General features: G+C 71.4%; 55 protein-coding genes and 1 tRNA gene (2 of these 56 cut by a window edge). 22 read left to right on the top strand and 34 right to left on the bottom strand.

The window, feature by feature from the left end:
• Window positions 1-1,592, bottom strand: partial view of a M4 family metallopeptidase gene (locus AB0K07_RS24080; protein ID WP_363757747.1) — the 5' portion only. The gene continues 790 nt to the left of window position 1, outside the view; the window shows 1,592 of its 2,382 coding nt (coding positions 1-1,592); it begins with the start codon at window positions 1,590-1,592; the stop codon falls past the left edge of the window.
• Between the two features lie 168 nt (window positions 1,593-1,760).
• On the opposite strand from AB0K07_RS24080, the gene AB0K07_RS24075 reads away from it, so the two are divergent.
• Window positions 1,761-2,318, top strand: coding sequence for a protealysin inhibitor emfourin (locus AB0K07_RS24075; RefSeq protein WP_363757745.1), 558 nt, complete (start codon window positions 1,761-1,763; stop codon window positions 2,316-2,318).
• 11 nt (window positions 2,319-2,329) lie between these two features.
• Here AB0K07_RS24075 and AB0K07_RS24070 read toward each other — a convergent pair whose 3' ends face one another.
• The 4 genes from AB0K07_RS24070 to AB0K07_RS24055 form a co-directional block, all read right to left on the bottom strand.
• Entirely contained in the window at window positions 2,330-2,959 is a 630-nt protein-coding gene (locus tag AB0K07_RS24070; protein ID WP_363757743.1) for a histidine phosphatase family protein, read from the bottom strand.
• 68 nt (window positions 2,960-3,027) lie between these two features.
• Window positions 3,028-3,693 carry a DUF998 domain-containing protein gene (locus AB0K07_RS24065; RefSeq protein WP_363757741.1) on the bottom strand — a complete coding sequence of 222 codons (666 nt, stop codon included), beginning with the start codon at window positions 3,691-3,693 and terminating at the stop codon, window positions 3,028-3,030.
• 11 nt (window positions 3,694-3,704) lie between these two features.
• A complete protein-coding gene (locus tag AB0K07_RS24060) occupies window positions 3,705-4,124 on the bottom strand; it encodes a VOC family protein (RefSeq protein ID WP_089018702.1) in 420 nt (139 codons plus the stop codon).
• A gap of 35 nt (window positions 4,125-4,159) precedes the next feature.
• The gene (locus AB0K07_RS24055; RefSeq protein ID WP_363757739.1) at window positions 4,160-4,558 is read right to left on the bottom strand and encodes an AraC family transcriptional regulator; all 399 of its coding nucleotides are present in this window, start codon (window positions 4,556-4,558) and stop codon (window positions 4,160-4,162) included.
• 8 nt (window positions 4,559-4,566) lie between these two features.
• Here AB0K07_RS24055 and AB0K07_RS24050 point away from each other — a divergent pair, with 8 nt between their 5' ends.
• The 4 genes from AB0K07_RS24050 (at window position 4,567) to AB0K07_RS24035 (ending at window position 7,591) form a co-directional block, all read left to right on the top strand.
• Entirely contained in the window at window positions 4,567-5,082 is a 516-nt protein-coding gene (locus AB0K07_RS24050; RefSeq protein ID WP_363757737.1) for a toll/interleukin-1 receptor domain-containing protein, read from the top strand.
• Between the two features lie 185 nt (window positions 5,083-5,267).
• Complete coding sequence (locus AB0K07_RS24045) at window positions 5,268-5,711, top strand: HIT domain-containing protein (protein WP_363757736.1); 444 nt, start codon at window positions 5,268-5,270, stop codon at window positions 5,709-5,711.
• The gene (locus tag AB0K07_RS24040; protein ID WP_363757734.1) at window positions 5,708-6,187 is read left to right on the top strand and encodes a hypothetical protein; all 480 of its coding nucleotides are present in this window, start codon (window positions 5,708-5,710) and stop codon (window positions 6,185-6,187) included. Before AB0K07_RS24045 ends, AB0K07_RS24040 begins: the two co-directional genes overlap by 4 nt.
• Before the next feature lie 771 nt (window positions 6,188-6,958).
• Complete coding sequence (locus AB0K07_RS24035) at window positions 6,959-7,591, top strand: hypothetical protein (protein ID WP_363757732.1); 633 nt, start codon at window positions 6,959-6,961, stop codon at window positions 7,589-7,591.
• A gap of 221 nt (window positions 7,592-7,812) precedes the next feature.
• Here AB0K07_RS24035 and AB0K07_RS24030 read toward each other — a convergent pair whose 3' ends face one another.
• Entirely contained in the window at window positions 7,813-8,076 is a 264-nt protein-coding gene (locus tag AB0K07_RS24030) for a hypothetical protein (RefSeq protein ID WP_363757730.1), read from the bottom strand.
• A 679-nt stretch (window positions 8,077-8,755) separates the two neighbouring features.
• On the opposite strand from AB0K07_RS24030, the gene AB0K07_RS24025 reads away from it, so the two are divergent.
• On the top strand, window positions 8,756-9,874 hold the full coding sequence (locus tag AB0K07_RS24025; protein WP_363757728.1) for a hypothetical protein: 1,119 nt from the start codon (window positions 8,756-8,758) through the stop codon (window positions 9,872-9,874).
• A 31-nt stretch (window positions 9,875-9,905) separates the two neighbouring features.
• Here AB0K07_RS24025 and AB0K07_RS24020 read toward each other — a convergent pair whose 3' ends face one another.
• The 3 genes from AB0K07_RS24020 to AB0K07_RS24010 form a co-directional block, all read right to left on the bottom strand.
• A complete protein-coding gene (locus AB0K07_RS24020; protein ID WP_363757726.1) occupies window positions 9,906-10,961 on the bottom strand; it encodes an IS110 family transposase in 1,056 nt (351 codons plus the stop codon).
• A 618-nt stretch (window positions 10,962-11,579) separates the two neighbouring features.
• Entirely contained in the window at window positions 11,580-11,996 is a 417-nt protein-coding gene (locus tag AB0K07_RS24015) for a transposase (protein WP_363757724.1), read from the bottom strand.
• Complete coding sequence (locus AB0K07_RS24010) at window positions 11,942-12,691, bottom strand: transposase (protein ID WP_363757722.1); 750 nt, start codon at window positions 12,689-12,691, stop codon at window positions 11,942-11,944. The genes AB0K07_RS24015 and AB0K07_RS24010 overlap by 55 nt, the downstream gene beginning before the upstream one ends.
• A gap of 691 nt (window positions 12,692-13,382) precedes the next feature.
• On the opposite strand from AB0K07_RS24010, the gene AB0K07_RS24005 reads away from it, so the two are divergent.
• Together AB0K07_RS24005 and AB0K07_RS24000 are read left to right on the top strand one after the other, a co-directional pair.
• Entirely contained in the window at window positions 13,383-14,384 is a 1,002-nt protein-coding gene (locus tag AB0K07_RS24005) for a hypothetical protein (protein WP_363757720.1), read from the top strand.
• Between the two features lie 426 nt (window positions 14,385-14,810).
• Window positions 14,811-15,116 carry a tyrosine-type recombinase/integrase gene (locus AB0K07_RS24000; RefSeq protein WP_363757718.1) on the top strand — a complete coding sequence of 102 codons (306 nt, stop codon included), beginning with the start codon at window positions 14,811-14,813 and terminating at the stop codon, window positions 15,114-15,116.
• Window positions 15,117-15,189: 73 nt separating this feature from the next.
• Here the strand turns inward: AB0K07_RS24000 and AB0K07_RS23995 are convergent.
• A tRNA-Thr gene (locus AB0K07_RS23995) sits at window positions 15,190-15,266 on the bottom strand.
• A 352-nt stretch (window positions 15,267-15,618) separates the two neighbouring features.
• Between AB0K07_RS23995 and ugpC the strand changes: the two genes are divergently transcribed.
• Window positions 15,619-16,710 carry a sn-glycerol-3-phosphate ABC transporter ATP-binding protein UgpC gene (gene ugpC, locus AB0K07_RS23990; RefSeq protein ID WP_363757716.1) on the top strand — a complete coding sequence of 364 codons (1,092 nt, stop codon included), beginning with the start codon at window positions 15,619-15,621 and terminating at the stop codon, window positions 16,708-16,710.
• A gap of 312 nt (window positions 16,711-17,022) precedes the next feature.
• Complete coding sequence (locus AB0K07_RS23985) at window positions 17,023-17,187, top strand: hypothetical protein (RefSeq protein ID WP_363757714.1); 165 nt, start codon at window positions 17,023-17,025, stop codon at window positions 17,185-17,187.
• 57 nt (window positions 17,188-17,244) lie between these two features.
• On the opposite strand, the gene rlmB is transcribed toward AB0K07_RS23985, so the two are convergent.
• Together rlmB and cysS are read right to left on the bottom strand one after the other, a co-directional pair.
• Window positions 17,245-18,378 (bottom strand): 23S rRNA (guanosine(2251)-2'-O)-methyltransferase RlmB, encoded by a 1,134-nt coding sequence (rlmB, locus tag AB0K07_RS23980; RefSeq protein ID WP_363757712.1) that lies wholly within the window; start codon window positions 18,376-18,378, stop codon window positions 17,245-17,247.
• Window positions 18,378-19,793, bottom strand: a complete 1,416-nt coding sequence (gene cysS / locus AB0K07_RS23975) for a cysteine--tRNA ligase (protein ID WP_363757710.1) — start codon at window positions 19,791-19,793, stop codon at window positions 18,378-18,380. Before cysS ends, rlmB begins: the two co-directional genes overlap by 1 nt.
• A 165-nt stretch (window positions 19,794-19,958) precedes the next feature.
• Between cysS and AB0K07_RS23970 the strand changes: the two genes are divergently transcribed.
• Complete coding sequence (locus AB0K07_RS23970) at window positions 19,959-20,567, top strand: helix-turn-helix domain-containing protein (RefSeq protein ID WP_363757969.1); 609 nt, start codon at window positions 19,959-19,961, stop codon at window positions 20,565-20,567.
• Window positions 20,568-20,749: 182 nt separating this feature from the next.
• Here the strand turns inward: AB0K07_RS23970 and AB0K07_RS23965 are convergent, their stop codons facing one another.
• Window positions 20,750-21,028, bottom strand: a complete 279-nt coding sequence (locus AB0K07_RS23965) for a hypothetical protein (RefSeq protein WP_363757708.1) — start codon at window positions 21,026-21,028, stop codon at window positions 20,750-20,752.
• Between the two features lie 225 nt (window positions 21,029-21,253).
• Between AB0K07_RS23965 and AB0K07_RS23960 the strand changes: the two genes are divergently transcribed.
• On the top strand, window positions 21,254-21,712 hold the full coding sequence (locus AB0K07_RS23960; protein WP_363757706.1) for a hypothetical protein: 459 nt from the start codon (window positions 21,254-21,256) through the stop codon (window positions 21,710-21,712).
• A 157-nt stretch (window positions 21,713-21,869) separates the two neighbouring features.
• Here the strand turns inward: AB0K07_RS23960 and AB0K07_RS23955 are convergent, their stop codons facing one another.
• Window positions 21,870-23,576: a S8 family serine peptidase gene (locus tag AB0K07_RS23955; protein WP_363757704.1), complete on the bottom strand. Its 1,707-nt coding sequence runs from the start codon at window positions 23,574-23,576 to the stop codon at window positions 21,870-21,872.
• A 272-nt stretch (window positions 23,577-23,848) separates the two neighbouring features.
• Window positions 23,849-24,814 (bottom strand): DMT family transporter, encoded by a 966-nt coding sequence (locus tag AB0K07_RS23950; RefSeq protein ID WP_363757702.1) that lies wholly within the window; start codon window positions 24,812-24,814, stop codon window positions 23,849-23,851.
• An 86-nt stretch (window positions 24,815-24,900) separates the two neighbouring features.
• Here AB0K07_RS23950 and AB0K07_RS23945 point away from each other — a divergent pair, with 86 nt between their 5' ends.
• Window positions 24,901-25,446 carry a CGNR zinc finger domain-containing protein gene (locus AB0K07_RS23945; protein WP_363757700.1) on the top strand — a complete coding sequence of 182 codons (546 nt, stop codon included), beginning with the start codon at window positions 24,901-24,903 and terminating at the stop codon, window positions 25,444-25,446.
• On the opposite strand, the gene AB0K07_RS23940 is transcribed toward AB0K07_RS23945, so the two are convergent.
• From AB0K07_RS23940 to AB0K07_RS23915, 6 genes are all read right to left on the bottom strand, one after another.
• The gene (locus tag AB0K07_RS23940) at window positions 25,413-26,012 is read right to left on the bottom strand and encodes a GNAT family N-acetyltransferase (RefSeq protein WP_363757698.1); all 600 of its coding nucleotides are present in this window, start codon (window positions 26,010-26,012) and stop codon (window positions 25,413-25,415) included. The genes AB0K07_RS23945 and AB0K07_RS23940 overlap by 34 nt on opposite strands.
• Before the next feature lie 91 nt (window positions 26,013-26,103).
• On the bottom strand, window positions 26,104-27,513 hold the full coding sequence (locus AB0K07_RS23935; RefSeq protein WP_363757696.1) for a class II fumarate hydratase: 1,410 nt from the start codon (window positions 27,511-27,513) through the stop codon (window positions 26,104-26,106).
• Between the two features lie 35 nt (window positions 27,514-27,548).
• Window positions 27,549-30,530 carry a BTAD domain-containing putative transcriptional regulator gene (locus tag AB0K07_RS23930; RefSeq protein WP_363757695.1) on the bottom strand — a complete coding sequence of 994 codons (2,982 nt, stop codon included), beginning with the start codon at window positions 30,528-30,530 and terminating at the stop codon, window positions 27,549-27,551.
• Between the two features lie 259 nt (window positions 30,531-30,789).
• Entirely contained in the window at window positions 30,790-32,457 is a 1,668-nt protein-coding gene (locus tag AB0K07_RS23925; RefSeq protein WP_363757693.1) for a fumarate hydratase, read from the bottom strand.
• Between the two features lie 138 nt (window positions 32,458-32,595).
• Window positions 32,596-34,035: a PQQ-binding-like beta-propeller repeat protein gene (locus AB0K07_RS23920; RefSeq protein ID WP_363757691.1), complete on the bottom strand. Its 1,440-nt coding sequence runs from the start codon at window positions 34,033-34,035 to the stop codon at window positions 32,596-32,598.
• A gap of 109 nt (window positions 34,036-34,144) precedes the next feature.
• A complete protein-coding gene (locus AB0K07_RS23915; RefSeq protein ID WP_363757689.1) occupies window positions 34,145-34,651 on the bottom strand; it encodes an Lrp/AsnC family transcriptional regulator in 507 nt (168 codons plus the stop codon).
• Between the two features lie 139 nt (window positions 34,652-34,790).
• Between AB0K07_RS23915 and hppD the strand changes: the two genes are divergently transcribed.
• The 4 genes from hppD (at window position 34,791) to hisC (ending at window position 38,863) form a co-directional block, all read left to right on the top strand.
• Window positions 34,791-35,996, top strand: coding sequence for a 4-hydroxyphenylpyruvate dioxygenase (hppD, locus tag AB0K07_RS23910; protein ID WP_363757687.1), 1,206 nt, complete (start codon window positions 34,791-34,793; stop codon window positions 35,994-35,996).
• Window positions 35,997-36,007: 11 nt separating this feature from the next.
• Window positions 36,008-36,709, top strand: a complete 702-nt coding sequence (locus AB0K07_RS23905; RefSeq protein ID WP_363757685.1) for an RDD family protein — start codon at window positions 36,008-36,010, stop codon at window positions 36,707-36,709.
• A 76-nt stretch (window positions 36,710-36,785) separates the two neighbouring features.
• On the top strand, window positions 36,786-37,763 hold the full coding sequence (locus AB0K07_RS23900) for an RDD family protein (RefSeq protein ID WP_363757683.1): 978 nt from the start codon (window positions 36,786-36,788) through the stop codon (window positions 37,761-37,763).
• On the top strand, window positions 37,760-38,863 hold the full coding sequence (hisC, locus tag AB0K07_RS23895) for a histidinol-phosphate transaminase (RefSeq protein WP_363757681.1): 1,104 nt from the start codon (window positions 37,760-37,762) through the stop codon (window positions 38,861-38,863). The genes AB0K07_RS23900 and hisC overlap by 4 nt, the downstream gene beginning before the upstream one ends.
• A gap of 244 nt (window positions 38,864-39,107) precedes the next feature.
• Here the strand turns inward: hisC and AB0K07_RS23890 are convergent, their stop codons facing one another.
• From AB0K07_RS23890 to AB0K07_RS23870, 5 genes are all read right to left on the bottom strand, one after another.
• Window positions 39,108-40,361, bottom strand: coding sequence for a PQQ-binding-like beta-propeller repeat protein (locus AB0K07_RS23890; protein WP_363757679.1), 1,254 nt, complete (start codon window positions 40,359-40,361; stop codon window positions 39,108-39,110).
• Between the two features lie 106 nt (window positions 40,362-40,467).
• Complete coding sequence (locus AB0K07_RS23885) at window positions 40,468-40,959, bottom strand: SRPBCC family protein (RefSeq protein WP_363757677.1); 492 nt, start codon at window positions 40,957-40,959, stop codon at window positions 40,468-40,470.
• Window positions 40,960-41,097: 138 nt separating this feature from the next.
• Window positions 41,098-41,307: a DUF397 domain-containing protein gene (locus tag AB0K07_RS23880; RefSeq protein ID WP_363757675.1), complete on the bottom strand. Its 210-nt coding sequence runs from the start codon at window positions 41,305-41,307 to the stop codon at window positions 41,098-41,100.
• A 234-nt stretch (window positions 41,308-41,541) separates the two neighbouring features.
• Window positions 41,542-42,738 carry a fumarylacetoacetase gene (fahA, locus tag AB0K07_RS23875; protein ID WP_363757673.1) on the bottom strand — a complete coding sequence of 399 codons (1,197 nt, stop codon included), beginning with the start codon at window positions 42,736-42,738 and terminating at the stop codon, window positions 41,542-41,544.
• Window positions 42,735-43,604, bottom strand: coding sequence for a hypothetical protein (locus AB0K07_RS23870; RefSeq protein ID WP_363757671.1), 870 nt, complete (start codon window positions 43,602-43,604; stop codon window positions 42,735-42,737). The genes fahA and AB0K07_RS23870 overlap by 4 nt, the downstream gene beginning before the upstream one ends.
• Before the next feature lie 95 nt (window positions 43,605-43,699).
• Here AB0K07_RS23870 and AB0K07_RS23865 point away from each other — a divergent pair, with 95 nt between their 5' ends.
• Window positions 43,700-44,866, top strand: a complete 1,167-nt coding sequence (locus AB0K07_RS23865; protein WP_363757669.1) for a homogentisate 1,2-dioxygenase domain-containing protein — start codon at window positions 43,700-43,702, stop codon at window positions 44,864-44,866.
• A gap of 10 nt (window positions 44,867-44,876) precedes the next feature.
• On the opposite strand, the gene AB0K07_RS23860 is transcribed toward AB0K07_RS23865, so the two are convergent.
• Genes AB0K07_RS23860 through AB0K07_RS23845 form a run of 4 tightly spaced genes read right to left on the bottom strand, consistent with a single transcriptional unit; the run spans window position 44,877 to window position 47,652 of the window.
• Window positions 44,877-45,905, bottom strand: a complete 1,029-nt coding sequence (locus AB0K07_RS23860) for a tetratricopeptide repeat protein (RefSeq protein WP_363757667.1) — start codon at window positions 45,903-45,905, stop codon at window positions 44,877-44,879.
• A gap of 10 nt (window positions 45,906-45,915) precedes the next feature.
• Window positions 45,916-46,401 (bottom strand): 2-C-methyl-D-erythritol 2,4-cyclodiphosphate synthase, encoded by a 486-nt coding sequence (gene ispF, locus AB0K07_RS23855; RefSeq protein ID WP_363757967.1) that lies wholly within the window; start codon window positions 46,399-46,401, stop codon window positions 45,916-45,918.
• A 13-nt stretch (window positions 46,402-46,414) separates the two neighbouring features.
• Window positions 46,415-47,110 (bottom strand): 2-C-methyl-D-erythritol 4-phosphate cytidylyltransferase, encoded by a 696-nt coding sequence (ispD, locus tag AB0K07_RS23850; RefSeq protein ID WP_363757665.1) that lies wholly within the window; start codon window positions 47,108-47,110, stop codon window positions 46,415-46,417.
• 56 nt (window positions 47,111-47,166) lie between these two features.
• Complete coding sequence (locus AB0K07_RS23845) at window positions 47,167-47,652, bottom strand: CarD family transcriptional regulator (RefSeq protein ID WP_007073334.1); 486 nt, start codon at window positions 47,650-47,652, stop codon at window positions 47,167-47,169.
• 328 nt (window positions 47,653-47,980) lie between these two features.
• Here AB0K07_RS23845 and AB0K07_RS23840 point away from each other — a divergent pair, with 328 nt between their 5' ends.
• Window positions 47,981-48,661, top strand: coding sequence for a hypothetical protein (locus tag AB0K07_RS23840; RefSeq protein ID WP_363757663.1), 681 nt, complete (start codon window positions 47,981-47,983; stop codon window positions 48,659-48,661).
• A gap of 16 nt (window positions 48,662-48,677) precedes the next feature.
• Here AB0K07_RS23840 and AB0K07_RS23835 read toward each other — a convergent pair whose 3' ends face one another.
• From AB0K07_RS23835 to AB0K07_RS23820, 4 genes are all read right to left on the bottom strand, one after another.
• Window positions 48,678-49,322, bottom strand: coding sequence for a hypothetical protein (locus AB0K07_RS23835; protein ID WP_363757661.1), 645 nt, complete (start codon window positions 49,320-49,322; stop codon window positions 48,678-48,680).
• A 32-nt stretch (window positions 49,323-49,354) separates the two neighbouring features.
• The gene (locus tag AB0K07_RS23830) at window positions 49,355-50,413 is read right to left on the bottom strand and encodes a type III polyketide synthase (RefSeq protein ID WP_363757659.1); all 1,059 of its coding nucleotides are present in this window, start codon (window positions 50,411-50,413) and stop codon (window positions 49,355-49,357) included.
• Between the two features lie 85 nt (window positions 50,414-50,498).
• A complete protein-coding gene (locus AB0K07_RS23825) occupies window positions 50,499-51,668 on the bottom strand; it encodes an acyl-CoA dehydrogenase family protein (RefSeq protein WP_363757657.1) in 1,170 nt (389 codons plus the stop codon).
• Window positions 51,669-51,710: 42 nt separating this feature from the next.
• Window positions 51,711-52,484 carry a methyltransferase domain-containing protein gene (locus AB0K07_RS23820; protein ID WP_363757655.1) on the bottom strand — a complete coding sequence of 258 codons (774 nt, stop codon included), beginning with the start codon at window positions 52,482-52,484 and terminating at the stop codon, window positions 51,711-51,713.
• Between AB0K07_RS23820 and AB0K07_RS23815 the strand changes: the two genes are divergently transcribed.
• From AB0K07_RS23815 to radA, 3 genes are all read left to right on the top strand, one after another.
• Window positions 52,483-53,370, top strand: coding sequence for a UbiA family prenyltransferase (locus tag AB0K07_RS23815; protein WP_363757653.1), 888 nt, complete (start codon window positions 52,483-52,485; stop codon window positions 53,368-53,370). The two genes, AB0K07_RS23820 and AB0K07_RS23815, sit on opposite strands and share 2 nt — an antisense overlap.
• 140 nt (window positions 53,371-53,510) lie before the next feature.
• Window positions 53,511-54,287 (top strand): hypothetical protein, encoded by a 777-nt coding sequence (locus AB0K07_RS23810; RefSeq protein WP_363757651.1) that lies wholly within the window; start codon window positions 53,511-53,513, stop codon window positions 54,285-54,287.
• Between the two features lie 84 nt (window positions 54,288-54,371).
• Window positions 54,372-55,631, top strand: partial view of a DNA repair protein RadA gene (radA, locus tag AB0K07_RS23805; RefSeq protein WP_363757649.1) — the 5' portion only. The gene runs 198 nt beyond the window's last position; only the first 1,260 of its 1,458 coding nucleotides appear in the window; its start codon is at window positions 54,372-54,374; its stop codon lies off the right edge, out of view.

Raw genomic sequence — 55,631 nt, 5'->3', positions numbered from 1 at the left:
GTCGAGCAGGGCGCGTCGTTGCCGGCCACGTTCACCGCCGTCCAGGCGGCCTGCACCGCCTTGTACTCGGTGGAGCAGCTGCCGTACAGGTCGGTGGCGGCCCGCAGGCTGTAGGCGCGGGCGGTGTTCGCCGGGTTGCTGGTGTTGACGTACGACGTGTTGGAGGTGAAGTAGACGTCCAGCGCCCGGAACCAGATCTTCTCCGCCTTGGCCCGGCCGATGCCGGTGACCGCCGGGGCGGAGCCGCAGACCGGCGAGGTGCCGTACGCGGTGGCGCCGGTGCCCTCGGCGAGGTTGAAGTAGAAGTGGTTGGCGACCCCGGAGGAGTGGTGCACGTCCTTGTTCTTCGTGCTGGTGGACCAGCAGCTGTCGGACGAGCCGTCGAGCGACGGGTTGTACATGTAGCGCAGCGGCGTGCCGTTGCCGTTGATGTTGATCTTCTCACCGACCTGGTAGTCGCCCGGGTCGGCCGAGGTGTTGGCGTAGAACTCGACCATGTTGCCGAAGATGTCGCTGGTGGCCTCGTTGAGGCCGCCGGACTCACCGGAGTAGGTCAGGCCACCGGGAACGACGTTCTCGGTCACGCCGTGGCTCATCTCGTGCGCGGCCACGTCGAGCGAGACCAGCGGGCGGGAGTTGCCCGAGCCGTCGCCGTAGGTCATCCGGGACCCGTCCCAGAACGCGTTGACGTAGTTGTTGCCGTAGTGCACCCGGCTCGGCACGCCCGTGCCGTTGCCGAAGATGCCGTTGCGGGCGTGTGTGTTCTTGAAGTAGTCGAACGTCTTGGCGGCGCCGAAGTGCGCGTCCACCGCGGCGGACTGGCGGTTGGAGTTGACTCCGGTGCCCCAGGTGTTGTCCGCGTCGGTGAAGGTGGTGCAGCTCGACGTGCCGTTGTTCATGTCGCAGGTCGAGCCGTTGCCGTGGGACGGGTCGATCATCTGGTACGTGCTGCCGGAGAGCGTCGTGTCGATGCTGACCGTGCCCGAGTAGAGGCTGTTGCCGGTGCCGGCCACCGCCTCGATCTCGTCGTACGACCCGATGGCCCCGCCGGTGGTGGCGTCGGTGATCACGTGCAGGCGGGACGGGGTCTGTCCGTCCGGCTGCCAGCCGCTCACCACGGTCTCCCAGGCCAGCCTGCCCCGGCCGGAGCTGGCGTCGACGAACAGCTCCGGGGTGCCGACGGCCTCGGCCGTGCCGGTGAACCCGGTACGGGCGGCCTTCTTCGCCGCGGCGGCGGTGACCTTGGCCGTGGTGCCGAGGGTCAGCGGCGCGGCCAGGCCGACGGAGCTTCCGGCGTAGCTGCCGTTCGGCGTGGCGTGGATGACGAAGTCACCACCGTAGACCCGCAGCCCGTGGTAGCTGCGGGTGTAGCGGGTGTGCGTGGCGCCGGAGGCGTCGACCTTGGTGCTGTGCACCCGGTACGACTCGGCGCTCGAACCCTGGACTGCACCGGGGTTCGAGCCCAGGACTGCCGCGGCGGAGGTGTCCGGCGCGGGGGCGGTGGGCGGAGCCGCGTGCGCCGCGGTGGCGACGCAGGTCAACAGGCCGCTGGTGAGCAACGCTGCGCTGACGGCGGCGAGGGGTCGTTTCACGTGCCCTCCTGAAAGGAGAAAGGTTGTGACGGGGGTAGTCACGCATGTAGATATAGCTATGTGTTGAGGAAAAGAGAAGGCTTGGACCGCTCCCAGACATCGACACTGGCCGTTCGGATGAGGGCGGTGACGAGGGAACCGACGGCCGCAGCCGTGCGTCCGAGCGGCATGAGACCCGCCTCGACGACCGGCGTCACCGTCGCGCTACTGGTCGCCCTCCTGGCCGGCTGCACCAGCGACGACCGAGCCGGCACCGCCCCGGACCAACCCCCCGCGACCATCGGCCCGACCCCGACCGGCCCCGCCACCGGCGTCCCGCCGACCACCGTCCCCACCACTCCGGGCACCCCGGCACCGACCGGCCCCGACGCGACCGGCAGCACGGCCACCCGCGTCATGCTGTTCCGCTCCGGCGGTTTCGCCGGCCGTGGCGACGCCGTGACCGTCGAACCCGACGGCCGGTGGACGCTGGTGGACCGTGCCGGCAGCCGGCGTACCGGCCGGCTCGACACCACCGACCTCGGCCGGCTACGCGGGCTGGCCGCCGACCCCCGGCTGGCCGCCGAGGCCCGCCGCCCGACCACCCCCACCAGCTGCGCGGACGCGTTCAGCTACCGGTTGACCGTCGGCACCGTCGAGACCGCGTACGTCGACTGCCCCGCCGACGCCGCCCCTCCCCCGGCCACCCGCGCGCTGGTCGAGCTGCTCCTCCGGGCCACCGGCTGACCGCCCGGCCGTCAGACCAGGTAGTCCGGCGGCAGGCCGGTGCCGCGCAGCTCCGGCGGCAGATGCGCCACGTCGTTGAACGCGATCAGGTTCGGCGGTGCGGCCGGGCCGTACCGGATGACGGTCAGTCCCGCGTTGTGCTGATTCACACCCAGCCACCGCCGCTCCGGCGCGTCCAGGGCGTGCCGGACCAGCCAGGCGATCAGGAAGCTGTGCGTCACGACCAGCTCACGGACGGGCTCGGCGCCATCCGCGCCATCGGCGGCCGGCCCGGCGAACCGCCGTACCGCCGCCGCCGTCACCCGCGGCCCGTCGACCCGTTCGGCCGGCGAGAACTGGCCCAGGAATTTGGCGTACGCCGGAGGCAGGCCGGCCGGCTCCGTGTCGTGCGGAAGGTGGTCGCCGGCCAGCTCGGTGGCGTACACCGGAACCCCGGGCAGCGACGCGGCGACCAGCTCGGCGGTCTCCGCGGCCCGGCGCAGCGGCCCGTGGTGCACGGCGGCGAACGACCGGCCCCGCAGCCGCTCGCCGAGCAGCCTGGCCTGCCGCCGACCCCGCTCCGACAGGCCGGCCTCCGGGGACTCGGTCGCCGCGTCCTCCTGCTCGCCGTGCCGGGCGAGGTACAGCAGCCGGGTGATCATGCCCTACACCTCAGCACAGCGGGAGGCGCGGGAACCACCCCGCGCCTCCCGATCCGACGCCAGTCGGCTCAGTCCACCCGGCCCGGCACCGCCCGCGCGAACGTGACCGACACCCAGAGCCAGCCGGCCGCCACCGCCAGGCCGAACGCCACCATCACGGCCGGAGCCGGCCGGACGATCAACGCCACCCAGGTCACCGCGAAGAAGGCACCGGTCGCCAGGCTGTATCCGGCCCGGCCCCACGCCCCGCGCCGCGCGGCCCGCCGACCGACCACCACCGTCGCGGCGATCAGCGATACGAAGGCGACCGCCGCCACCAGGAAGTGCAGGCCTCCGTGCCAGCTGATCTGGCCGGCGCCCCGAGGCGTGCCGGCGGGAAACCCGTCGGCCTGGTCGGCGCTGAAGATCCCCGCGCCGACCAGGCCCAACCCGTACAGGGCGAGCAGCCGGGGCGGCCAGACCGACCCGGCACCGGTGGTACGCCGCAGCGCCCCGGCCGCCGCCACGCAGAGCACACCGGTGGCCAGGAACGTGGCGATCTGGATCCAGCCCAGCTCACCGGTGCTCAGCACGCTGACCGGGTGCCGTCGCAGGTCGAACCCGTCCCGGGTGAGCGCCTGGAGCAGCGCCGAGCCGGCGAAGATCGGGCCGGCGACGACACCGCCGACCAGCAGCGCACGGTCCAGGCCGGCGACGGCCGGTCGGACCCCGGAAAGTGGCACGACCTCGCTCATCGGTCCGCCCCTCAGGCCCGGGGGAACATCTGGCCGACGCGGATCTTGTTGCCGAACGGGTCGCGGATGCCGAAGTCGATCCCGTACGGGCGCTCGGTCGGCTCGTCGGTGATCTCGACCCCCTTGGCCACCAGCTCCTCGTGCGTCTTGTGGGCGTCATCGGTGGTCATGAAGAGGGCGCCACCCAGCGCCCCCTTGGTGAGCAGCTCCCGGACCTGCGCGGCGGTCGCCGGGTCCATCGCCGGCGGGCCCGGCTTCTCCAGCAGGATCTCGCGCTCCGGGTCGCCCGGCAGGTTGACCGTCAGCCAGCGCATGAAGCCGAGGTCCTGGTCGGTGTTGAGTTCCATGCCGAGCTTGTTCACGTAGAAGTCGAGCGCCTCGTCCTGGTCGAGGACGTAGATCTGGGAGCGGCTGATCGCGTTCATCGTCATGGGAATCACGCTAGACGTACACCCTGACCTGCTGCTTATCCAAAACTGCTGGGTCGGGTCCAGGCCTTGGTGAAGCAGGACGGCACGTTGGTCGGCGCGGCGCGCCGGCGGAAGTCCGTGGGCGACTCCCCGACGATCTGCCGGAACGTCCGGCTGAACGTCCCCAGGCTGCCGAAGCCGACCGCGTAGCAGATGTCCGTAACGTCCCGGTCGGTCTCCACCAGCAGCGACATCGCCCGCTCGACCCGCCGCCGTTGCAGGTAGCGGTGCGGGGTCTCGCCGAAGGTCGCCCGGAACGTCCGGATGAAGTGCGCCTCGGAGACGTGCGCGATCCGCGCCAGCGCGGGGATGTCCAACGGTTGGGCGTACGACCGGTCCATCGCGTCCCGGGCACGCAGCATCGCCCGGTTCGACTCCTCCACCGCGCGACTCATCGGCTCGCGTGCACATCCGATCGGTTGGACGACTTTCGTCGCGGGTTGGCCGCCCGCGCTCGTGCTGCCGCCCAGCATACGACCGGTGCCGGCAGCTACCGCTCGCGCACAGTCGGGCAACGCGGCACAGTGAGGCCGTGCGGGAGGTCACGGGGGCCAGCGGACAGGCGCCAATCTTCATCAGCCATGCCGGTTGTGACCGGATATGGGGGGAGTGGGTGGGCTGGGAGCTGGAGAATGCCGGCTACCGCGTCGAGTTGGGCCTGTGGGACTGGCAGCTGGGCGAAAACGTCATCGGGAGGATCCGCGACGCGCTGGAGCGTTGCGAGCGGATGATCGCTGCGGCGTACCGGACCTGGAGGCGGCGATCCCGGGGTTACATCCACTGCCGCCGGGCGGGCAGGGTAGGCCTGGCGTTGGGGGCACGGATTGAGTCGGCACCGCCCCCATGCCGTTGCAGACCGTGCGGGCCGACCATGGCGTCAGTCAACGTGACAACCGCAGCAGCACGTACCACGGCCTAAATGGACGATTTGAACTGGTCACGCCGTACTCCCTGGCACACCTGCAGAGTGTGGGTTCTGGGTGATATGAACGCGCCGCCGGCTGCCCTACCCTGGTGCGGGGACGAGCATTGACAAGAGGGAGCGATTTTGGCCAGGTCAGCCCACGTTGAGCGATGGTCAGCGCGAGGCGGGGACCGTTCGCGATGATCGTCGAGGCTGGCTGCCCATTCTGCGAAATCGTTCGACGCGAGACCCCGGACACCCGGGAGGTCTACCGCGACGAGCGCGTCGTTGCGTTCTTTCCGCTGGAGCCGGCCACTCTGGGCCACACGCTCGTGGTGCCGCGTGATCACATTCCGGACATCTGGTCACTGGACGAGGAAGCCGCCGCCCACCTGGCGCGAATCACGCTGCGACTCTCGCACGCCGTGAGGCGCGCGACCGAGCCGGAAGGATTGAACGTCATCCAGTCGAACGGCAGAGTTGCCACCCAGACGGTGCCCCATGTGCACGTCCATGTTGTCCCCCGCTGGTCCGGCGACGAGATGGGACGCATCTGGCCCGCAGAAACCAGTTTCTCGGAGACGCAGAAGGATGACGTCTGGGAGCGACTCCGGGACGAGTGCCGGAAGGTTGGTGGGGAGTGATGCAGCCGGCTGACGTGATAGCCGTTGATCCGGACGATCGGCGGAAGCACCTGGACTACATCCAGGCGGTCGTGACGCGCATGTCCTCGGCATCCTCGGCGGCCAAAGGGTGGCTGCTGCCAGTGGTGACCGCAACGTACGGGTACGCGTTGACGCGGAACGCGAACCTCGTTGCGGCGCTGGGGATCGCAGCCGCACTCCTGTTCGGCTTCCTCGACGCGAATTACCTGCGACAGGAGAAGGCGTACCGGCGCCTCTATGACGCGGTAGCGCGCGGGACGCGAAACGTCCCCCTGTTCTCACTCGACCCCTCAGACGCCGACGATCCCGCTCCTGCTGCGGCTACCCGCGGACAAAGAATCCGATCGCGCCTCAGGCGCTGGTTTCCCGACGCCACTGTCTGGCTCTCATGGTCGGTTGCGCCATTCTACGGAGCCCTCGTCGCCATCGGCTGCTCGATAGTTCTGTTCGCTTGATCGCGATCGTCTGGGCTGCCCGCCCGGCCGCTCGCACCGGCTGCGCCCACCCCTCTGACCCCGACTGCCCGCTCACGGCGGCGCTCGCCGGGAGGACTGATGAAATAGTGGAGCCCCCGGCCGGGATCGAACCGGCGACATCTCGCTTACAAGCTCTGTGTGGCTTGTCCGGCGGCGTCCGTCCGCGTCGCCCACCTCGGGCGGCCGTCTGTCTGCGTGTCGCGCCGGCTGTCTCGGGCCAGGCTCGTTGCTGTCGCCGTTGCTGTCAACGGCTACCGCAGCGGCTACCACACTGGCCTGCTCGCCGCTGGGACGCGCGTCCTTCGTTGTCCGTGGGCGTCCGGGCGCAGTCACCTCGGTCGTCACTCAATTAGTCGCTCGGTGGGTCATCCTCATCGCCCATGCCAGGTAGCGAGGTACGGCACCAGGGTGGTGCCGGATGGCGATCTTGAGCTCCCATCTGTGCCCAGCTTTCCCGAGGGCTGCCAACAGATCCCGGAGCACTCGCCCGAGCGGCTGGCTCGTCGGTGGTCACCGGCTCGGTGCAGTGAGGGGCAGCGGGGAGCTTCAACTTTCTGGCAGGCTGCGCTGGTGACCATTAGCTCGGGCAAGGTTGTGCGCATCACCGCAGCAGTGCTCGTCGCGACGCTATGTGGCGCCTGCGGAACAGGTCGCCGAGACGCCATAGCCGAACCTCCACAAGAGGCGACATCGTCCGCGTCAGCGGCACCGCAGCATGAGAACCGAGCCTCATCACCGGATGGATCCGTCGTGCTGCCATGGGTCGCAGCGATCGTCGCTCGCGACGACACCTCGATCACCGTGGCCACCGGCATAGACAGTGCAATCTGCGGAGAGCCCACGCGTTCCCCCGAGGCGACGATCACCCATCAGGACGAAACCCAGGTCGTTATTTCGGTGACCACGAGAATCGTGCGAGCAGAAGAGGACGAATGCGCCATCACCGGTGACGCCGCGCCCGCTTTCGTATCGCTGCAAGAACCCCTCGGTGACAGAGTTCTGCGCGACGCCGCCGCCACCCTGCCGCATCCGACCTACTACGAGCGAGATGTGCCGGACCTCCTTGCAGACAAGCGGTGGGATCCTTCCGGAGGACACGTGAGGCCCGACGAACGCTGGTTTCAGAGCTTCCGCGATCCTGGCGGCACAATGCTGCTCCTCGACGCGCAGCCCACAACTAGGGCGCAGCGGTCGGCCGCTATCGCCACGTTCCCAATCCGCTCACAGCAAGGCATCATCACTCGCTACGGCGCAGCAGGCTCTTGGACGGTCTGGTGGGAGGTCGGGCGGGTCGCCTACTCACTGTCGCTCATACCGCCCGAGAGTCATGGCTTCACGCTGAAACAGTTCAAGCAACAACTCGCCGGGCTTACGTGGAGTTGATCGTGCCACGCTGACAACACCAGGCAGGCATCCTCTCCGCCTAACGCCGTCGAACCTGTGCCATCCCGATGCTCCTCTGGACGTCAACCCCGCGACCCCTTGACCCCCAGGCAACCAACACGGTGCGCTGACCTGTGTTGTTAGGTGCCTCTACCAGCGCAGCTAGTCCACCCTAGTCCGTGGACGTCCACTGTCGCTCATGCTGATCGTCACTCAGTTAGTCACTCACCACCGCGCCGCCGCTGGGACTCCGCCGTAACGTACAGCCGCCACGCGACCTCATTGATCGACCGCAGCCATCGCCGGCCCACTGCGCCAGGCTCGGACGGTGCCAGCTCGGCCCCGGCGACCCGGTCCATCATCACGGAGAGCTTCTCGTGCTCCTCAATGTCAAAGAACATGAGGCAGTAGGCCGCGAGCCGTAGCACGTCAGACCAGCCGTTCCGCTCCCGAAGCATGCGCGGCCAGATGTCCAGCTTCTCCATGATGTAGGACTCGTCTGACCAGGCTCTCGGGTGAGCGCGTGCGTAGTCTGCCCAGAACTCGCTCCGGCCGGGGTGGCGAGCCGGCGGAGCCATTGCAAGCAGATCGAGTAGTAGTCGAACGTCCGGGTGGTCGAGCGGGGCGCTGTCCATCAGGCCAACCTAGCGAGGGGTCAACTCGTCAGGGACCAAGCCGAGCCTGTCGCAAGTCCGACAGGCCGCGCACGAGGATCCCTCTGAACTGTGCTCATCGAGGATGATCGCAGTCATGAGCGAAACCAGCGGGTACGGCATCATTGATCGGCTGCTGACGACCCCATACGCCGATGCTCCATCGATGTCTGGCCACGACCACCGCGAGAACCTTCTCCTGCGCCTATATCACGCGCTTGAGGCTGCCGGCTTGGTTGATGGCGATGTCACTGCCGACCGCGACGCCCAAGGTAAATGCCGCTACTGCGGCCGGGCACGAGAGGTCCCTCACGACACGATTTGCGCCATTCCTCGGTGCGTCATAAATGGTCACCAACGCCTCGTATGCAGCGAGCGAAATCAGCCAAACCATGACTGCGGGGCCTCCCTGTGGGCCACCAACATAGCCGCCCATGAGAGGGCTTCGTTCGCGCTTCGCGAATATTAGTATCGAACGCCAAGCTTCCGCCTATTAACTTGTGGGAGAGACTTGAACATCGAGGCAGCAATTCAGGCAATTGCGGCGGTCGCTGCGCCGACAGCGACTGTCGCCGGACTGCTGAGTCGCAAACGTCGCCTCCGTGCAGCGATTCGCGAGAACCTTGCTCTCGCCGGGGAACTGGAGCAGAGTTCCGTCCTACGGGAGCACACGCCTGTGTCAGTTTGGATGCACGGCAGGATTGTACTGGATGTGGCCAAGCTGGCTGGGCAATCGTTAGGCACACCCAAGAAGCCCATCCCCAAGGGCTCAGTAGCACTTGCATCTACCTTTGCGATTTTATTCGGAGCCTGGACATATTACATTGATAGGAAGGGTTTCGTCTGGTATTCAGTATTCCCTGCGCTCGCCGCATCCGTATTTGTGATTTCCATCCTCGGGATGACCACCAATCGCGAACTTCCACCATCAGAGCAGGACAATCTACCTCCAGGAGCAACGCCAATCCGGAGCGAATCAGCGAGTGAACAAATTGCCGCCTCGATCGCCCTAGCAACTGAGCCCGGCGCTGGAGAACGATTCCGGGAGTGGGGTCAAGCCGGAGTCGTCCTGCGCTTCGTCAGTCTGATGAGAGAGGGACGTTTCGAAGATGCTATCGGACTCGCAGATTCGAATTGGCTTCATTGCAGAGTGCAGTCCTGGCTCTGGAATAATCGAGACACCTTCGGCGCAGACACGGAAACCCTGAGCATCATTGCACATTCCTTGTCCACCACGCGTGAACCGTCCGAGTTGTGGAATGCTTTCGCCGCCACGGAGAGCGGTCAATTTAGGAAAAGCTGGGAGCCGATCGATGTAGATAAGCTCGGAGTGGCTAGCCGAGAGCGCAGGATTGCCGTTAACTACGCACTCGTAATCCTGACTCCAGTAGGCGACACTGGCGGCTTTTTCGTGAACTCGGCCACCATGCTTCAGGAGGCCATGACTTTTGTTGTCCATTCCGAGGGAGATCGTTGGCTAGTCGCGAGCCATCTAGGAACGGCTCCGCCGGCACCAGGCTGGCCACCCGCTTGGTGGTCAGTCAATGACCCGGCCATCCAAGCGCCACCTGCCCGTGAGCTCCCTGAGGACGGCGAGGAAGAAAGCCTGGCTGATAACCCTGCCAATTAGAGCTGCCGCCATCCCGATGCTCCTATGGAGGTCAAGGGGCGAGGGCGGTGAAGTCGGCGCGTAGGGCGGTGTAGACGTCGCGGACGATGTAGCGCTTCAGGCAGCGGAGGATCTCCTGTTTGCTGAGGCCTTCGGTGGTGCGGCGGTGGACGTAGGCGCGGGTTCGTTGGTCGTAGCGCATGCGGCAGAGGGCGATGGTGTGCAGGGCGTGGTTGGCGCCGCGGTCGCCTCCTCGGTGGAGGCGGTGGCGGCGCACCCGTCCGGAGCTGGCCGGGATGGGTGCTGCGCCGCAGAGGTGGGCCAGAGCCGCTTCGGAGTGCAGCCGGTCGGGGTTGTCGCCGGCGGTGGTGAGCAACTGGGCGGCGACATCGGGGCCGACACCGAACAAGGCCGTGGTGCGGGGCGCCGCTTTCCGGACGATGGGTGCCACCTGCCGGTCGAGGGCGGTGATCTCCTCGGTGAGGGCCGTGACCCGGCGGGCGAGCCCGGCCAGGGCGGCGGCGGTGGCGTGCGCCGGCTCGTGAAGTCTGGCCGGGTCGTAGGTCAGCGCAGCGCACCGGCTGACCAGCACGGCAGCGCTGACCCTGGTCAGGTGGGCTCGCAGGGGCTCGGGGGCGGCGGCGACCAGGCCGCGGATCTGGTTCAAGGCGGCGGTGCGGGCCTTGACCGCTCCTCGGCGGGCGACCCTCAGGGCGCGGATCGCCTCGACCGGCCCAGTGCGGGTCTTCGGCGTGCCCATCGAGGTGCCAGCGAGGGTGGCCCGGGCGGCGGCGATAGCGTCGATCGGATCGGACTTGCCCTGTGCGCGGCGAGCGCGGCGGTCCGGCCGGTCCACCTCCCTTACGGCGATCTTTTTGCTGGTCAGATAGCGGGCCAGGCCGGCCCCGTAACTGCCGGTACCCTCCACGCCCACGGCAGTTACCCGCCCGAAGGAACGCATCCAGGCCAGCAGATCCGCGTAGCCGGCGGTGGTCGCAGGGAACTCGGCGTCGGCCAGGAGCCCACCGGTGCTGTCGATGGTGGCGGCGTGGTGCGTGTCGCGGTGGGTGTCGACACCACCGATAACTGATCGCTTCTTGACTGCCATGCTGGTGAGGTCCGCCCTTCTCGTCTGCGTCGAGATCCGTGGACACGTCACCGGTCAGGTGATCGGACAACACAGTGGTGGGCGCCTCTCGCACAGGCTCCTATCAGGTCACGACGCCTGACCGGTGACATGCAGCTCGCGAGGCCACCGAGCCGGCCGACGAATCGGGATGAGGACAGCAACCGTCGGTCTGCCGGTGAGTCAGACCAGCCCGGCGACCCACCCCACCATCCTCACTGTCTGCCGTCGACCCGCCCTTTGGGGAGCGGGCCGCGGCTCGGCCCGCCACGTCATCCATGAAGGAGCGGGGTCGGTCAAGGGTGGGCTTTTGACCTGCTGACGCTGTTTTGCCCGTCTTGCGGCATGGTTTTCGGGCGGGCGTGTGTGCGGCGCCGGGGTCAAGGCTGGGCCGCAGGCCCACCCCGGTAGGGGCTTGGCCTTGACGCCGGTGCCGTGGACGCCATGCTGCTGATGCCGGAAGTCGGTGTTGTGGGTGTGGTCGCGTCGCCAGGTTCCGACTGCTGTCGGTGGGACAGGCCGGGGTTCGGCTGCCGGTCATCCATTCGCCCCGCGGGTTCGGGGGCATGGTGGTGTGCGACCGTGACCGGACGGGGTCGATCAAGCGGGCGGCCTCGCCGTCGGCCGACGGGGGCCAGACGTGGCGCGACCACGCGTCCGGTCACGTCCGAACCTGCTCACGCCGCCGCCGGCCGGTGCGAGGGCGCGGATGTGTCCGTCGCGCAGGCCGTAGTAGACGAGGGTGAGCAGCTTACGGGCCACCGCGACGGTGGCGATGTTGCGTCCGCGTCGCTCGGCGACGCGGGCGCGGGTGGAGGTCAGCCAGCCGGCCGTGTGCGGGACACCGTGGGCGGCCTCGACCGCGGCCCACCGAACGAGGGTCGAGCCCTGCTTGGTGATCCTCCCCCGGTGCACGACGAGGTCAGATTCACGGTGCCGGGGAGTCAGCCCGGCCCGCGAGGTCAGCTGCGCCGGGCCGGCGAACCGGTCGACCTCGCCGACCTCAGCAACGAACACCGCCGCCAGGATCGGGCCGACACCAGGGATGCCTGGATCGCGGTATAGCCACAGTGCCCGGAGAGTCTGGCCCGGATCGGACCGTCGACCGCGTCGATCTCGAAATCGACCGCGTCGATCAGCCGACACAGCGAGGCCGCCCGACCCCGATACGCGCCATCCAACGGCGCCCGGGCGAGCAGTTCCCGCCCACCCACGCCGAACAGATCCGATACGGCGATATGCACGCCCTGCTTGGCCAACACCGCATGCACCGATGCCTTCAACCCGCTGCGCCAGGCCACCAGCTTGGCCCGATACCGCACCAACTCCCGCAACTCGCGCACCGCAGGCGGGGCCACATACGCCTCCGGCAACCTGCCCATCCGCAGCAGATCCGCCAGGTCCGCGGCATCACGAGCATCGTTCTTCACCCGCCGGTAGGCGAACCCCTTCACCCCCAACGGATGCGCCAAATGCACCCGGGCGCCGGCCGCGGTCAACACATCCGCCGCCCAGTACCAGCCATAGGTCGCCTCCAGGACCACTTCGGGGTCCGGGCCGGCTTTAGCGATCTCCAACCCGAGAGCGACCGGGTCATTGTCGATGCGCACCGTGTCGAGCTTCTCGCCCGCCTCCGTCATCCGCACGATCACCGACCTGCGCCGATGCAGATCGATACCCACGATCTGCCGACCGTCATACTCTGCCTGCATGAGGGGCCTCCTTCGTCGTGAGACGTGAGCACCCCGAGCATCCCGCCCGGGACCCACGAGGAGCGAGGCCCCGCTCCTTCATGCCATCAAGCGGACCTTGACATACGTTCGGACGCCGGCGGGCCGGGCCGTGGTCCGGTCGTGCAGGTGCAGCCCGAGGCCACCAGGGATGTCGACGGCGGTCAGAGCCTTTCGGATCATCGATGACCCAAGCCTGACTCATGCCGTACCGGACGACCACGCCCACGCCAAGCTGATCAAGACCACCCCATGATCTTGTTAGCAGTTCTTACGTACCGCGAGGCTATCCGATCAGCTAAATTCGAGTAGCCCGTCTGGGTGTACCGAGAAAGGATCATTGCATCCCTTCATTGAGGTGCCTACAGTGGCAGTCACCTATTGCACCGCCTTGACTCCAAGCGTATTTGCAGAGGGAGCTGAGAGACTGTGGCAAAAGTCGTTAACCTCATCGCCTCGGGCGCACTTCAAAGGTCCGATGCGCCTCTAATGTTCAGGCTGGCTGAAGTAAGTGTGCGCCGAGACATTCCGGGTTCCTCTGCAACGGACCAGGAATTCGAGAGCAATATGCAGTATGAGAATGATCCCAGTGGTCCGACGGTGCGGCCGTATCGAACTCATGCGCCCGATGGTTCGGTGAACACCGATTACCACCCCGACTAGTATGTCGAACGTGGTTGTGATTTCGGACGACCTCGATGGCAGTGCGTCAATAGTGGTTGCGGAGCTCCAGTCGCGGGGCTGGGCTCCGCAGATCATTGAGGGGGAACGCCTGGCGCTGCCGTCGGTCTCCATGGAGATAATCACGTCCGCGTCAGGGCCTCCTTCGGCAGTATGCACAGATGCCGAAAGTGGGCAGCGGATCGTTATAGGTCCTGACTCAAGGGTTTTCCGGCGCCAGCCGGCTGTGCCAACGGTCGAGGTTCGTGACGAGGAGTATCGGGCGGTCGCCGCCTACTGTACCGAGCAGTACCGCGGCATGCTTGAATCCCTATTTGTGATTCCGTGCGCTTGGATGAATCCCGCATCCGCAGATCGGAAGCTCGATCAGAATAAGCAATATGGGAATAGCGTTGCACAGAGCGTTGGTATCAGCACGATTCCCACGGTTATCACCGATTCGCCAGCATCTTGGCGTAGACACGTTAGGCGCTTGGGTGGGTCGGGGGCAATTGCCGTAAAGCCTCTTCGCGCATGGCCGGTAACTCTGGTGGAAGATCCGGAAGCATGGGTGGGAATCTACACTACGCGTCTAAGTGTTGCTGAAGCGCTCGACTTCGGCGAATCAATCTCATTCGCTCCAGTAATCCTGCAGCCGTACATCGAAAAGCAGTACGAACTCCGGGTCACTGTAGTCGGTAGGGAAATCTTTGCTTGCCGCATCGATTCACAGGAGTCGGAGACGGCATGTACAGACTGGCGGCGTTACGACCTAGCGAACACTCCCCACACGCCATACGAGCTTGGAGTGGACCTCTCGGACCAGATCCTTCACTTCATGGCTCTTACCGGTCTAGTGTACGCCGCGTTCGACTTCATCGTGGATCTTAGCGGCGAACCAATATTCGTTGAGGTTAACCCGTGTGGTCAGTTCGGCTGGATAGAGACCTTAACGGGTCTTCCAATTAGCGGATCGATCGCCAGTTGGCTGCTCGACGCCGCTGATGGCAGATGATGGTCGGCCTGTCCGCCTTCTTCAGTACGACGACCTCATCAAACGGGCGATCGACCGGATGGCCAGCACTGGAGTGGCTTCAACAAGGGCGAGCCAGGGCCGCGGCCTAAACAACAGTGCAGCGGCCGGCTGGTGGGTACGCTATTTTGCCTCGCTGATGTTGTCTGCCTGCCCCGATTCTCCGCCAATGGTGGGCCGGCGATCGCGTAAAACCGATCTGGCTGCAAATCGGCTACCAGTGGCCCTCGACCGGACGATGAAGACGTCGGGCGGCACCTGGCGGGACCTCACCGCGGCGCTACGGCAAGAGTCCAACCGCCGGCAGGCTCCCTAGCGGTGCTGCCGTAGCACTCACCGGCAGGCATCCGATCGGACGAGCACATCGCTCTGCTTGAGCACCAGGAGCGCCAGCAGGCCGAACGGGCTGTGCTCGCCGAGCTCTGGCAAGACCACGGCCTGCTCTTCCCCTCCGAGCGGGGCACCCCTTTGGAGCCGACCAACCTGAGCCGCTCCTTCGCTCGGCTTCGGGAGACCGCCGGTCTGCCCGGTGTCCGCCTGCACGACCTGCGGCACACGGTCGTGTCGCTGCTGATGGAGCTGGGCGTCCCGCCGCACGTCGTCCAGGCCATCGCCCGGCACGCGGACGTGAAGATCACGCTCAAGGTCTACGCTCACGCCAACCTCGACGCGATGCGTCAGGCGCTCGGCAAGCTCGACGGGAAGCTCTCGTGACTCCCGTTGCTGTCAGCGTTGCTGTCAACCGGTTGATTCACGGCAGTGCCGGTCGGGAAAAGCCTGGTGAAATTGGAGCCCCCGGCCGGGATCGAACCGGCGACATCTCGCTTACAAGGCGAGTGCTCTGGCCAGCTGAGCTACAGGGGCGCGTGTGTCGAAGTCAGCATAGCGACTGACGTCTGGATATCCCGCTCGCGAGGGCTCCCGAGCACGGGAAACGTCAACAACCCGACGCCCGTACGCCCTCACACGTCCGCGCTGTGCGTCGATTGATGTCTGACCGTGCCCGAGTGACCGGATTGCGTAGGCCGTGCACCGGTTCCGGCACTCCCCCGCCTTGGCAGCGTGAGGAAACCCGTTTACGGTGCAGTGACACGAACGACAGGCCCGGCCGCCCGCGACCAGCCCGCCGTCCGTTGACCGGCACGGACACCGTGCCGGTCGCTCCTTCACTCGGATCGTCCGGCACGTTCCTGCCGGTGAAAGGAAGCGCTTCACCATGGCTACGGTCACTTATTCCAAGGCGTCCCGGATCTACCCGGGCACCGAGCGTCCCGCCGTCAACGAGCTGGACCTCGAGATCGGCGACGGCGAGTTCCTCGTCCTGGTCGGCCCCTCCGGTTGTGGCAAGTCCACCAGCCTGCGGATGCTCGCCGGGCTGGAGGACGTCGACGCCGGCTCGATCTACATCGACCAGCGTGACGTCACCCACCTGCCCCCGAAGGCCCGCGACATCGCGATGGTCTTCCAGAACTACGCCCTCTACCCGCACATGACGGTGTACGAGAACATGGCGTTCGCGCTCAAGCTGCGCAAGACCTCCAAGTCGGAGATCGACCGGCGGGTCAAGGAGGCGGCCGGGCTGCTCCAGCTGGAGGAGTTCCTCAGCCGCAAGCCGAAGGCGCTCTCCGGTGGTCAGCGTCAGCGTGTCGCGATGGGCCGGGCGATCGTCCGCGAGCCGCAGGTCTTCCTGATGGACGAGCCGCTGTCGAACCTCGACGCCAAGCTGCGTGTGCAGACCCGTACCCAGATCGCCTCGCTGCAGGCGAAGCTGGGCGTCACCACGGTCTACGTCACGCACGACCAGGTCGAGGCCATGACCATGGGTCACCGGGTCGCGGTGCTGCTCGATGGTGTCCTCCAGCAGGTGGACACCCCGCGGGCGCTCTACGACACCCCGGCCAACGTCTTCGTCGCCGGCTTCATGGGCTCCCCCGCCATGAACATCAAGACCGTGCCGCTGAACGACAACGGCGCCGAGTTCGCCGAGCTGCAGATCCCGCTGACCCGCGAGCAGGTCGAGGCGGCCCGCGCCGAGGGTGGCGACGGCAAGGTGACCGTGGGCTTCCGCCCGGAGGACTGCGACCTGGTCAGCCCGACCGAGGGCGGCATGCCGGTCGTGGTCGAGCTGGTCGAGGACCTTGGCTCGGACGCCAACGTCTACGGCCACGCCGCGCTGGGTGGCAACTCGGAGCGCTTCGTCGTCCGCACCGACCGACGCACCATGCCGAACATGGGTGACACCGTGTTCGTCAAGCCGCGCACCGGCCGCAGCCACGTCTTCCACGCTGCCACCGGCAGCCGGATCTGACGTAACGCCGTACCGAAAAGGGGCGGTCCGCTTCGGCGGGCCGCCCCTTTTCGCGTCGTAACCGGCGGCAGGTGCTCACCCTGCGGAGCCAGCGTGGATGTGGCTCTCCGGGGTGATCCGGCGTGGCGCGCCACGCTCGTACCGTCACGGCAACTCGAACCCGAGGAGATGCCGTGCCCACCGTGCTCACCAACCTCGCCGCCGCCCCGACCACGCGCTCCCGGCCGTACGGACCGCCCGGCCGGCCGGCCGTAGCCTCGTCTACTGCGCCACGCTGATGCCGCTCGCCCTGCTCGCCTCGTCGGCCTGCCGATGGCCGCCGCCGGACTGGCCGCGCTGATCGGCATCGCCGCCGTGCATCAGCGACTGACCCGGAGTCTCGACGGGGAACGGCGCGGGCCCTGGCTGATCCCGGCCGCCCTGCTGATCGCGCTGGCCGGAGCACTGCTCTTCGTTGCCTGGACCCGCCAGATCTGACGGCCCGGGACGCGACGAAGCCCCTCCCCGCAGCGGGAAGGGGCCTCGTCGACGTGGTTACAGTTCGACCGAGCGGCGGCGGGACACCTCGGCCAGGGCGACGGCGGCGGCCACGCTGGCGTTGAGCGACTCGACGTCGGAGATCATCGGGATGCTGACGGTCAGGTCGCAGGTCTCCCCGACCAGCCGGGACAGCCCGCGCCCCTCGGACCCGACCACCACGACCAGCGGACCGACCGCGGCCTCGAGGTCGTACAGGTCGGTGTCACCGTCGGCGTCCAGCCCGACCACCATGAAGCCGGCCTCCCGGCACGCCTTCAGCGACCGGGTCAGATTGGTGACCTGGGCCACCGGCACCCGCGCGGCCGCGCCGGCGCTGGTCCGCCAGGCGGTCGCGGTGATTCCGGCGGCACGCCGCTCGGGTACGAAGACACCCTGCGCGCCGAACGCGGCGGCCGATCGGATCACCGCGCCCAGGTTGCGCGGGTCGGTGACCCCGTCCAGCGCGACCAGCAGCGGGGCCTGCTGCTCCATGGCCGCGGCCACCATGTCCTCGAACGGCTGGTACGCGAACGGCGGCACCTGGAGCCCGACGCCCTGGTGCAGCACCCCGCCGGTCATCCGGTCCAGCTCGGCCCGGCTGATCTCCAGATTGGCGATGCCCCGGTCGGCGGCGGTCCGGATGATCTCGTTGACCCGGTCGTCCATGTCGATGCCCTGGGCGGTGTAGAGCGCCGTCGCCGGCACCTGGGCGCGCAGCGCCTCCAGCACCGGGTTGCGCCCGACCAGCAGCTCCGGGGTGTCCTTGGCCGGGTTGGACTTGCGCCCCGGCGCGACCCGGGGGCCGGACCGGCCGGCGGGCTTGCCGCCACGGCCGCCGGTGCTGCCACCCCGGTTGACCGGAACGCCACGGCCGCCGCCCTTGCCCCAGGTGGTGTCCTTGGTGCCGGGCTGGCCGATCTTCGGGGCACGCCCCTCCTCAGCTGCCGCCCGGCGCTCCTTGTCCTGCTTCCAGGCGGTGCGCTGGGGCAGCTTCTCGGTGCCCGAATACCCCTTGTGCCACGGCCGCTCGTCAGCGGGCAGGGTGCGCCCGCGCCCGGCCAGGGAGTCCTTGTTCTTGCCGCCGGTGCCCTTGGGGGCGCCCGCCTTCGGCGTCAGTCGCCGGCCACGGCGCTGCGAGTTGCCGGCCATCAGTCCTGCTCTCCAATAGTCCAACGGGGCCCCTGGGGGGTGTCCTCGACCACCACGCCGGCCAGCTTGAGCTGGTCTCGCACCGCGTCGGCGGCAGTCCAGTCCTTGCGGCCCCGGGCCTGCGCGCGCTGCTCCAGGGCCAGCGCGATCAGGGAGTCCACCACGGCACGCAGATCATCCGAGCGGCCGCCACCGGTCCAGGCCGGGTCGAGGGGGTCGATCCCGAGGATATCCAGCATTGCCCGTACCGCGGCCAGCGTGGTGCGGACGGTCACATCGTCGCCGGCGGTCAACGCGGTGTTTCCGTCCCGGATCTGCTGTTGCAGCACGGCCAGCGCGGCGGAGGTGTTGAGGTCGTCGTCCATCGCCGCGACGAAGCCGCTCGGCAGCTCGCCGAGCTGCCCGGCGCCGACCCGCTCGGCCGCCCGCTGCACGAAACCCTCGATCCGGCGGTACGCGGTGGCCGCGTCGCGCAGCGAGTCCTCCGAGTAGTCGATCACGGAGCGGTAGTGCGCGGCGGCGTAGTAGTAGCGAAGCTCCACCGGCCGCACCCCGAGCGAGTCGACGTACGCCAGGCCCAGCGCGTTGCCGGCGGACTTGCCCATCTTGGCTCCGCCGATGCTGAGCAGCCCGTGGTGCACCCAGTAGCGGGCGAACGGCAGCCCCGCCGCCTGGGACTGGGCGATCTCGTTCTCGTGGTGCGGGAAGGTGAGGTCGAGCCCGCCGCCGTGGATGTCGAACTCCGGGCCCAGGTACCGCCAGCACATCGCCGAGCACTCGATGTGCCAGCCGGGGCGGCCCAGCCCCCACGGCGACGGCCAGTAGGCGTCCGCCGGCTCCTCGGGCTTGGCGCCCTTCCAGAGCGCGAAGTCGCGCGGGTCCCGCTTGCCCCGGTCGGGGGCGTCACCGGCCGACTGCATCGCGTCCGGGGACTGGCCCGACAGCGACCCGTACGCCGGCCAGGACGCCACGTCGAAGTAGACGTCGCCGGAGCCGTCGGTGGCCGGGTAGGCGTGCCCGTCAGCGATCAACTTGGTGATCAGCTCGTGCATCTCGGGGATGTGCCCGGTGGCGCGCGGCTCGTAGGTGGGCGCCAGCACGTTCAACGCCCGGTACGACTCGGCGAGGATCAGCTCGTTGGCGTACGCGATGGACCAGAACGGTCGGCCCTGCTCACCCGCCTTGACCAGGATCTTGTCGTCGATGTCGGTCAGATTGCGGATGAAGGTGACCTCGTAGCCGGCGGCCAGCAGCCAGCGGCGCAACACGTCATAGTTGACGCCGGAGCGAAGGTGACCGATGTGCGGCGGAGCCTGCAGGGTGAGACCACACAGGTAGACCCCCACCTTGCCGGCTTCCCGCGGGACGAAGTCCCGGACCGATCGGGTGGCGGTGTCATACAGGCGTAGCGTCACCGTACAAGGGTAGCCGTCCCGGCCTGTCCAGGCCGGCCGGTGCCGGGTCGTACGCTGCCAGGCGTGGATGCGACCGCACGCCCCGATGAGCCGCCGGCCAGCCCCAGCGCCCCCGCCGGCCGGACCGACGCGGTTGGCGGGCGGACCGGGGAGACGGCACAGACCCTGGACCGGGGGTTACGGCTGCTGCACCTGGTCGCCGACGCACCCGGCGGGTTGACCGTCACCGAGGTGGCGAACCAGCTCGGCATCGGGCGAGCGGCCGTCTACCGGCTCGTCGGCCCGTTGACCGGGCACGGCATGCTGCGCCGCGACGTCGACGGCCGGCTGCGCCTCGGCGCGGGGCTGCTGCACCTGGCCCGGCGCGCCCAGCCCCTGCTCGCCGAGGGAGCGCTTCCGGCCCTGCGCAGGCTCGCCGAGCAGGCCGGCGCCACCGCGCACCTCACCGTGGTCGAGGGTGGCGAGGGCGTCGCCCTGGCCGTGGTCGAGCCGAGCTGGACGTCGTTCCACGTCGCGTACCGGACCGGGGCACGGCATCCGCTGGACCGGGGCGCCGCGGGTCGGGCCATCCTGGCCGGCCGAGCCGGGACGGCGGGACCGGTGAGCAGCAGCGGGGAGTTGCAGTCCGGGGCGTACGGGGTGGCCGCGCCGGTGCTCGGCGTACCGGGGTTGGAGGCGAGCGTCGGCGTGGTCGCCCTCGCCCCGCTGGACGTCGACACGGTCGGCCCCGAGGTCCTCAACGCTGCCACGGCCATCGCCACCGCCCTCCGCTGACCCATCGCCCGCCGCATACCACGATCGGCGGCTGGGTTCGCGGTTGTCCACAGGGGTCGCCGGGACTCGCAGGGCAGGTTGTCCACAGGGCTGTCGGAGGCTGGTCCGCGGCCGGCACGCTGCTCGGCATGCCGCCTCGTCCGCACCGACCCGACGCCCTGGCCTGGCAGGTCTTCCGAGGATCAGACGCGATCCGGGACGGCCTGATCACCGAACATCAGCTGCGCAGCGCCGCGTGGGTGCGACTGCGCCATGACATCTACGCCGACGCGCGGCTGGAGCGGGACCACGCCCTCGCCTGTCGGGCCGCTCTCCTCCGACTGCCACCCGGCGTGCTGGTCGCCGGCCCGTCGGCCGCCTACCTGCACGGTGTCGAACACGCCGCCACCTTCACCGACGACGTCCATGTCCTCGTGCCCCGGCCGCTCCGGATCGGCGCGCAGCGTGGCCTCCATGTGCATGCTGGCGATCCTGCCCCGCCACCACCTGCCGAGACGTCCCCGAAGGCCGCAGGGCCTACCCGACCAGCGAAGCAGTCCCGTCGAATCGGTGCGAGCGGCTCGGGCCGCGGGGTGACAGGCGCTCTCGGGTCGGAGTCGATCCGTTGCTCAGGCGGTCCGATCCCCCGCTCCGACCCGGGCCGGGCCGCCTGGGAGTCCGCCGTCTGGCTCGAACCGGTCCGCGCGGTGACGATTGTCGACGATCTCCTGCGGCAGGGAATGACCGATCGCGACACGCTCGCCGAGGTGGCTGCCCGCAACGCGGACCGGCCCGGTGGGCGACGAGCACGATGGCTCTTCGAGTTGGCCGACCCCGCAGCCCAGTCCCCGCCGGAGTCGCAACTACGGGTGCGGTTGGTGCTCGGTGGGCTGCCACGGCCGATCGTCCAGCATGCGATCCGCCTGCCCGACGGCGTGGTCCTGCATCCCGACCTGGCGTGGCCGGAGTACCGGGTCGCGGTCGAGTACGACGGGCAACGGCAGGCCGACAGCGATCAGCTGCATCTCGATCGCCGCCGGATGAACCTGCTCGTCGGCGCGGGCTGGCTGGTGCTCCACGTGACCAGCCGACGTCTGCACGCCGAGTTCCCGGCGGTGCTCGGCGAGGTGCGCACCGCGCTCATCGCCCGTGGATGGCGCCGGTGATCTCGGGCCCGAGCGGCACGGTCATCTCGGCTTCATCGAAACCGTGCTGTTCCCGGGGCGGTGACACACCGGCATCGCAAGGATCTCGAGCTGATCGAGCCCTGGAATGACGTCGGGGCCCGGTCGACCGTGGTCGACCGGGCCCCGAAGCTTTGCCCTACGGTCGGGCGTTCGGCTTGAGCGGGGTCTTCACCGCCGCGTAGGCGTCGACGATCCCGTACCCGTAGAAGCCGTTGAAGTTGACCCCACCGGCGCAGTAGGCGTCGTAGGTCTCGTCCCGGCCCTCGTTGCGGTACTGCTGCAGCCGCGGCTCCGGGCAGGCGTGCTCGGCCGCCGTCCGGTAGAGGTGCTGCTCGACCAGGTCCGGCGACATGCCGAAGCCACCCTGGCGCTCCGGCTTGCCGTACCGGCTGACGATCAGCGCGGCGACGCCGGCGGCGTGCGGGGACGCCATCGAGGTGCCCTGGAGGTAGGTGTAGTAGCCACACTCACCGTTGGCCTTGCACTGCTTGAAGACGAGCGAGGCCACCCGCGGGTCGATGTTGCCGTTGGCGTCCACCCGCGGATCCGGGATGGTGGGGGAGATCGGCTCCTCCTGGAGCACCTTCAGCGGGTAGGTGGAGAGGATCCGGTTGCCCGGGCTGTTGTACGTCGGGGTCCCGAAGCCGTCCCGGGCGAAGCCACCCGGCGCGGCGACCGAAATCTGCTCGGTGCCGTAGTTGGAGTAGTCCGCCTTCTTGCCGGACGGGCCGACGGCCGATACGCCGATCACGTGCGGGCCCTCGGTGGGCAGGTCCCAGCAGCTCTCGTTGTCGATCGGGCGCGGGTACGGGTCGGCGCCGTAGTCCGGGCTGGAGATGTCGGTGCGGGGCGCGCCCAGGTCCTCGTTGTTGTTGCCGAGCGCGCCGACCAGGGTGACGCCCTTGTTGTGGGCGAAGATCAGCGCCCGCTTCATCGCCTTGATGATCGCCCGCTGCTCGGCCTGGTCCTCCGGGGAGTCGGCCGGGTTGGCGGTGCAGTTGTAGAGCCACGGGTCGACGTAGAACGACATGTTGACGACGTCGATCCCGGACCGGCCGGCGTAGATCAGGGCGTTGACCACCGGGTTGAGGAAGAAGTAGCCGGAGTCCTGGCCACCCTTCAACTCGACCAGCGAGACCTTCGGGGCGACGCCGGAGAGGCCGAAGCCGTTGGCGGCGGCACCGATCGTGCCCGCCACGTGGGTGCCGTGCCCGCCGTCGTCGGTGCCCACCGCGTCGAGGCAGCTCGTCACCTCGCAGGGACCGTCCACGTCGGTCAGGTCCGGCGCGAAGTTGCGCGACAGCGCCCAGTTGAAGTTGGGCGCGATGTCGGGGTTGCTCGCGTCGACGCCCGTGTCCAGCACGCCGACGGTCACCCGGCGATCACCCGGCTCGACCTTGCGGGCCTCATCGGCCCGAATCATCTCCAGGCCCCAGAGCTTGTCGTCGAGCGGGTCCAGCTTGGCGCCCTTCTTGGCAGCGCCGGCGGCGGCCGCGGTGGGCGGCACCTGCTCCTGCTCGACCCGGTCCAGCTTCGGCTTGCGCCCGATCGCCTTCTGCTCGGCGGCGCCGATCAGCGTCGGGGCGGCCGTCGCCCTGGCCGCGAAGTCGGCCCGGTCGCTGGTCACCTGGAACATGCCGACCTCGTCGGACCGGGACACCACCGTGCCGCCGGCCGCGCGGATCGCCGCGACCGCCGTGTCGGCGGTGACGCCGTCCTCGGCGACGACCGTGAAGGTCCGGGAGCTGGTCGGCGCGGCGCTGGCCGGTACACCCAACCCCGTCGCCGTAAGTGCCAGCACTGTCGCGGTCGCGACGGCACCGGCGGTGAAGCGCTTGCTCACCACATCGGATCCTCTCGTTGAGGGACGTGGCAGCCATCACACAGCACCCGGCGGATTTACGCCAGATGAACGCCCGTTATGGCGGTGAATCTCTCCTTCATCCGCCCAGGTCGACACGTGTCCTGGGAAGATCGGCCCGCACTGGCGGCCGGTCGGACGACACCGTCGGCAGGTCAGCCCCCATTGCCGGCAGCTCAGCCGGCACTGCCGACAGATCGGCCATGGTGGACCCCGGCGTCGAACACCACGGCGGTCAGCACGGGGCCACCATCTCACCGAGCGTCGGCGGCCAGCGCGAGCTCGGGCGAGACTGGCACCGGCGCCGATGACGACCCGCGCAGCTCGTCGAGTCGGACCAGCGCCACCCCGGCGACGATCAGCCCACCACCGAACAACTGCCAGGCGGTGGGTAGTTCGTCCAGGAGGAGCCAGGCGATCAGCACCGCGAAGAGCACCTCGGTCAGCCCGACGAACGACGAGAGCCGGGGGCCGAGGATCCGGGTGCCGGCGATACCGGCCAGGTACGCGATCACGGCAGCCACCAGGGAGAGCCCGGCGATGGGCAGCAGCCAGCTGGTGCGTTGCCCGGCAAAGGTGACCTCGCCGAAGGTGGCGTGCAGCGGCAGCAGACCGGTCAGCCCGACGAGGAGCAGCACTGCCGCACCGACGGCCATCCCACCGCTGGCCATGGCGACCGAGGGCAGCCGGGGGTCGACCCGACCGGCGAGTACGAAGTAGCCGGCGAGACCCAACGCGGCACCCAGGCCCCAGAGCACGCCCACCGGGTGGAAGCCGGCGGTGCCGGTGAGGTCCAGCACGAACGCCAGCCCCACCAGGGCGGCCGCCGAACCGGCCACGGTGAGCCGGCGCGGCTTCTGCCCGTGCCGCAGCCACATCCAGCCCACGACGAGGATGATGCCCAGGTACTCCAGCAGCAGTGCGACGCCGACGGGCAGGTAGCGCACGGCGTTGAAGAAGCAGACCTGGGCCAGGGCCACGCCGAGCAGCCCGAACATCCCGATGGCTGTGACGTTGCGGCGCAGCACGTGCCACCGGCCCCGCAGCGACAGCAGCGCGGGGATGGCCAGCACCAGGGCGGCCACGCCGACCCGGGCGATCACCGCCGCCTCGGCCGACCAGCCGGCCTCGATGAGCGACCGCGCGAAGGTGCCCGAGGTGGCGAAGGTGACCGCGGAGAGCAGCGCCAACGCGGCGCCGGCGGCGGGTCGTGACTGCATCCTGCGCTCCTCGGGACGGCGGCGGTGTCATGAGCAAACTATCCTTGTGCCCATGACGCTAGGCGACCCCTGTGACAGGAGTCAAGTTGCTGTTCGCTCATGACACCGAATGTTCGCTGATCGCCGCCGCCGCGCTGGTCAACACCGCGGGTCGGGACGGCGAGCTGCTGCCCGACATCGCGGCGCTGGACGCCTTCTTCACCCGGCACTCCTACAGCGGGCGGCACGAGCACACCGAGGCCGAGCTGCGCGCGGTCCGGGAGTTGCGGCCCCGGCTGCGCCGCATCTGGCACGCCGAGCCGGCCGAGATCGTCGCCGTGGTCAACGGCCTGCTGCTGGAGCACCGGGCACTGCCGCAGCTGATCGAGCACGACGACGAGCCGTACCATCTGCACGCCGTGCCCCGCGACGCGCCGCTGGCCACCCGGATCGCGGTGGAGGCGGCGATGGCCATCGCCGACCTGGTCCGCGCCGGCGAACTGAGCCGACTGCGGATCTGCGAGTACCCGGACTGCGACAACGTGGTGGTGGACCTGTCCCGCAACCGGTCGCGGCGGTTCTGTGAAGCCGGCTGCGGCAACCGCGCCGCGGTGACCGCCTACCGCGCCCGCCGGGCCGCCGGCCGCTCCTGAGCGGTGTCCGCCCACTCCTCGGCCCGCAGCTCGTACTCCACCTCGCCGTGCTCAGTGCCCGGAATCGGGTCGTCCCACTTGAGGTGGAACGTGCGTACGTAGCGCAGCCCCGCCTTCGTCATCACCCGCCGGGAACGCTCATTGACGGCCATCGTCTCGGCCCAGACCCGCCGCACGCCGACGGCGTCGAAGGCGTACCGGACGAGTGCCCGGGAACCCTCGGTGGCCAGACCGCGCCCCCACATCGAGCGGAGGAGCCGGTAGCCCAGCTCGGCCTCCGTACCGTCCGCCGACGGGTCGAGCGCGAACCAGCCCAGGAACGCATCGCTCTCCCGGTCCAGCGCGGCCCAGCGACCCAGCCCGGGATGCCGGTCGTACTGGGCCAGCAGCTTCGGCAGCTGCACGTCGCGGACCGTGGCAGGCGGGGTGGCGACGCCGCCGGTGAGGTAGCGCATCACCTCGGGATCGCTGTCCAGCTCGACCAGCGCGTCCACATCACCCACGGTGAGCCGCCGCAACCGCAGCCGCTCGGTTGCCGGAGGCAGGCCCGCGTCATCTCCACCCATGGCGGGATCATCCCGTCCACCCCGCGGCATGGTCGAGCTGTTTACCGCGGCCACCTCGAAGGTCCGCGCCCCCACATCCGGCGCGGGCGCGTCAGGGGTGGGTCATCCGGAGCAGGTCGAGCACCTCGTCGAGCTGGGTCTCGCTGAGCTTGCCGGAGTCCACGTGCCCCCGGGAGATCACCACCTCGCGGATCGAGGTCTGCTTGGCCAGCGCCTCCTTGGCGATCGACGCGGCCTCGTCGTACCCGAGAAAGCGGTTGAGCGGGGTCACGATCGACGGCGAGCCCTCGGCGTACGCCAGGCAGACCTCGGCGTCCGCGACCAGCCCGACCACGAGGCGGTCGGCGAACAGTCGGCTCGCCGCGGACAGCAGCCGGATCGACTCCAGCAGGTTGCGGCCCATCACTGGGAGCATCACGTTCAGCTCGAAGTCGCCCTGCGAGCCGGCGAAGCCGACGGTCGCGTCGTTGCCGATCACCTGGGCGCAGACCTGCCGCATCGCCTCGGCGACCACCGGGTTGACCTTGCCGGGCATGATCGACGAGCCGGGCTGGAGGTCGGGGATGCGCAGCTCGCGCAGGCCGGCCCGGGGGCCGGAGCCCATCCACCGGATGTCGTTGGCGATCTTGTAGAGGCCCACCGCGATGGTGCGCAGCTGGCCGGAGGTCTCCACCAGCGCGTCCCGGGCGCCCTGCGCCTCGAAGTGGTTGCGGGCCTCGGCCAGCGGCAACCCCGTCGACTCGCGCAGCTTGCGGATGACGGCGGCGGCGAAGCCGAGCGGGGTGTTGATCCCGGTGCCCACGGCGGTGCCGCCCAGCGGCAGCTCGGCCAGCCGGGGCAGCGCCGACTCCAGCCGGTCGATGCCGTAGCGGACCTGCGCCGCGTACCCGCCGAACTCCTGCCCGAGCGTGACCGGGGTGGCGTCCATCAGGTGGGTCCGGCCCGCCTTGACCACGGTCTCGAACTCCCCCGCCTTGGCCTCCAAGGCCTCCGCGAGCTGGCCCAGCGACGGCAGCAGATCCTCCACGATGAACTGCGTGGCGGCCAGGTGGATCGAGGACGGAAAGACGTCGTTGCTCGACTGGGAGGCGTTGACGTGGTCGTTCGGGTGCACGTCCTGACCCAGCTCCCGGCTGGCCAGGGTGGCGATGACCTCGTTGGCGTTCATGTTGGACGACGTGCCGGAGCCGGTCTGGAACACGTCGACCGGGAACTGGTCGTCGTACCCGCCGGCGACCACGTGCGCGGCGGCGGCCCCGATCGCCGCGGCCACGTTCGCGTCGATCACCCCCAGCTCACCGTTGACCTCGGCGGCCGCGCCCTTGATCTGGGCGAGCGCCTTGATCTGGGCCGGCTCGATGCCCCGGCCGGAGATCGGGAAGTTCTGCACCGCACGCTGCGTCTGGGCCCGCCACAACGCCTCGGCGGGCACCTCCACCTCGCCCATCGAGTCGCGTTCGATCCGGTAACCAGTCGCCTCTGGAGTCGTCACGCGTACCATCCTGCCGCGCCCGCCGCCGACTCGCAGATGAACCCTCAGTCCAACTCGGTCAGCAGTCGCTCCACCTCGTGCTGGTCCGGTGACTCGATCTGTCGGAACAGGGGCAGAGCCCGGGTCAGATGCGCGCGAGCCGCCCTCGGGTCGGTGTCCCGTAGACAGCGGGCGATACCCTCCAGGGCCCGGGCCTGCTCGTACCGGACACTCAACCGGGTCGCGTCGCCGAGCACCCGACGGTGCAGGTCCAACGCGCTGGCGACGTCGCCCTGGTCCAGGATCGCCCGGGCCAGCAGGTTGCGCGAGGCGCACTGCCCCACCCGGTCGCCCACCTCCATCATCGCCACCAGCGCGTCCCGGTGCAGGGCGGCGGCGCGGTCCGGCCGCCCGGCCTCGCGCTCCATCACGCCGATCTCGTTGAGCACCTCCCCCTCGCCGAACCGGTTGGCCCAGCGGCGCTTGAGATGCAGCGCGAGCCGCAGGATCCGACGGGCGGGGGCGAGGTGGCCCAGGCGATGACGGATCATGCCGAGATGCCCGAGCGCGTTGACGGTCTGCCGCATGTCCTTCGTCTGGCGGGCCAGCAGGAGGTGCCGCCGGGCGGTGCGCAGGGCCTCGTCGTACCGGCCCCAGCCGATCAGCGCGAAGCACAGGTTGTTCTGCAGGTTGGTCAGCTCGTGGGCGTCATCCGGCCCGACGACCATGCTGAGCGCCTCGTCGAACTTGGCCTTGCCCTGCCGGAAGTCACCGTTCGCGGCGTACGAGATCCCGAGGTTCCACAGCGTGCTGAGCACGTCGCCCCGCAGACCGAGCCGGCGGCGCAGGTCGAGCGCCACCTCCATCGACCGGATCGCGTCCGGGAAGCGGGCCAGCCGGAAGTACGCCGAGGAGAGGTAGTTCAGCATCACGGCGATCGCCGCCTCGTCGCCCAACCGCTCGGCGACCCGGAGCCCGATCGTGTGGGTCTCGATCAGCTCGTCGAGGTGCCCGCCGTCGAAATTGAGCCGCCAGCAGGCCCGGGCCAGCTGCCAGCACTGAATCGGGAAATCCTCCTCCTCGGCCAACCGGACCAGGGCGGTGAGCGCGGCCAGGTTCTCCTCGAACCACGCCCGCCCCTCGGACGCCGGGGCGGCCACCAGATCGGGCCGGCTGGGCGTACAGACCGGAATGGTGCGCCGGCTGCCCGCCGCCTCGATCGACCAGGCGATCGCCACCGTGACCGACAGGTGATGGTCCAGCAGCCGCTCCAGGGCGGCCTGGCGTTCGTTGCGCCGCTCCCGGCCTTCCAGCAGTAGCCGGGCGTACTCCCGGAGCAGGTCGTGCAACCGGTACCGGCCCGGCTGCACCTCCTCCGCCAGGTGCGCGTCCACCAGCTCGTCCAGCAGCTCCTGCGCGTCGGCCAGTGACAAGTCCGCGAGGGCCGCGGCCACCTGCCTGTCCAGCCGTCCGCCCGGGAACAGGCCGAGCAGCCGGAACAGCCGCTGCGCCGGCGGCGAGACCTGCGCGTACGACAGGGCGAACGCCTGCCCCACCGAGCGCTGGCCGGCGGTCAGCTCGGCCAGCGGACCCGCGCCGGCGACCAGCCGCTCGGCGAGGTCGGCGACGCGCCAGTGCGGTCGGTGCGCCAGGCGGGCACCGGCCAACCGGATGGCGAGCGGCAGCCGGCCACAGCGAAGCACCACCTCGGCGGCCGCCTCCGGTTCGGCGGCGACCCGCTCCGCGCCGGCCACCCGTCCGAGCAGCTCGATCGCCTCGTCGGCGTCGAGAACGGGCAGTGACGACGGTCGCCCCTCGTCCACCCCGACCAGCCGGCGGCGACTGGTGATCAGGACCAGGCAGTGCGAGCCGTTGGGCAGGAGCGGCACCACCTGGTCGACGCTGGCGGCGTTGTCCAGCACCACCAGTGCCCGCCGGCCGGCCAGCTCGGTCCGCCACAGCGCCAGCCGGTCGTCCGGGTCCACCGGCATCCGCTCCGCGGGTACGCCGAGCTGGCGCAGCAGGGAGGCCACGGCCGTGGCCGGCGTCAACGGAGTGCGCTCGCTGTGCCCGTGCAGGTCGACGAAGAGCTGGGCATCCGGGTAGCGGTCGGCGAGCGCGGTGGCCACGTGCACGGCGAGGGTGGTCTTGCCACTGCCGGCCATCCCGTCGATCAGCTGGATCCGGGTGCCGTCCTCCTCGATCTCCTTCACCAGGCGGGCCACCGTGTCCTGCCGGCCGGTGAAGTCACCGATCGCCCGGGGCAACGCCCGGACCGGGGCGACAGGCACGGTTTCCCGGCCGGCCAGGGCCAGGTCGCCGGCGAGCACCCGCTGGTGCAGTTCCTGCAACTCGACGCCCGGCTCGATGCCCAGCTCGTCGGCGTAGATCCGCCGGCCGTCCCGGTAGACCGTGAGCGCGTCGGCCTGCCGGCCGACCGACGAGAGGGCGAGCATCAGTTGGCCGCGCAGGCGTTCCCGCAGCGGATGCTGGTCGACGCTCTCGGTCAGCTCCTCGAGCAGCTCGGCGGCCCGACCGAGGCGCAACTCGACGTCGACGCACTCCTCCAGCGCGGTGAGGCGCTGCTCCTCGAGCGCCTGGGCGCGGCGGCGGACGCTGCGGCTGGGGATGCCGGCGAGCGCCGGACCCCGCCAGAGCACCAGAGCCGCGCGGAACCGTTCCCGCGCGTCGACCAGCCGACCCGAGGCGACAGCGGCCCGGGCGGTTTCGACACCGCGGGTGAAGACCTCGGCGTCCAGGTCGGCGGGTGCGGTACGGACGCCGTACCCCGCCGGGTCGGTGACGATGGTCTCCGGCGAGAGCCCCAGCTCGGCGAACCGACGCCGCAGCCGCGACACGCAGGTCTGCAACTGTGCGCGGGCCGTGGCCGGCGGGCGTTCCTCCCAGACCGCGTCGACCAGTTCCTCGACCGGCACCAGCCGACCGGAGCGCAGCAGCAGCATGGCGAGCACGATCCGGTCGCGGCCGGCGGTGACGGTGGACTCGCCACCGCCGACCCGCAGAGGTCCCAGGATCCCGAACCGCATCTGCTCCCCCGCATCGATGGTGCAACTTCCAGCAGAGTAGCCCCACGGTCACGGATCGCGCCGATCCGGCGATAGTGATCTGAGAGCGGATCGACAGCGGCGCGCCGGAGACTCGCTCCGGGTTGTCGGTGACGGCATCCGACGGGGGCGGTGCGCCCGTCCCACTCACCGGGGCGGGCGCACCGATGTCGGTGGAGCACGGACGACGAGAGGGGGCGCCGGGCTGATCCGCCCGGCGCCCCCTTCGCGTGCTCGTCGGTCAGCGACGGCCGACGGTGAGCACCGGCTTGGTGACCTCGGCGAAGAAGTCGTTGCCCTTGTCGTCGACCACGATGAAGGCGGGGAAGTCCTCCACCTCGATCTTCCAGACCGCTTCCATGCCCAGCTCCGGGTACTCCAGGACCTCGACGTGCTTGATGCAGTCCTGGGCGAGGCGGGCGGCGGGACCGCCGATCGAGCCGAGGTAGAAGCCGCCGTGCTGCTCGCAGGAGCGGGTCACCTGACCCGACCGGTTGCCCTTGGCCAGCATCACCTGCGAACCGCCAGCGGCCTGGAACTTCTCCACATAGGCGTCCATCCGCCCGGCCGTGGTCGGGCCGAACGAGCCGGAGGCGTAACCCTCCGGGGTCTTGGCCGGGCCGGCGTAGTAGACCGCGTGGTCGCGAAGGTACTGCGGCATCGGCTCGCCGGCGTCCAGCCGCTCGGCGATCTTGGCGTGCGCAATGTCCCGGGCCACCACCAGCGGACCGGACAGCGACAGCCGGGTCTTCACCGGGTACTTGGACAGCTCGGCGCGGATCTCGTCCATCGGCCGGTTCAGGTCGACCCGGACGACCATCTCGGCGTCGAGCGCGTCGTCGGTGACGTCGGGCAGGAAGCGCGCCGGGTCGGTCTCGAGCCGCTCCAGCCAGACACCCGACGGGGTGATCTTGGCGACCGCCTGCCGGTCCGCCGAGCAGGAGACCGCGATGGCCACCGGGCAGGAGGCGCCGTGCCGGGGCAGCCGGACCACCCGCACGTCGTGGCAGAAGTACCGGCCGCCGAACTGCGCGCCGATGCCGAAGTTGCGGGTCAGCTCCAGCACCTGCGCCTCCAGCTCCAGGTCCCGGAAGCCGTGGGCGCTCATCGAGCCGGCGGTGGGCAGCGCGTCGAGGTACTTGGCGCTGGCGTACTTCGCGGTCTTCAGGGCGTACTCGGCGGAGGTGCCCCCGATGACGATGGCCAGGTGGTACGGCGGGCAGGCGGCGGTGCCGATCAGCCGCAGCTTCTCCTCCAGGAACTGCATCATCCGCGTCGGATTGAGCAGCGCCTTGGTCTCCTGGTAGAGGTACGACTTGTTGGCCGAGCCGCCGCCCTTGGCCATGAACAGGAACTTGTACGCGTCGGGGTGCCCGTCCGGGTCCTCGGCGTACAGGTCGACCTGGGCCGGCAGGTTGCTGCCGGTGTTCCGCTCGTCCCACATGGTCAGCGGGGCGAGCTGGGAGTAGCGCAGGTTCAGCCTCGTGTACGCCTGGTAGACGCCCCGGGAGATGGCCTCGGCGTCGGCTCCGTCGGTCAGGACGTGCCGACCGCGCTTGCCCATCACGATGGCGGTGCCGGTGTCCTGGCACATCGGCAGCACCCCGCCCGCCGCGATGTTGGCGTTGCGCAGCAGGTCCAGTGCCACGAACCGGTCGTTCGGCGAGGCGGCCGGATCGTCGATGATCGCCCGGAGCTGAGCCAGGTGCGCCGGGCGCAGGAAGTGCGCGATGTCGTGCATCGCCTCGGCGGTCAGCGCGGTGAGCGCGGCCGGCTCCACGGTGAGGAACCGGCGGCCTCCCGGGCCGTGTACGACGTCCACGCCCTCGTCGGTGACCAGCCGGTAGTCGGTCTGGTCGGGGCCGGTCGGCAGGAGGGGGGCGTACGAGAATGCGGCGGCACTGCTCATGAGCGGCAAGCCTAGGGCAGACCGGTCGATCATTCCCACCCGCCGGGCTGCTCCTGGGACGCCGCTCTCATCCGCCCGGCCCGCCGCGCTCCCGCCTCGTCCCGATCACCGCCCGGCGGGCGGCGTCGGCCCGCCGGCTCAGCCGTCCTTGCCGCCGGCCGGGTCGGGGCAGAGCTCCCGCTTGGGCCCGCAGTTGTCGTCGTCCCCGGAGCCGGGGCCGGTGGTGCCCGGGCCGTTGACGCCGCCGTCGCCGGGTGGCCGGGCGGGGGTGCCGCCGCCGGTCGCGCCGAAGCGGACGTACCCGATCTCCCGCCCCTCGCCGACGATCATGCCCTGGGGCCCGACCGCGAGGGCGTTCGCGGGGGTCCGCAGGACGGCCAGCTCACGGCCGGTGCGCGGGTCCACGGCGACCAGCCGGGACGGCTTCTCGTCGGAGACCACCGCCGCGTACGGGGTGAGCGCGGCGCCGGCCTTGCCGCTGGCGGGTCGGGTCCACAGGACCCGGTCGGTGCCCAGCTCGCGGGCCACCACCGAACGCTTGTCGGCGGCCCGGAACAGGGCGTACCGGTCGTCGACCGCGATCAGCTTGGTACCCGGTTCGCCGACCCAGAGCAGCCGCCCGTCGTACCCGTCGATGACCGCCTCGCGGCCGTCCGGGCCGACCCCGATCAGGACGTTCCGCGCGCCCTGCGGGTCCTCGCGCTGCGCACAGCCGGCGCTGTCGGCGGTCCGCAGGTTGACGCCGGCGCGCTGCCAGGCCTCCTGCCCGGTCGCCGGGTCCCGCGCGGAGATGGCGAAGTAGCAGGTGCCGTCCTGGGAGCGGGCGGCGATCCGCAGCATCCGGCCGCCGACCACGGAGATCCGCTCGTCCCTGCCGGGCTCGACGTTCTGCAGCACCCGGCCGGTGGCGGTGTCGACCACGTGCACGCGACCGTCGACCGGGAAGCCGAGCAGTGGTGGCACCGACTCCGGCCCCGCCACCAGGTCGTCGATCCGGGTGGCGGTGAGCCGGCGGGTGCCGCGCAGACCGGGGTTGTCGGCGAGCAGCCCGCTGCTCACGCCGGGGAGGAAGGCCGTCCACAGTGGTGCCGTGCCGCGCGGGTCCCAGGCGCTCAGGGTGCAGTCGGTGGCGTCCGAGCAGCGGGCGTCCAGGAGCAGGTTGCGGTACGTCCACACGGCCACCGCGTCGTCGTCGCGCCGCCGGGTCGCGCCGGTGGCGGGATCGAGCAGCTCGTACCCCTTCACCAGGAGCTTTCCGACGGCGACCACCGGGTCCCGGTCGCCGCCGGCGACCGCGGACCAGTCGGCCTTGCGCTCCCAGAGCTGGGCGCCGGTGGCGAGGCTGCGGGCTTCGACCCGGGTGCGCTGCTCGACCACCACGGTGTCGCCGGCGATGGTCACGCTGCGCGGTGTGCCGCCGACCCGCTCCTGCCAGACGACGTCCGGCTCGGAGATGGGTTCGCTGCGGTCCACCCACTCCCACAGGCCCGGGAAGGGGTTCCACACCCCGGTGGCGGCGAGGGCGACGACCACGGCGAGGCCGAGCAGCAGCCCGCCGCGCACGCTCCCCTTCGCCACACCGCACACGGTAGCCACGATCACGGATCTTCCGTACGCCCGCGCCGCCGTGTCGCCACGCTTTCTGGGGCCGGAGGTGTTAACAGGGGCCCTTCCTCCACCGGAAGCGTCAGGAAGGCGCCCGTCCCTCGGTCCGTACGGCGCTGCGCACGAGCGGCAGCGTGCGGTAGGGAATCTGCTCGGCCAGCGCGATGATCGTCGAGGCCCGCGTGATGCCGGCGGAGGAGACGATCTGGTCGATGACCCGTTGCAGGTCGGTGTTGGAGCGGGCCACGATCCGGCAGAGCAGGTCGCTGGAGCCGGTGATGGTGTGCGCCTCCAACACCTCGGGGATGGCGGCCAGGTGGGCGGTGACCGGGTCGTGGCCGTGCCGCTGACTGATCTCCAGGGTGACGAAGCTGGTCACCCCGAACCCGATCGCGGCCGGTGAGATCTCCGGGCCGAAGCCGCCGATCACACCCCGGTCCACCAGCTTGTCCAGCCGGGCCTGCACGGTGCCCCGGGCCACCCCGAGCCGCCGGGAGCACTCCAGCACCCCGATCCGCGGCTCCTCGGCGAGCAGGTCGATCAAGCGCACGTCGAGCGTGTCGAGCTGTACAGCCTGCTCACCCTTCATGGGTCCAGACCATACCGAATGCGCAACCTGACCAGCGTTTACGCCGACAGTTGCCCACCCGGTGCCGGCCCAGCGATCCTCGCCTCAGGAACCAACCACGGCGGCCCACGAGGCCGGCCGGTACGCGAGGGAGGCCACCATGACCCAGGCGATCGACCGACCCCAGTCGACCGAGGACGTCGACGTCGACCGGCTCGTCGGCGCCGTCGACCACGACATCAGCCACGACCCCTTCCCGGTGAAGGGTCTCGACCACGTGCACTTCCTGGTCGGCAACGCCAAGCAGGCCGCGCACTACTACTCCACCGCGTTCGGCATGACCTGCGTCGCGTACCGCGGCCCCGAGCAGGGCTACCGGGACCACGCCCAGTACGTGCTGACCAGCGGCTCGGCCCGGTTCGTGCTGACCGGTGCGGTACGCCCGGACGCCGACGGCGTCGAGCACGTGGCGAAGCACAGCGACGGGGTCAGCGACATCGCGCTCGAGGTGCCGGACGTGGACAAGGCGTACGCGCACGCCATCGCGCAGGGCGCCACCGGCGTCGTCGAGCCGCACGAGGTGTCCGACGAGCACGGCACGGTCCGGATGGCCGCCATCGCCGCGTACGGCGACACCCGGCACACGCTGGTGGACCGGTCCCGCTACACCGGCCCGTTCCTGCCCGGCTTCGTGGCCCGCGGCCCGATCGTGGACCGGCAGCCGATGATCGACGCCGGCATCCAGCCGAAGCGCTTCTTCCAGGCCGTCGACCACGTGGTCGGCAACGTGGAGCTGGGCCGGATGGACGAGTGGGTCGAGTTCTACAAGCGGGTGATGGGCTTCTCCAACATGGCGGAGTTCATCGGCGACGACATCGCCACGGACTACTCGGCGCTGATGAGCAAGGTCGTGGCGAACGGCACCCGCAAGGTGAAGTTCCCGCTCAACGAGCCGGCGATCGCCCGCAAGAAGTCGCAGATCGACGAGTACCTGGAGTTCTACCAGGGCCCGGGCGCCCAGCACATCGCGGTCGCCACCAACGACATCCTGGCCAGCGTCGACGCGATGCGGGCCGCCGGGGTCGAGTTCCTGGACACCCCGGACTCGTACTACGAGGACCCGGAGCTGCGCGCCCGGATCGGCAACGTGCGAGTGCCGATCGAGGAACTGAAGGCCCGCCGGATCCTGGTCGACCGGGACGAGGACGGCTACCTGCTCCAGATCTTCACCAAGCCCGTGCAGGACCGCCCGACCGTCTTCTTCGAGCTGATCGAGCGGCACGGCTCGCTCGGCTTCGGCAAGGGCAACTTCAAGGCGCTCTTCCAGGCCATCGAGCGCGAGCAGGAAGCCCGCGGCAACCTGTAACACTGTCCAGCGTGACGCAGCCTCCGTCGTACCCGACGCCGCCGGTCGGTGGGCCCCCGCCCGCCACCGGCGGCGTCGCCCCGCCGCCCGGACCACACCCCCAGGGGTACGCCCTGCCACCGCAGTACGCCCCACCCGGGTACGGTCCGCCGCCGTGGTACGCCGGGCCGCCCCGACCGGTGGCCCCGCCACCGACGCTGAGCCCCGGTGGGCAGCCGCTGGCCAGTTTCACCGACCGGCTGCTGGCCACTCTGATCGACGCCGCGGTCTTCATGGTGATCGGCATGGTGCTCGCCGTACCCGCGGTGATCATTTACCTGGCCGTCGTCATGCCCGATCTCCTCCAGGTCGCGCCGGACGGCACCCTCCCCGAGCCCGACTTCGTCAGGGACCTCCTGCTGCCGATGCTGTGGATCGACCTCGGGGCCGTCGCGATCTCGCTCGTGATCGGGTACGTCTACTACGTCGAGATGATGTTCAAGACCGGCCAGACGTTCGGCAAGAAGAGCATGAAGCTGCGGGTCGTGCCGTTGGACCCGGCCCGCACCCTGGACCGTCGGGCCGCCGCCAAGCGGTACCTGGTGCAACAGGTCGCCGGCCTGATTCCCGGCCTGAGCTATCTCAACGGGCTGTGGCAGCTCTGGGACAAGCCCTGGCAGCAATGCCTCCACGACAAGTTCGCCGCCACCGTCGTCGTTAAGGTGTCCCAGTGAGCGAGCGGAGCGAGCGAACCAGCAGGTTCAGTAGCGTGGCGCCTCGCGCCGGCGCGCAGCGAAGCGGAGCGGCGGCGTGAGTGTGGAACCTGGGTGGTACGTCGACCCCGCCGACCCGGAGACCCGGCGCTACTGGGACGGCGAGGGGTGGCTCGGTGCGCCCATCCCCGTCGACGAGACCCCGCCGGAGGGGCCGCCTCCGGCGGAACCGCCGCCCGTCCCGGTGACCCCGGCCGTCCCGGCGCCGGCCGCCCCCGGCCCGGTGACCACCGCGCCGGGCTGGCCGCCGCACCCGGGACCGGGTCCGCAACCAGGGCACGGCCCCGGCTGGGGACCACAGGCGGGTCCTCCCGGTTGGGGACCACAGGGTGCCCCGCCCGGCTGGGCGCCACAGGGTGTTCCGCCCGGCTGGGCGCCGCACGGTGTTCCGCCGGGCTGGCCCGGACGGCCGCCCGAGCCGCGCCCGCATGGCCTGGAGTTGGCAGGCTACGGCCAGCGGTTCACCGCCCGGCTGATCGACTTCGGCATCGTCTTCGCCCTGAACGCCCTGGTCAACGGCTGGTTCGTCTGGCGGTGGATCCAGGAGCTGCTGCCGTACTGGCGGGAGGTGCTCCGGCGCGCGCAGCAGGGCAACTCCTCCACCGAGGGGCTGCCGCCGATCGGTGAGCAGGCCGGGCTTCTCCTGGTGGTGATCCTGGTCATCGCCACCGCGCTCTGGCTGGCGTACGAGGTGCCGGCCATGGCCGCCGGTGGGCAGACCGTCGGCAAGCGGGTGATGCGGATCCGCGCCGTGCCACTCGCCGCCGACCAGCCCCTCGGCGTTGGCCGGGCGCTCAGCCGCTGGACGACACTGGGCATGCCCACCCTGCTCTGGTACTGCGCCGGTCTCGGCCTGGTGCTGCAACTCGTCGACGCTCTTTCCCCGCTCTTCGACCACCCGCTGCGTCAGGCCCTGCACGACAAGCGCGCTCAGACGGTGGTCGTCCAGGTACCCCAGACCACCGGTTCCGCCACCCCGAACGACCGCGACCAGCCCTCGGGAGAAAACCCATGACCGACTCCGGACGTCACCAGCCGGCGCTGCGGCTGACCCGCGCCGACCTCGACGCGCTGCCCAGCTACGTACCGGGGCGCAGCCCGGCCGACCTGGCGCGCGAGCTGGGTCTGCCAGAGGCGATCAAGCTGGCCAGCAACGAGGTGCCGTACGGGCCGCTGCCCGGTGTGGTGGAGGCGGTCACCGAGGCGATCGCCGCCTCGCACCGCTACCCGGACATGGGCGTGGTGGCGCTGCGCGACGCGCTGGCCCAGCGGTACGGGGTGGACGCCGACCGGATCGCCACCGGCTGCGGGTCGGTCGCGCTCGCCGAGCACCTGGTGCGGGCCACCTGCCTGCCCGGTGACGAGCTGATCTACGCGTGGCGGTCGTTCGAGGCGTACCCGATCATCGCGGCGACCAGCGGCGCGACCAGCGTGCGGGTGCCCAACGACGCCGGGCACGGGCACGACCTGGCGGCGATGGCCGCCGCGGTGACCGACCGGACCCGGATGATCCTGGTCTGCAACCCGAACAACCCCACCGGCACGGCCGTACGCCGGGCCGAGCTGGACCGGTTCCTCGACGCGGTGCCGGACGACGTACTGGTGGTCATCGACGAGGCGTACCGGGAGTTCGTCACCGACCCGGAGGTGCCGGACGGGCTCGACTACCTGGACCGGCCGAACGTGGCGGTGCTGCGCACCCTTTCCAAGGCGTGGGGCCTGGCCGGGCTGCGGGTGGGTTGGCTGGTCGCCCAGCCGGTGGTGGCGGCGGCGATCCGCAAGGTGGTGACCCCGTTCTCCACCAGCACGGCTGCGCAGGCCGGGGCACTCGCCGCGCTGACCCAGGCCGCGGAGATGGAGCGTCGTTGCGCCCTGGTCGTCGCCGAGCGGGACCGGGTCACCGAGGCGCTGCGCAAGTTCGTGCCCGACGTGCCGACCAGCCAGGCCAACTTCGTCTGGCTGCCCCTGGGCGACCAGGCGGTGGCGTTCGGCAAGTCGTGCGAGGCGCGCGGGGTCATCGTCCGGCCGTTCGCCGGGGACGGGGTCCGCGTCACCATCGGCACTCCGGCCGAGAACGACGCGTTCCTGGCCGCCGCGGAGGCGGCGCTGGTCTGAGCCGATCAATTGCCGGCCGGTCCGGTCCGCCTTCCCCGTGCTGTGCGGACCGGACCGGACCGGACCGGACGATCAGACGGCCGGCATGGGCTGCCGGAACCGGGCGCGCCGGCGGTACGCGAAGACCCCGAAGATCGGCAACACCAGACCCGGCGCGACCAGCCCATCCGTGAGCACCTGCTCCGACCGGTCGGTGCTTCGAGCAGCACCCGGATGGTGGTCCGGCCGTTCAGTGGCAGCTCCGTCAGGTCGCGGCGAAGATCACCGGCTCCGAGGTGAAGAAGTAGCGCTGGTCGTCGGCGTCCGGGTCCACCGGCCTCCGGAGCCGCTCCACCGCCAGGTAGCCGTCCGCCGCGTACACCGCCCCCGGTGCCCAGCCGGTGCCGTCCGAGCCGGCGTTCAAGGTGAAGCGGGACCGCTCGGCACCCGTCTCGGGATCGAGCGTGACCAGGTCGTTCTGGTCGGTCAGCAGGTGCACCCGGCCCGGCTGGACGGCGACGATCCGACCCTGCCCCAGGTCCGCACGACGCCACAGCTCGGTGCCGGTCCGCGCTGACCGGCCAACCAGCGCCCCGTCGACGACCGCGACCGCCTGGTCGCCGGCAAGCTCCGCGTCGAGCCGGTCCAGCGCGGGCGCGGGCGCAGGCCCGCCCGGGCCGATCAGCCAGCCCCGGCCCGCGGCGTCCCCGGGTGCGACGGTACGCAGCGCCGGACACTCCGACCGGCCGCTCCGGCAGCCCACCGGAGTGACCACCAGCTCGCCAGCCGCCCCGGGCGGACGCCACCGGTTGGTCACCTTGCCGGTCGCCGCGTCCCGGAACTCGACCGCCGCCGGGCCGGCGCAGGTCTCCACGCCGACCAACTGCCCGTCGGGGGTCGTGCCGACGTCACGGCGGCACTCCGCGGCCAGCGCGGCGTGCCAGAGCTCACGCCCGTCGGCGAGGTCGACGCCCCGCGCCTCGCCCGAGCCGGTGGCGACCAGCACGGCGCGGCCGTCGAGCGTACGGGTGAGGTAGAGCCCGGCCGGCGCCCACACCGTCCCGGCACCGGTACGCCGGGACGTGGGCTCCTCCGCCGGCACCGGCCCGTCAGCCGTCCAGGCCACCCGCCCGGTCCGCGCGTCCAGCGCCACCAACTGCCCGTCCGACCACCGGCTCACCACGGTGGTGCCACTCGCGACGACTCCGACCAGCTCCGCCGGCCAGCGCCGGTACGACCAGTACGGGGTGGTCCGGTGCCGCCCGTCGACCGGCCGGTCGGCATAGACCTGGCGGTGCGCGACGTACACCCGCAGCCGGGCGTCCACGATCAGCGGGGCGACCGGCAGCCGACCGACCACGCCGACCGCCGGCTGTGCCGCGGCCGGGTACGCGCCCCGGGCCACCGTGCTCACCTCGGCCGGCGCGAGCACCCGGTGCACGATGGCCGCGACCGCCGCGGTGGCGAGCAGCGCCACGACCGCCACCACGAGCCGTCGCCGGCCCTTCGGGAACCCCATGCCGCACCTCCGCCCGGCACCCTACCCAGCGGAACCTGCCGGACCCCGGTCAGGTCACGCCGCCGCCCCGTCCGGGAACCGACGGGCGGAACCGGCCGGGCGATGGTCAGGCTGCCTCGACGGCGCCGGTGGCACCGGCCGCGTTGGCCGCGAAGGTCAGGTCGGCGAGGTCACGCCGGAGCGCCACCTCGACCGCGCGGGCGGCGAGCGCGCCGAGCAGCAGCGCCACCACCCGGCCGTACGGAGCGGTCGGCACCGCTTCCTGTGTGACGGTGACGGCGGTGCAGCCACGGCGGCGACGCCGGACCGACCGCAGCGTCCAGGTGATCCGGTAGTCCACGCCGGCACCGGAGGTGCAGAGCACAAGCCGGTGCGGGGCGCACGCCTCCACCACCAGGAACTCCTCGGTGAGCGTGCCGCCGCCCGGCTGGGCGCGCTCCTCGCGCCAGGCGGTGCCCGGCCCGAACGGGCCCGGGGTGAGCAGCTCGACCGGGCCGGCGGCGCTCAGCCGGGCAGCGCGGCCGGGCAGGTCGATCAGCAGACGCCAGACGTCGACGGCGTGCGCCTCGATGAACCCGGTAACCGCCACCGTCGACATGCGACCCTCCCGTGTCCCCGACGGTACGCGGGGTGAGGGCCGGGCGGGGCCTCCGGGACGGAATTTCCACCGCCCGGAGGCCACGTTGTCCGTTTCGCCCGGCCACTCTGAGCCGGTCGGCGATCGGTCGGGGGCCGGTCAGCGCTCGAAGCGACCGGCTCGGATCGCGTCGATGAACGCCGTCCATCCCGGCGGGCTGACGGCGAGTGTGGGGCCGGCCTGGTCCTTGGAGTCGCGTACCGCGACGAGACCGACGACGTCGACCAGGTTGTCCGCGACCTCCACGCAGAGCCCCTGGTCGTTGGATCGGCTGCTGGTACGCCATACCGCGCCCGCGAAATCGTGCATCGTCCTACCTCCGTGTGCGATGGGATGCCCCACCGCTGGCAGCCGGGCGGGGCCCGGCCCGCGCGACGGGGCGACGGAATCCGCGACGATCAACGGGGTAAGGCGGACCTGTGATCGCACATCCGGTGCGATCACCGGTCCCATCGATGAGACGGTCTGCCGGACGGGCCCACACCCGCGCCGGAACGACCGCCGGACCCGGTCCGGCGGTCGTTCGAGGTGTGGTGGCGCGGGTCAGCGGGCCGGGCGAACCGTCCCGGTGACCTCACCCAGGGCGATGGTGGTGCCGTCCGGGCCGGGAGCGGTGGCCGTGATGGTGACCGTGTCGCCGTCGGCGAGGAAGGTGCGGCTCTCGTCGCCGAGCTTCACCGGCTCCGCTCCGCCCCAGGTCAGCTCCAGGAACGAGCCGACCTGTCCACGGTCCGGCCCGGAGACGGTGCCGGAGGCGTAGAGGTCGCCGGTACGCAGCGACGCGCCGTTGACCGTGAGGTGCGCCAACTGCTGGGCCGGTGTCCAGTACATGGTGGCGAACGGCGGCTCGCTGACCCGTTCGCCGTTCCACTCGACCGCCAGCCGGAGGTCCAGCCCCAGGTGCGGCACGTCCCGCAGGTAGTCGACGACCGGCGGGTCCTGATCCGGGGCCGGCACGAAGGCCTCGGCGAGCGCGTCGAGCGGTGTCACCCAGGCCGAGATCGAGGTGGCGAACGACTTGCCCAGGAACGGACCGAGCGGTTGGTACTCCCAGGCCTGGATGTCCCGGGCGGACCAGTCGTTGACCAGCACCACCCCGAAGACGTGGTCGGCGAAGTCGTCGACGGCCACCCGCGCGCCCAGCGGGCTGGGCACGCCGACCACGAAGCCGACCTCGGCCTCGATGTCGAGGCGTACGGACGGACCGGTGACCGGGCCGTCGGCGGAGGCGCGCTGGCCGGTCGGGCGGATCACCGGCGTCCCGGACACCACGACCGTGCCGGCCCGCCCGTGGTAGCCGATGGGCAGGTGCTTCCAGTTGGGCAGCAACGGCGGCTGGCCCGGGCGGAAGATCTGCCCGACGTTCGACGCGTGGTGCTCGGAGGAGTAGAAGTCGACGTAGTCGGCCACGTCGACCGGGAGCAGCAACTCCACCTCGTCCAGCGGCACCAGCAGCGGCTCCACCGCGGCCCGGTGCGCCGGGTCGGTCAGCAGCTCGGTGATCCGCTGCCGCACCGCCGCCCACTGGGGACGACCCAGGGCCATGAAGTCGTTGAGGGTGGGCCGGCAGAGGGCGCCGGCGGCCAGCACCAGCTCGGCGGCCTCCGCGGCGGCCAGGTCGAGCACCCACGACCCGATCCGCACACCGATCCGCGGCGGACCCCCGTCGGACCGGAACACCCCGTACGGCAGGTTCGTCACCCCGTACGGCGAACCCTCGGCACCGGTCACCCACGTCATGCGTCGTAGCCCCCGTTCACCAGCCCCAGCCGGATCAGATCGGTCAGTGGTTCCAGGATGCTGCACGAGCCGAAGCCGACCCAGAGCGGCCGGGGCCCGTCCAGCCGGCCGGTCGTGCGCTCCAGCAGCGGGCGCGGGTCGGCCACGGTGAGCAGCTCGGCGACCGTGCCCACGCCGTCGCCCTCGGCGGCCGCCAACGTCGCGGCCAGCACGTTGGCGTAGCCGTGGTGGGTGAAGCCGGTCTCCGGGTCGAGGTGCCGGACCGCCTGGTGCAGCCCCGCGGTCAGCTTGAACGGCAGGTCCCGGGCCCGGCAGGCGCAGATCACCGCGGCCAGCTCGGCCGGGGTGGGGAAGAGTTCGGCGGCCAGCCCGCCGGTGCGGAACTTGGCCGCGACCGGCATCCCGTCCGCCCGCGCGGCGGCGAGCGCGTCCAACGCACCCATCAGCCCGAAGGTCAGCGGCAGCTCGGCGTAGACGGCCTCGACGTCCGGCAGGGAGTCGGCCACCCGCAGCAGCTCGGCGATGCCGGACAGCGGGTCCTCGCCACGCCGGGCCACCGCCACCTCGACCTGCCGGGCGGTGACGCCGTCCGGCGCCAGGAACGACAGCGCGAACGGCAGACCCCCGATCCCGGTGTCACCGATCACGCCGACCACCAGGCCCTCGGCCGGGTCGACGAGACCGCTCAGCTCGCCGGCGGCAACCGTCGAGGCCGGGACCAGCAGCGGGCCGACCAGGTCGGCGTACCAGGCGGTGCGGTGCCGGCGGTGGGCGGCCAGGGCGTCGGGCAGCGCGGCACTGCCCGGAGGGAAGACGGCGGCGTCATCCACCAGGCCGTCGAGGAGTGCGGGCACCTGCGTTGACACGGAACAAGAATGTACGGGACGCTACAAGGAACGGACAACAGCGTCCGATTATCGGACGCCACCGGGCCGGTGAACGGGACATATCGGGAGGCGAGATGCCGTACTACCGCAGCGTCGGCGAGGTGCCACGCAAGCGCCACACCCAGTTCCGTCAGCCCGACGGCAGCCTCTACGCCGAGGAGCTGATGGGCCAGGAGGGCTTCTCCTCCGACTCGTCCCTGCTCTACCACCGGCACGCGCCCACCGCGATCCTGGCCGCCGACGAGTTCACCCCGCCCGCGTCCACCCGGACGCCGAACCTGCCGCTCAAGCCCCGTCACCTGCGCACCCACAAGCTCGACGCCGGCGGCGCCGACCCGATCCTCGGCCGGCAGTACCTGCTCGCCAACGACGACGTGCGGATCGGGTACGTGCTCGCCGACCGCCCCTCGCCACTGTTCCGCGACGCCACCGGCGACCACTGCCTCTACCTGGAGTCGGGCGAGCTGCGGGTCGAGTCCCCGTTCGGGGTGCTGGAGGCGGTGGCCGGCGACTACGTCGTCATCCCCACCTCGACCATCCACCGGCTGGTGCCGACCGGTGAGCAGCCCGTCCGGCTGCTCACCATCGAGGCGGCCGGGCACATCGGCCCGCCCAAGCGCTACCTCTCGGTCCGCGGCCAGTTCCTGGAGCACTCGCCGTACTGCGAGCGCGACGTCCGCGGCCCGGACGCCCCGCTGCTCGTCGACGGCGAGGAGGCGGAGGTGCTGGTCCGGCACCGGCGTGGTTGGACCCGCTACGTCTACGCCAACCACCCGTTCGACGTGGTCGGCTGGGACGGGCACCTCTACCCGTGGGCGTTCTCCATCCACGACTTCGAGCCGATCACCGGCCGGATCCACCAGCCCCCGCCGGTGCACCAGACCTTCCAGGGTCCCAACTTCGTCATCTGCTCGTTCGTGCCCCGCAAGGTCGACTACCACCCGAGCGCGATTCCGGTGCCGTACAACCACCACAACGTCGACTCCGACGAGATGCTCTTCTACACCGGCGGCAACTACGAGGCCCGGCGCGGCTCCGGCATCGAGCAGGGCTCGATCTCACTGCACCCGTCCGGCTTCACCCACGGCCCCCAGCCGGGTGCCGCGGAGCGCTCCATCGGCGCCGACTACTTCGACGAGCTGGCCGTCATGGTCGACACCTTCCGCCCGCTGGACCTCTGCGACGCGGCCCGCACGTGCGAGGACGACGGGTACGCCTGGACCTGGGCGCGCCGGGTCTAACCGGCGGGCGTCAGCGGAAGGCGGTGCGGGTGAAGATGGCGAATTCGGCTACCGCGGTGGCGGCGATGGCCAGCACCAGCGGCCACGGCGAGCCGACCACCGCGTACACCACGAGCAGCACCGGCGCGGCGGCCACCGCGTAGATCGCCAGCGCCATCGTCCGGTCCGAGTGCAGCAGCTCGGGTAGGACGGTCCGGGTCAGGCCCGGCAGCCGCGCCGCCAGCTGCCAGACCACGACGCCTCCGGTGAGCGCGGCGAGCACCGACAGGATGCGGGAGAACCCGTCGTTCGCCGAGGCCGCGAACGCCACCACCACCGCGGCCACCAGCGACCAGCCGGCGCCGTAGAGCACCAGACGGTGCAGGCCGTAGGCGATGGTCCGCCCGGAGTCCATGCGGCTCGGGCTGATCGTGGCCGCCTCGGCGAGGTATTCCAGCGCCTCCGACCAGCGGCGCTGCTCCAGCCGGATGACACCCACGTCGTGCCGAACCTCGGCGAGGCGCGGGTCGAGCCGCAACGCCTCCCGGTAGGCCCGCTCGGCGAGGTCGAACAGCTCCAGCCGGGCGGCGACCAGGCCGAGCACCAGGTGGGCCTGCGGTTCCTCCGGGGCCAGTTCCACCCCGCGCCAGGCCGCGTTGAGCGCCGACTGCCCGTTGCGCGCGCCGGCCAGGATCGCCGCCGCGCTGCGTTGGGCGTACGCGTCGGCCGCGCCGAGCGCCAGAATCCGGTCGGCGGTGGCGGCCGACTCCGGATAGCGCTCCAGGTCGGCCAGCGCCATGCCCCGGACGACCAGCGGAGGGAGCGCCTCCGGTGCGGCGGCCACGGCGGCGTCGGCGGCGGTGAGCGCATCGGCCGGCCGGCCGGCGGCCAGGTGCACGCGGGCCAGCATGGTGAGCGCGTCGGCGTCATCGGGCCGGAGGGCGAGCCCGTACGTCAGTTCCCCGGCCGCCTCGTCGTGCCGCCCGAGTTCGGCGAGGAGCTGTGCGCGCTGGAGGCAACCGTCGGCGGCGGACTGGTCGGGGGTGGGGTCGCTGGACATCGCGGCGAGCCTAGGCGGCCGGGGCGTCGTACACCAGGGCCACCGCGATGCCGGCGAGCCCTTCCTCGCGGCCGGTGAAGCCGAGGCCGTCGGTGGTCGCGGCGGAGACGGTCACCGGGGCGCCGACGGCGGCGGAGAGCACCTGCTGGGCCTCCTCGCGGCGTCGGCTGATCTTGGGTCGGTTGCCGACGACCTGCACGGACACGTTGCCGATCTCCAGGCCGGCGGCCCGCACCCGACGGGCCGTCTCGGTGAGGAGCGCCACCCCGGACGCGCCGGCCCACTCCGGCTGGCCCACCCCGAAGGTGGAGCCGAGATCGCCGAGACCGGCGGCGGAGAGCAGCGCGTTGCAGGCCGCGTGCGCGGCCACGTCGGCGTCCGAGTGCCCGGCCAGGCCGTCCTGGTCGGGCCAGAGCAGGCCGGCCACCCAGCAGGGCCGGCCGGGCTGGAAAGCGTGCACGTCGGTGCCGACGGCCACCCGGGGAATGATCATGATCAGAGGGTACGCGTCAACCGGCGGTGGCCAGCAGGTGTTCCGCCAGCGCCAGGTCGAACGGGCGGGTGATCTTCAGCGCGTACTCCGAGCCGGGCACGCAGCTCACCGGGATGCCCTGCTTCTCGACCAGCCCGGCGTCGTCGGTGAGCGAGTCGCCGGCTGCGGCGTGCGCGGCGGTGAGCACGGACCGGCGGAAGCCCTGCGGGGTCTGCACCGCGCGCAGGGCGGATCTGTCGACGGTGCCGAGCACCACCTCGCCAGCGTCGACCTCCTTGATCGTGTCGACGACCGGCAGCACCGGGATGACGGCGTCGCGCCCGCCACGGACCGCCGCCGCGACGGACTCGACCAGCTCCGGCGGCGTCAGCGCGCGGGCGGCGTCGTGCACCAGGATGATCGCCGGACCGGCGGGCACCGCGGCCAGCGCGGCGGCCACCGACGCCTGCCGCTCCGCGCCGCCGGGCACCACGGTCACCGGGGCCACCGGAGCGAGCAGCTCACGAACGGCCGTCACCTCGGCAGCCGGGGCGGCCACCACGATCGTGTGCACCGAGGGCGCGGCGGCCAGTCGGCGCACGGCGTGCACCAGCAGCGGCTCCCCGCCGAGCAGGCGCAGCGCCTTGGGCCGGCCGGGGCCGAGCCGTACGCCGGCACCCGCCGCAGGCACGAGGACCGCGACGTCACCGCGCGGATTGAGCTGCGCGGTCACGTCGCGGTCCTCGGTGGTTTCTTCAGTAGGAAGTGGGTACGACGATGCTGTGCGGACTAGGCCTCGGTGAGCACCTTGTCGAGCAGCGTCTCCGCCTCGTCCTTGGTGCTCTTCTCCGCCAGCGCGACCTCGCCGACGAGAATGTCGCGGGCCTTGGCGAGCATCCGCTTCTCGCCCGCGGAGAGGCCCCGCTCCCGCTCCCGACGCCACAGGTCACGCACGACCTCGGCGACCTTCAGCGGGTTGCCGGAGGCCAGCTTTTCCAGGTTGGCCTTGTAACGCCGCGACCAGTTCGTCGGCTCCTCGGTGTGCGGAGCCCGGAGAACGTCGAAGACCTTGCCGAGGCCCTCTTCGCCGACAACCTCACGCACGCCCACGATCTCGGCGTTCTCGGCCGGCACCCGGACCGTCAGGTCACCCTGCGCGACCCTCAGGACGAGGTACTGCTTGGGCTCGCCCTTGATGACCCGAGTCTCGATTGCCTCGATGAGTGCGGCCCCGTGGTGGGGGTAAACAACGGTCTCGCCGACACTGAAAACCATAGGTTCGAAACCCCTTTCGCTGTGTCTAGGGTAACACGGTCAGGCACCGATGTCTCACCGATGTCCTGACCGTTGGCGCAGCTCAGGGGCCCTGTGAGAGGTCTTTCTTCAGCTTGACAGGCCGTCAAACCAATGATTCGAACACGCTCCGTAACGCACGGATGACTTCCCGGTACGGGTGATCAGAACGTCGAGATCAAGGGCTATGCGCTCACCTCATGGTATCCCGCCGGACGGGACCGCGCCCAGGTGTAGCGGGAGGTGCCCCCGGTGCGGGACGCTGGAGGTCGCACCACACCCAGCTCTCGAGACGCTGCCAGGGGGTCCGATGGGCAAGCCGGACGCAGAGGGCCAGGGGCTGCCCGACCTGCCGCCCGAGTGGGGCCGGGTGGTCGTCCCCGACGACGCCTCCACGCTCGCCGCCGAGGCCGCCCAGATCCGCCGTGAGCTGCGCCGGGCCGCCCGTCGACCGAGTGGCCACCGGGCCCTTGCCCTGCCGCTGCTGGTGCTGCTGGTGGCGGTGCTCACCACGCTGGCCGGCCTGCTCGCCGTCACCTGGCCACGCGCCAACCGCGGCACCGACCGCCCGACCCCGGCTCCCTACGCGCCACCCGCCACCCTCACCGGGCGGGCGCTGCCCGCGCTGGACCTGGTCGACGCCGGCCAGGCACCGGTGCCGCTGCGGGGCCTGCTGCCCGTCATGATCATCCTGGTGGACGGCTGCGCCTGCCCGGACCAGGTCGCCGACGCCGTGGCGGTGGCACCCGTCGGAGTGGCCGTGGTCACCGTCACCGGAGGGCGGACGGTGCCCGCCCCGCCGCCGGCCGCGCGGAACGTCCGCGCGCTGGCCGACCCGGCCGGTGGGCTGCGCTCGTTCCTGGGCCAGCCGGCCCGCCCCGGCGCCGCGACCGCGCTGCTGGTCGACCGCACCGGAGTGGTGACCCGGGTGGTGCCCGAGCTGGGGCCGATCGACGCCTACCGGGAGGACCTGAGCGCCCTCGCCGCCTGACCGGGCGGCCGGCGGCCTAGCGGGGCAGCGCGACGAGCTGCGCCTGGACGTCGATCGACTTGTCGCCGACGGCCGACAGGGAGACCCGGAACGGCCCGCCACCGGGCAGCACGTCGGCGGAGGCGGTCGTGCCGTCGCAGTCGATCCGCGGCGGGCCGGCGATCTCGGCCCCGGTGCTCGTCACCACCAACGTGCCGGGCCGGGTGCACCGGTACTGGAGCAGGTAGCGGGCGCCGTCATCGGTCGACTGCCGGGTCACCCCCTGACCAGGGGTGAGCTCCCTCTGCTCCCGCCAGATCGTCTCCGTGAACAGGGGCAGCCCACCCGACGGGTCCGGTTGGTAGAGGAACTCGCCCGCAGGGCCGTCGAGGTCGGTGACCATGCCCGTCTCCGGGTCGATCCACACCGTCGACGTCTCCCCCGCACGGACGGCCTCACCCGTCTCGGTCTCCAGCCGCACCGTGCGCCGCACGTCCGGCACGCCGGACGGCGTGCCATCTCCCGGCCCGACCTCGTCGAGCCGGGCGGTCGGGGTCGGAGCCGGTCGGGCCGTCGGAGCGGGTGCGGCGGCCCGCCACCACCAGCCGCCGACGGCCAGGGCGGCCAGGGCCACGCCCACCAGCGCCACCGCCCGCAGCCGGTCGTCCGCCGCAGCATCCATGCGGCGAGCGTACCGGCCGGGTCGTTCGGCGATCAGCCCTGTCGATCGAGCAGCGCGGCGTACAGGGTGAGGCCCGGACCGAACGCCAGCATGACGATCCGCCGGGGCGCCACCGCCGCGCGGCTCAGCCGATCCAGGATCAGCAGCACCGTCGGCGAGGAGCAGTTGCCGTGCTCGTCGAGCGTCGCCCGGGACGCGGCCAGCGCCTGCGGCGGGAGGGCCAGCTCCCGCTCGACCACGTTGAGGATCCGCGGCCCACCCGGGTGCACCGCCCAACCGTCCACCTCGGCGACGGTGGTGCCGTGCCGGGCCAGAAGGTCGTCGACGAGCCCACGGACGTGCCTGGAGAGCACCTGCGGCACCTTCGGCGACAGCCCCATCCGGAAGCCGGCGTCGGTGACGTCCCAGGTCATGTGGTCGGCGGTGGAGGTGTCGGTGATCGAGGTGACCTCGCGCATGGCGTACCCCGGGCCGCCCGGCACCACCACGGCGGCGACCGCGGCGTCCGAGAAGAGCGCGTGCGAGACGATCTGCTGGGTGTCCACCCGGGCGCTGGACGGCTGGATGTGCAGGCTGGTCAGCTCCGCGCAGAGCAGCAGCGCGGGGCGACCTCGCGCGGTGACGAAGTCGCTCGCCGCGCCCAGCCCGGGCAGAGCCGCGTAACAGCCCATGTGACCGACGAACATCCGCTGGGTGTCCGGGGCCATGCCGAGGTCCCGGGCGAGCAGGATGTCCAGCCCCGGGGTGGCGTACCCGGTGCAGGAACAGACGATGAACAGCCCCACATCGCCGGCGCCCAGCCCGGCCGCGGTCAACGCGCGGCCCACCGCCTCCTTGCCCAGCGGCAGCGCCTCCACCTGGTAGCGGCGCATCCGGCGCTCGGTCGGCCAGTCCGAGACGTCCTCCAGCAGGGGATTGACGGCGGCCTGTCGCCGGGTCACCCCCGAGTTCGCGAAGATCCGCTGGGCCAACGACCGGGTGGTGCCGGAGAAGTGCCGGGAGAAGAAGCCCTCCCACAACTCGTCCTGCGAAGCGGACGGCGGCTGTGCCGCCCCGAGCCCCGCGATCACTGGTACGGCCACGATCCCCACCTCTCGTCCGACGCTGTCCTCCCCCGGTTCCTCCCCCCGGCCACCTCGGCCGGCCGATCCCCCGCGCTGGTCCAGCCGCACCGGCTCACCAACGCGGGGCCGACCCGTCGCGGTCCGGGTCCCCACCCAGCGCGGCGATGCCGAGCCAGTCGGCGCAGACGTCCGACGTGGCCGGGTGCAGCGAGCCGCATCGGGCGTCGCGGTAGAGCCGCTCCAACGGATGGCCGCGCCGGGTCGCCGAGGTGCCCGCCGCCTCCAGCATCGACGCCGCCACCTCGGCCGCCGTGGTGCCGGCCAGCAGCTTCGCCCGCCACACCCAGCGGTTGGTCTCCGCGTCGCCCGGCATCTCGTCCACCCGCCGGGCCGCCTCGGCCACCACCAGCTCGGCCGCGGCCGTCGCCGCGTCCGCCCGCCCCAGCCGGGCGCGCACCGCCGGCAGGCCGGCCAGCTTCCGGGCGTTGAGGTGCTCGGCCGCCGCGTCGATCGCCGCCCGGGCCACCCCCACGTAGACGGCCGCGTAGCTGGCCACCAACCAGTGCGGCATCAGCTGGGCGACGACCAGGGCCAGCCCCTCCACGCCACCGAGCAGCCGGTCGGCCGGCACCGTGACGTCCAGGTGCAGATCGTGCGAGGAGGTGGCGCGCATGCCGAGCGCGTCCCAGGTCGGCTCGACGGTCAGACCTTCCGGGTCGGCCGGCACCAGGAACTGCGAGACCACCGACTGGTCGGCGGTGCTGCGCGCCGCGACCAGGTAGCCGTCGGCGTGCCCGGCCCCGGAGCAGAAGGTCTTGCTCCCCTTGAGGTGCCAGCCCTCGTCGGTCGCCTCGTAGACCGTGCTCAGCTGGGAGAGCCGGGCACCGGCGCCGCGTTCGCTCATCGCCACCGCGTACCAGGAGCCCTGCGCCGCGGCGGTGAGCAGCCGGTCCCGTGCGGCCAGCGCCTCGTCCGGCACGCCCAGCGCCTCGGCCAACTCCTCGGTCACCGCGCCCAACGCGCCGGTCACCGAGGCGTGCATGTTGAACACCAGTGCGGTCGCACCGTTGCCTCGGGCAAGTTCGGTCGCCACCGCGGCGTACTCCGCGAAGCTGGCGCCCAGGCCACCCAGAGACCGGGGGACCATCAGCCCGAACAGCCCGGCCTCCCGCAGGTCGCGGAAGTCCTCGGCCGGAAAGGAGCCGTCCCGGTCGTGCTCCGCCGCCCGCGCGGCGAACCGCGGCGCCAACCGGCGGGCCGCCTCCAGCGCGTGCACCGTCATATCGCCCCCTTCTCGGCGTCCCTTACCCCCGCCACGGCCCGACTATCCGTTGCGGACTCCCCGCCCCTGGTACAGCACGGCGGTGGACCGGGTCGGCACGATGCGCGGAGCACGGCCGGTGGGCGCCGCACCGGGCGTCCGAGCTGCGCGAGCCCGCCGCAGCAGCCAGGCGACCAGGCCACCGACCTGCGGCCGGATGCCCCGCAGCCGCAGGTCGACACCGTGCCGGGCGCACTCGGCCACCAGCGCCCGCGCGTCCACGAACAACCGTGGATCGTGGATGCCACGCGGCACGGTCGGCAGTCGCTCGGCGATCCGCACGGCGACCAGCCGGGCCAACGCGGTGTCGTTCAGGGTGTCCAGCACCAGCAGCCCGCCCGGACGCAGCAGCCGGCACGCCTCGGCGACCACGCGCGGCCACGCCGGCACGTGTTCGAGCAGCTCGCCGGCGGAGACCACGTCGGCGCAGCCGTCGGGCAGCGGGACCGCGGTGGCATCGCCCTGGACCACACGCACGCCGTGCCCGGCGGCCTGCACCAGCGCCGAACGGGTCAGGTCGACCCCGACGTGCCGGTAACCCTTGCCGGCCAGGTGCGGCGCGAGCAGCCCGGCACCGCAGCCCAGGTCGACCAGGAGCGCGTCGGGGCGGGCGGCCGGCGGCACCAGTGCCGCGCGGGCCTCCGCCAGCCAGTGCAGCATCGCGAACGCGCCATCCGGCCGCCACCACTCACCGGCCAGATCGTCGTACTGGCGCGGGTCGTTGCGCGGCAGCACCCGGGGGCGGGTGGACGCCGCGGCCGCAGCCACGTCTCGCATGGCTCCGAGCGTGGCACGACTGCTCGGTAACGACCAGACTTCCCTTATGTCGTCGAGGGTGTTAGGGCTGGTCAGAGCGAGCCATCCGGAACCGGCCGCGGCGGTGACCACAGTGGCCGGTCTGCTGGCCTGGGGAGTGGGGCACCGGCCGGCCGGAATCGTCTCGGTGGTGCTCGCCGTGCTGGCCAGCCAGCTCGCCGTGGGCTGGACCAACGACGCGCTGGACGCCGAGCGGGACGCCACGGTGGGGCGTACCGACAAGCCGGTCGCCGCCGGCGCGGTCGGCCGCCGCACGACGGCCTGGGCCGCGGCGGTGGCCGCGGTGGCCTGCCCGTTGCTGGCGCTGACCACGAACCCCACGGCGGCGTTCTGGCTCACCGTCGCCCTGGTCTCGGCGCTGCTCTACGACTGGCCGCTCAAGGCCACCGCGCTCTCGGTGCTGCCGTACGCGGTCTCCTTCGGCGCGCTGCCCGCCTTCATCGTGCTCGGGCTGCCCGACGAGCCGACCCCGCCGGCCTGGCTGCTGGCGGCGGCCGCCTGCCTGGGTGCCGGGGCGCACTTCGCCAACGTGCTGCCCGACCTGGCCGACGACGCCCGCACGGGGGTGCGCGGTCTGCCGCACCGGTTGGGCGCGGCCGGCAGCCGGGCGGCCGCCGCCGGGCTGCTCCTCGCGGCGACCGCGGCCCTGGTCCTCGGGCCGCCCGGGCCACCGTCGGCCATCGGGTTGGCGGCGGTCGGCGCGGCCGCCGTGGTGCCGGCACTGAGCTGGTACGCCGGGCGCTCGGCGGTCCGGGCCGGCCGGCGGCCGGTGGCCGCCTTCCGGGCCGTGATGCTGGTGGCCCTCATCGACGTGGTCCTGCTGGTGGTGAGCGGTCGGGTGGTGTGACCGGGCCCCGGGAAGGTGGCATTGCCCGGGTCCCCGTGCGGGCCTCGATCAGCCCCAACTACCCTGGAGCGCGGTCTGCGCGGGTATGGCCACCGTGCCCGGCGTGCGGCCGGGTGGGGATCGTGACGAGGAGGACCGACGTGACGCGCTCGATCAGGGGATCCCGGCGGGCGGCCCTGCTGCTGTCCGGGATTGCGGCGGCGACCAGCCTGCTGGCGTCCGGGTGCGGCGCCGGCCAGCACGCCGAGACCGCCAACAAGGCGCCGTCGGTCCAGGGCGTCAACCTCTCGGCCGGCAACGGCGCCTTCGCGGTGCGCGGCCTGCTGGTCGCCTACCCGGGCACCGAGGGCTACCGGGCGGGCCAGGACGCGACGCTCAACGCCGTGATCTACAACGACTCGAAGGACACGGTGACGGTCACCGTCACCACCGACAGCGCCCGCGAGGTGGTGATCAGCGGCGGCTCGGCGAGCCCGTCGCCGTCCGCCTCGGAGTCGCCCTCCGCCAGCCCGTCCGCGTCGGAGTCCGGCTCGGCCAGCCCGTCCACCTCCGCCAGCCCGTCCGCGACGCCGTCGGAGACCGGGTCGTCCTCGGCCACCCCGTCCGCCCCGGAGTCGGCGCGGGCGTCCGGCTCGGCCAGCCCGTCGGTGCCGGGCCAGCCCGCCCGGATCGAGCTGGCTCCGCTGAGCTACCTCCAGCTCAACTCCGAGGCCACCCAGCAGCTCCGGCTGGTCGGCCTGACCGAGGCGCTGCGCTCCGGCCAGAACGTCTTCCTGACCTTCGACTTCGGTAACGGCAACACGGTCACCGGCCCCGCGCCGGTCGCGGTGCCGCTCACCCCGGCGGCACCCCCCTCGCCGATCATCGAGCGCGAGGGTGGCCACGAGAGCGACGAGGGCGGCACTACCCACGGCTGACCCGACCCGACATCGACAAACACCCCGGCGTGGTGACCACCACGCCGGGGTGTTTTCGTCGTACGCGAGGGCTAGCGTCCTGATGTGACCACCTCCCGATCGACTCCTCCGCGCGGCGGCACGGCCAGCGGCGCCCGCGGTCGGTCCACCGCCCGCGAGCCACGTCCGGCCTACGAGTGCGACGCCTGCGGCCACCAGCCGCCCAAGTGGGTGGGGCGCTGCCCGGAGTGCGGCGAGTGGGGCTCGGTGGTCGAGTGCACGGTGACCGGTCCGACAATCTCCGGTCGAGTGGTCAGCTCCCGGCTGCCGGCCGAGCCGGCCCGACCGATCGCCACCATCAGCGCCGCGCCGGCCCGCGCCCGGCCCACCGGCGTGAGCGAGCTCGACCGGGTGCTCGGCGGCGGCCTGGTCCCCGGCGCGGTGGTGCTGCTCGCCGGCGAGCCCGGCGTGGGCAAGTCCACCCTGTTGCTGGACGTGGCGCAGCAGTGGGCCCTCGGCGCCGGCAGCCCGTCGCTGGTGGTCAGCGGGGAGGAGTCGGTCAGTCAGGTCCGACTCCGCGCCGAGCGGATGGGCACCCTGCACGACCAGCTCTACCTCGCGGCGGAGAGCGACCTCGCGGCGGTGCTCGGGCAACTCGACGCGGTTAAGCCGGGCCTGCTGGTGCTCGACTCGGTGCAGACCATCTCAACGACCGGCACCGAGGGGGTGCCCGGTGGGGTCACCCAGGTCCGGGCGGTCACCGCCGCGCTGGTCTCGGTCGCCAAGGAGCGGGGCATCGCCACGGTGCTGGTCGGGCACGTCACCAAGGACGGCCAGGTGGCCGGGCCCCGGGTGCTGGAGCACCTGGTCGACGTGGTGCTGCACTTCGAGGGCGACAAGCACTCCTCGCTGCGCCTCGTGCGCGGCGTGAAGAACCGCTTCGGCGCGGCCGACGAGGTCGGCTGCTTCGAGATGCACGAGGGCGGCATCAGCAGCCTGGCCGACCCGTCCGGGCTGTTCCTGACGCGCTACTCCGAGCCGGTGCCGGGCACCTGCGTCACCGTGGCGATGGAGGGGCGCCGGGCCCTGGTCACCGAGGTGCAGGCGCTGATCGGGGCGACGGTCGCCGGCTCTCCCCGGCGCACCGTCTCCGGCCTCGACTCGGCCCGGCTGGCGATGGTGCTCGCGGTGCTGCAACGACGCACCGAACGGCTCACCCTGCACGACCGGGAGGTCTTCGCGGCCACCGTGGGCGGCATCCGCGTGGTGGAGCCGGCCGCCGACCTGGCGGTCGCCCTGGCGGTCGCCTCCGGTGGTCTCAACCTGGCCATCGCGCCGCACCTGGTGGCGATCGGCGAGGTGGGG

This window comes from Micromonospora sp. NPDC049301 (assembly GCF_040678715.1).
Classification (GTDB): Bacteria; Actinomycetota; Actinomycetes; order Mycobacteriales; family Micromonosporaceae; genus Micromonospora.
This window is presented reverse-complemented; position numbering and strand designations above follow the sequence as displayed.

What these genes read in the sequence shown, in the direction of transcription:
- AB0K07_RS23890 (WP_363757679.1), bottom strand. Translation starts at nt 40,361, where the DNA reads ATGGGGTTCCCGAAGGGCCGGCGACGGCTCGTGGTGGCGGTCGTGGCG.
- AB0K07_RS23985 (WP_363757714.1), top strand. Translation starts at nt 17,023, where the DNA reads ATGGCCGCCGCCGGACTGGCCGCGCTGATCGGCATCGCCGCCGTGCAT.
- AB0K07_RS23835 (WP_363757661.1), bottom strand. Translation starts at nt 49,322, where the DNA reads ATGGATGCTGCGGCGGACGACCGGCTGCGGGCGGTGGCGCTGGTGGGC.
- AB0K07_RS23845 (WP_007073334.1), bottom strand. Translation starts at nt 47,652, where the DNA reads ATGGTTTTCAGTGTCGGCGAGACCGTTGTTTACCCCCACCACGGGGCC.
- AB0K07_RS23925 (WP_363757693.1), bottom strand. Translation starts at nt 32,457, where the DNA reads ATGAGCAGTGCCGCCGCATTCTCGTACGCCCCCCTCCTGCCGACCGGC.
- AB0K07_RS24030 (WP_363757730.1), bottom strand. Translation starts at nt 8,076, where the DNA reads ATGGAGAAGCTGGACATCTGGCCGCGCATGCTTCGGGAGCGGAACGGC.
- AB0K07_RS24065 (WP_363757741.1), bottom strand. Translation starts at nt 3,693, where the DNA reads ATGAGCGAGGTCGTGCCACTTTCCGGGGTCCGACCGGCCGTCGCCGGC.
- AB0K07_RS23965 (WP_363757708.1), bottom strand. Translation starts at nt 21,028, where the DNA reads ATGCACATGGAGGCCACGCTGCGCGCCGATCCGGAGCGGCCGGGGCAC.
- AB0K07_RS23915 (WP_363757689.1), bottom strand. Translation starts at nt 34,651, where the DNA reads ATGAAGGGTGAGCAGGCTGTACAGCTCGACACGCTCGACGTGCGCTTG.
- hppD (WP_363757687.1), top strand. Translation starts at nt 34,791, where the DNA reads ATGACCCAGGCGATCGACCGACCCCAGTCGACCGAGGACGTCGACGTC.
- AB0K07_RS23860 (WP_363757667.1), bottom strand. Translation starts at nt 45,905, where the DNA reads ATGTCCAGCGACCCCACCCCCGACCAGTCCGCCGCCGACGGTTGCCTC.
- AB0K07_RS24045 (WP_363757736.1), top strand. Translation starts at nt 5,268, where the DNA reads ATGATCGTCGAGGCTGGCTGCCCATTCTGCGAAATCGTTCGACGCGAG.
- AB0K07_RS23820 (WP_363757655.1), bottom strand. Translation starts at nt 52,484, where the DNA reads ATGCGAGACGTGGCTGCGGCCGCGGCGTCCACCCGCCCCCGGGTGCTG.
- AB0K07_RS23930 (WP_363757695.1), bottom strand. Translation starts at nt 30,530, where the DNA reads ATGCGGTTCGGGATCCTGGGACCTCTGCGGGTCGGCGGTGGCGAGTCC.
- AB0K07_RS24070 (WP_363757743.1), bottom strand. Translation starts at nt 2,959, where the DNA reads ATGATCACCCGGCTGCTGTACCTCGCCCGGCACGGCGAGCAGGAGGAC.
- AB0K07_RS24020 (WP_363757726.1), bottom strand. Translation starts at nt 10,961, where the DNA reads ATGGCAGTCAAGAAGCGATCAGTTATCGGTGGTGTCGACACCCACCGC.
- AB0K07_RS23885 (WP_363757677.1), bottom strand. Translation starts at nt 40,959, where the DNA reads ATGTCGACGGTGGCGGTTACCGGGTTCATCGAGGCGCACGCCGTCGAC.
- fahA (WP_363757673.1), bottom strand. Translation starts at nt 42,738, where the DNA reads ATGACGTGGGTGACCGGTGCCGAGGGTTCGCCGTACGGGGTGACGAAC.
- AB0K07_RS23940 (WP_363757698.1), bottom strand. Translation starts at nt 26,012, where the DNA reads ATGGGTGGAGATGACGCGGGCCTGCCTCCGGCAACCGAGCGGCTGCGG.
- AB0K07_RS23950 (WP_363757702.1), bottom strand. Translation starts at nt 24,814, where the DNA reads ATGCAGTCACGACCCGCCGCCGGCGCCGCGTTGGCGCTGCTCTCCGCG.
- AB0K07_RS24010 (WP_363757722.1), bottom strand. Translation starts at nt 12,691, where the DNA reads ATGCAGGCAGAGTATGACGGTCGGCAGATCGTGGGTATCGATCTGCAT.
- AB0K07_RS23935 (WP_363757696.1), bottom strand. Translation starts at nt 27,513, where the DNA reads ATGGTACGCGTGACGACTCCAGAGGCGACTGGTTACCGGATCGAACGC.
- AB0K07_RS23880 (WP_363757675.1), bottom strand. Translation starts at nt 41,307, where the DNA reads ATGCACGATTTCGCGGGCGCGGTATGGCGTACCAGCAGCCGATCCAAC.
- AB0K07_RS24055 (WP_363757739.1), bottom strand. Translation starts at nt 4,558, where the DNA reads ATGAGTCGCGCGGTGGAGGAGTCGAACCGGGCGATGCTGCGTGCCCGG.
- AB0K07_RS23840 (WP_363757663.1), top strand. Translation starts at nt 47,981, where the DNA reads ATGGGCAAGCCGGACGCAGAGGGCCAGGGGCTGCCCGACCTGCCGCCC.
- AB0K07_RS24075 (WP_363757745.1), top strand. Translation starts at nt 1,761, where the DNA reads ATGAGACCCGCCTCGACGACCGGCGTCACCGTCGCGCTACTGGTCGCC.
- ugpC (WP_363757716.1), top strand. Translation starts at nt 15,619, where the DNA reads ATGGCTACGGTCACTTATTCCAAGGCGTCCCGGATCTACCCGGGCACC.
- hisC (WP_363757681.1), top strand. Translation starts at nt 37,760, where the DNA reads ATGACCGACTCCGGACGTCACCAGCCGGCGCTGCGGCTGACCCGCGCC.
- rlmB (WP_363757712.1), bottom strand. Translation starts at nt 18,378, where the DNA reads ATGGCCGGCAACTCGCAGCGCCGTGGCCGGCGACTGACGCCGAAGGCG.
- AB0K07_RS23815 (WP_363757653.1), top strand. Translation starts at nt 52,483, where the DNA reads ATGGCTCCGAGCGTGGCACGACTGCTCGGTAACGACCAGACTTCCCTT.
- AB0K07_RS23865 (WP_363757669.1), top strand. Translation starts at nt 43,700, where the DNA reads ATGCCGTACTACCGCAGCGTCGGCGAGGTGCCACGCAAGCGCCACACC.
- AB0K07_RS24060 (WP_089018702.1), bottom strand. Translation starts at nt 4,124, where the DNA reads ATGACGATGAACGCGATCAGCCGCTCCCAGATCTACGTCCTCGACCAG.
- AB0K07_RS23825 (WP_363757657.1), bottom strand. Translation starts at nt 51,668, where the DNA reads ATGACGGTGCACGCGCTGGAGGCGGCCCGCCGGTTGGCGCCGCGGTTC.